General features: G+C 74.5%; 55 protein-coding genes (1 of these 55 cut by a window edge). 30 read left to right on the top strand and 25 right to left on the bottom strand.

Features of this window, described 5'->3' with window-relative positions; all coding sequences use genetic code 11:
- A protein-coding gene (locus ACIBCA_RS21310; RefSeq protein ID WP_396284512.1) for an MFS transporter crosses the window boundary here: on the top strand, positions 1 to 1,173 show its 3' portion. 345 nt of this gene lie to the left of the window's left edge; 1,173 of the gene's 1,518 nt are visible here — the last part of the coding sequence; the start codon falls outside the window, past its left edge; it ends in the stop codon at positions 1,171 to 1,173.
- A 169-nt stretch (positions 1,174 to 1,342) separates the two neighbouring features.
- Entirely contained in the window at positions 1,343 to 1,813 is a 471-nt protein-coding gene (locus tag ACIBCA_RS21305) for a PPOX class F420-dependent oxidoreductase (RefSeq protein ID WP_396284511.1), read from the top strand.
- Between the two features lie 45 nt (positions 1,814 to 1,858).
- Here the strand turns inward: ACIBCA_RS21305 and ACIBCA_RS21300 are convergent, their stop codons facing one another.
- Positions 1,859 to 2,128 (bottom strand): DUF1876 domain-containing protein, encoded by a 270-nt coding sequence (locus tag ACIBCA_RS21300; protein WP_396284510.1) that lies wholly within the window; start codon positions 2,126 to 2,128, stop codon positions 1,859 to 1,861.
- 120 nt (positions 2,129 to 2,248) lie between these two features.
- Here ACIBCA_RS21300 and ACIBCA_RS21295 point away from each other — a divergent pair, with 120 nt between their 5' ends.
- A complete protein-coding gene (locus ACIBCA_RS21295; protein ID WP_396284509.1) occupies positions 2,249 to 2,749 on the top strand; it encodes a hypothetical protein in 501 nt (166 codons plus the stop codon).
- On the top strand, positions 2,746 to 3,447 hold the full coding sequence (locus tag ACIBCA_RS21290) for a hypothetical protein (protein ID WP_396284508.1): 702 nt from the start codon (positions 2,746 to 2,748) through the stop codon (positions 3,445 to 3,447). The genes ACIBCA_RS21295 and ACIBCA_RS21290 overlap by 4 nt, the downstream gene beginning before the upstream one ends.
- 3 nt (positions 3,448 to 3,450) lie before the next feature.
- Here the strand turns inward: ACIBCA_RS21290 and ACIBCA_RS21285 are convergent, their stop codons facing one another.
- From ACIBCA_RS21285 to ACIBCA_RS21275, 3 genes are all read right to left on the bottom strand, one after another.
- Entirely contained in the window at positions 3,451 to 4,134 is a 684-nt protein-coding gene (locus tag ACIBCA_RS21285) for a zf-HC2 domain-containing protein (RefSeq protein ID WP_396284507.1), read from the bottom strand.
- Positions 4,131 to 4,685: a sigma-70 family RNA polymerase sigma factor gene (locus ACIBCA_RS21280; RefSeq protein WP_396284506.1), complete on the bottom strand. Its 555-nt coding sequence runs from the start codon at positions 4,683 to 4,685 to the stop codon at positions 4,131 to 4,133. The genes ACIBCA_RS21285 and ACIBCA_RS21280 overlap by 4 nt, the downstream gene beginning before the upstream one ends.
- A 73-nt stretch (positions 4,686 to 4,758) precedes the next feature.
- A complete protein-coding gene (locus ACIBCA_RS21275) occupies positions 4,759 to 5,388 on the bottom strand; it encodes a hypothetical protein (RefSeq protein ID WP_396284505.1) in 630 nt (209 codons plus the stop codon).
- A gap of 163 nt (positions 5,389 to 5,551) precedes the next feature.
- Here ACIBCA_RS21275 and ACIBCA_RS21270 point away from each other — a divergent pair, with 163 nt between their 5' ends.
- The 5 genes from ACIBCA_RS21270 to ACIBCA_RS21250 all read left to right on the top strand — a co-directional run bounded on the left by ACIBCA_RS21270 (position 5,552) and on the right by ACIBCA_RS21250 (position 10,649).
- Positions 5,552 to 5,944 carry a thioredoxin family protein gene (locus tag ACIBCA_RS21270; protein WP_396284504.1) on the top strand — a complete coding sequence of 131 codons (393 nt, stop codon included), beginning with the start codon at positions 5,552 to 5,554 and terminating at the stop codon, positions 5,942 to 5,944.
- Between the two features lie 156 nt (positions 5,945 to 6,100).
- Positions 6,101 to 6,847, top strand: a complete 747-nt coding sequence (locus ACIBCA_RS21265; protein ID WP_396284503.1) for an alpha/beta fold hydrolase — start codon at positions 6,101 to 6,103, stop codon at positions 6,845 to 6,847.
- 145 nt (positions 6,848 to 6,992) lie between these two features.
- Positions 6,993 to 8,435: a dihydrolipoyl dehydrogenase family protein gene (locus ACIBCA_RS21260; protein WP_396284502.1), complete on the top strand. Its 1,443-nt coding sequence runs from the start codon at positions 6,993 to 6,995 to the stop codon at positions 8,433 to 8,435.
- Positions 8,436 to 8,643: 208 nt separating this feature from the next.
- On the top strand, positions 8,644 to 9,738 hold the full coding sequence (locus ACIBCA_RS21255; RefSeq protein WP_396284501.1) for a WD40/YVTN/BNR-like repeat-containing protein: 1,095 nt from the start codon (positions 8,644 to 8,646) through the stop codon (positions 9,736 to 9,738).
- A 143-nt stretch (positions 9,739 to 9,881) separates the two neighbouring features.
- Entirely contained in the window at positions 9,882 to 10,649 is a 768-nt protein-coding gene (locus tag ACIBCA_RS21250) for a GNAT family N-acetyltransferase (protein WP_396284500.1), read from the top strand.
- 12 nt (positions 10,650 to 10,661) lie between these two features.
- Here the strand turns inward: ACIBCA_RS21250 and ACIBCA_RS21245 are convergent, their stop codons facing one another.
- Positions 10,662 to 11,537, bottom strand: a complete 876-nt coding sequence (locus ACIBCA_RS21245; protein WP_396284499.1) for an EamA family transporter — start codon at positions 11,535 to 11,537, stop codon at positions 10,662 to 10,664.
- A gap of 76 nt (positions 11,538 to 11,613) precedes the next feature.
- Between ACIBCA_RS21245 and ACIBCA_RS21240 the strand changes: the two genes are divergently transcribed.
- Complete coding sequence (locus ACIBCA_RS21240) at positions 11,614 to 12,480, top strand: MurR/RpiR family transcriptional regulator (protein WP_396284498.1); 867 nt, start codon at positions 11,614 to 11,616, stop codon at positions 12,478 to 12,480.
- 8 nt (positions 12,481 to 12,488) lie between these two features.
- Here ACIBCA_RS21240 and ACIBCA_RS21235 read toward each other — a convergent pair whose 3' ends face one another.
- On the bottom strand, positions 12,489 to 13,466 hold the full coding sequence (locus ACIBCA_RS21235; RefSeq protein WP_396284497.1) for a DUF4436 family protein: 978 nt from the start codon (positions 13,464 to 13,466) through the stop codon (positions 12,489 to 12,491).
- A 142-nt stretch (positions 13,467 to 13,608) separates the two neighbouring features.
- Between ACIBCA_RS21235 and ACIBCA_RS21230 the strand changes: the two genes are divergently transcribed.
- Positions 13,609 to 14,646, top strand: coding sequence for a LacI family DNA-binding transcriptional regulator (locus ACIBCA_RS21230; protein WP_396284496.1), 1,038 nt, complete (start codon positions 13,609 to 13,611; stop codon positions 14,644 to 14,646).
- Between the two features lie 10 nt (positions 14,647 to 14,656).
- Here the strand turns inward: ACIBCA_RS21230 and ACIBCA_RS21225 are convergent, their stop codons facing one another.
- The gene (locus ACIBCA_RS21225) at positions 14,657 to 15,694 is read right to left on the bottom strand and encodes a sphingomyelin phosphodiesterase (RefSeq protein ID WP_396284495.1); all 1,038 of its coding nucleotides are present in this window, start codon (positions 15,692 to 15,694) and stop codon (positions 14,657 to 14,659) included.
- 242 nt (positions 15,695 to 15,936) lie between these two features.
- A complete protein-coding gene (locus ACIBCA_RS21220) occupies positions 15,937 to 16,455 on the bottom strand; it encodes a GNAT family N-acetyltransferase (protein WP_396284494.1) in 519 nt (172 codons plus the stop codon).
- 144 nt (positions 16,456 to 16,599) lie between these two features.
- On the opposite strand from ACIBCA_RS21220, the gene ACIBCA_RS21215 reads away from it, so the two are divergent.
- Positions 16,600 to 17,703, top strand: a complete 1,104-nt coding sequence (locus ACIBCA_RS21215) for a hypothetical protein (protein WP_396284730.1) — start codon at positions 16,600 to 16,602, stop codon at positions 17,701 to 17,703.
- A gap of 72 nt (positions 17,704 to 17,775) precedes the next feature.
- On the opposite strand, the gene ACIBCA_RS21210 is transcribed toward ACIBCA_RS21215, so the two are convergent.
- Positions 17,776 to 18,252 carry a MarR family winged helix-turn-helix transcriptional regulator gene (locus tag ACIBCA_RS21210; RefSeq protein WP_396284493.1) on the bottom strand — a complete coding sequence of 159 codons (477 nt, stop codon included), beginning with the start codon at positions 18,250 to 18,252 and terminating at the stop codon, positions 17,776 to 17,778.
- Positions 18,253 to 18,371: 119 nt separating this feature from the next.
- Between ACIBCA_RS21210 and ACIBCA_RS21205 the strand changes: the two genes are divergently transcribed.
- Together ACIBCA_RS21205 and ACIBCA_RS21200 are read left to right on the top strand one after the other, a co-directional pair.
- On the top strand, positions 18,372 to 19,154 hold the full coding sequence (locus ACIBCA_RS21205; protein WP_396284492.1) for a dioxygenase: 783 nt from the start codon (positions 18,372 to 18,374) through the stop codon (positions 19,152 to 19,154).
- Between the two features lie 108 nt (positions 19,155 to 19,262).
- Entirely contained in the window at positions 19,263 to 19,856 is a 594-nt protein-coding gene (locus ACIBCA_RS21200) for a hypothetical protein (protein WP_396284491.1), read from the top strand.
- A 7-nt stretch (positions 19,857 to 19,863) separates the two neighbouring features.
- Here ACIBCA_RS21200 and ACIBCA_RS21195 read toward each other — a convergent pair whose 3' ends face one another.
- From ACIBCA_RS21195 to ACIBCA_RS21185, 3 genes are read right to left on the bottom strand one after another with little or no spacing between them, the layout of a single operon-like run.
- Positions 19,864 to 20,250 (bottom strand): VOC family protein, encoded by a 387-nt coding sequence (locus ACIBCA_RS21195; RefSeq protein WP_396284490.1) that lies wholly within the window; start codon positions 20,248 to 20,250, stop codon positions 19,864 to 19,866.
- A 4-nt stretch (positions 20,251 to 20,254) separates the two neighbouring features.
- Positions 20,255 to 20,827 carry a GNAT family N-acetyltransferase gene (locus tag ACIBCA_RS21190; RefSeq protein ID WP_396284489.1) on the bottom strand — a complete coding sequence of 191 codons (573 nt, stop codon included), beginning with the start codon at positions 20,825 to 20,827 and terminating at the stop codon, positions 20,255 to 20,257.
- The gene (locus ACIBCA_RS21185; RefSeq protein ID WP_396284488.1) at positions 20,824 to 21,285 is read right to left on the bottom strand and encodes a group II truncated hemoglobin; all 462 of its coding nucleotides are present in this window, start codon (positions 21,283 to 21,285) and stop codon (positions 20,824 to 20,826) included. The genes ACIBCA_RS21190 and ACIBCA_RS21185 overlap by 4 nt, the downstream gene beginning before the upstream one ends.
- Before the next feature lie 218 nt (positions 21,286 to 21,503).
- Between ACIBCA_RS21185 and ACIBCA_RS21180 the strand changes: the two genes are divergently transcribed.
- Positions 21,504 to 23,039 (top strand): AMP-binding protein, encoded by a 1,536-nt coding sequence (locus ACIBCA_RS21180; RefSeq protein WP_396284487.1) that lies wholly within the window; start codon positions 21,504 to 21,506, stop codon positions 23,037 to 23,039.
- Positions 23,040 to 23,070: 31 nt separating this feature from the next.
- On the opposite strand, the gene ACIBCA_RS21175 is transcribed toward ACIBCA_RS21180, so the two are convergent.
- Positions 23,071 to 23,829: a LuxR C-terminal-related transcriptional regulator gene (locus tag ACIBCA_RS21175; RefSeq protein WP_396284486.1), complete on the bottom strand. Its 759-nt coding sequence runs from the start codon at positions 23,827 to 23,829 to the stop codon at positions 23,071 to 23,073.
- A gap of 248 nt (positions 23,830 to 24,077) precedes the next feature.
- Here ACIBCA_RS21175 and ACIBCA_RS21170 point away from each other — a divergent pair, with 248 nt between their 5' ends.
- Complete coding sequence (locus ACIBCA_RS21170; RefSeq protein WP_396284485.1) at positions 24,078 to 24,899, top strand: TIGR03084 family metal-binding protein; 822 nt, start codon at positions 24,078 to 24,080, stop codon at positions 24,897 to 24,899.
- A 159-nt stretch (positions 24,900 to 25,058) separates the two neighbouring features.
- A complete protein-coding gene (locus tag ACIBCA_RS21165) occupies positions 25,059 to 25,484 on the top strand; it encodes a helix-turn-helix domain-containing protein (RefSeq protein ID WP_396284729.1) in 426 nt (141 codons plus the stop codon).
- Between the two features lie 30 nt (positions 25,485 to 25,514).
- Here the strand turns inward: ACIBCA_RS21165 and ACIBCA_RS21160 are convergent, their stop codons facing one another.
- From ACIBCA_RS21160 to ACIBCA_RS21140, 5 genes are all read right to left on the bottom strand, one after another.
- The gene (locus ACIBCA_RS21160; RefSeq protein WP_396284484.1) at positions 25,515 to 26,123 is read right to left on the bottom strand and encodes a ClpP family protease; all 609 of its coding nucleotides are present in this window, start codon (positions 26,121 to 26,123) and stop codon (positions 25,515 to 25,517) included.
- Position 26,124: 1 nt separating this feature from the next.
- Positions 26,125 to 26,763 carry a ClpP family protease gene (locus ACIBCA_RS21155; RefSeq protein ID WP_396284483.1) on the bottom strand — a complete coding sequence of 213 codons (639 nt, stop codon included), beginning with the start codon at positions 26,761 to 26,763 and terminating at the stop codon, positions 26,125 to 26,127.
- Positions 26,764 to 26,883: 120 nt separating this feature from the next.
- Positions 26,884 to 30,126: an error-prone DNA polymerase gene (locus ACIBCA_RS21150; RefSeq protein WP_396284482.1), complete on the bottom strand. Its 3,243-nt coding sequence runs from the start codon at positions 30,124 to 30,126 to the stop codon at positions 26,884 to 26,886.
- Positions 30,127 to 30,202: 76 nt separating this feature from the next.
- Complete coding sequence (locus tag ACIBCA_RS21145; RefSeq protein ID WP_396284481.1) at positions 30,203 to 31,906, bottom strand: DNA polymerase Y family protein; 1,704 nt, start codon at positions 31,904 to 31,906, stop codon at positions 30,203 to 30,205.
- 1 nt (position 31,907) lies between these two features.
- Positions 31,908 to 32,570, bottom strand: a complete 663-nt coding sequence (locus ACIBCA_RS21140) for a hypothetical protein (protein WP_396284480.1) — start codon at positions 32,568 to 32,570, stop codon at positions 31,908 to 31,910.
- 213 nt (positions 32,571 to 32,783) lie between these two features.
- Here ACIBCA_RS21140 and ACIBCA_RS21135 point away from each other — a divergent pair, with 213 nt between their 5' ends.
- The 6 genes from ACIBCA_RS21135 (at position 32,784) to ACIBCA_RS21110 (ending at position 38,295) form a co-directional block, all read left to right on the top strand.
- Entirely contained in the window at positions 32,784 to 33,380 is a 597-nt protein-coding gene (locus ACIBCA_RS21135) for a DinB family protein (protein WP_396284479.1), read from the top strand.
- A gap of 14 nt (positions 33,381 to 33,394) precedes the next feature.
- Positions 33,395 to 34,216, top strand: coding sequence for a hypothetical protein (locus ACIBCA_RS21130; protein WP_396284478.1), 822 nt, complete (start codon positions 33,395 to 33,397; stop codon positions 34,214 to 34,216).
- Positions 34,217 to 34,274: 58 nt separating this feature from the next.
- Positions 34,275 to 35,432 (top strand): SUKH-4 family immunity protein, encoded by a 1,158-nt coding sequence (locus tag ACIBCA_RS21125; protein ID WP_396284477.1) that lies wholly within the window; start codon positions 34,275 to 34,277, stop codon positions 35,430 to 35,432.
- Between the two features lie 113 nt (positions 35,433 to 35,545).
- Positions 35,546 to 35,914 carry a hypothetical protein gene (locus ACIBCA_RS21120; RefSeq protein ID WP_396284476.1) on the top strand — a complete coding sequence of 123 codons (369 nt, stop codon included), beginning with the start codon at positions 35,546 to 35,548 and terminating at the stop codon, positions 35,912 to 35,914.
- A gap of 72 nt (positions 35,915 to 35,986) precedes the next feature.
- Complete coding sequence (locus ACIBCA_RS21115) at positions 35,987 to 36,787, top strand: response regulator transcription factor (RefSeq protein WP_396284475.1); 801 nt, start codon at positions 35,987 to 35,989, stop codon at positions 36,785 to 36,787.
- Complete coding sequence (locus ACIBCA_RS21110) at positions 36,784 to 38,295, top strand: ATP-binding protein (RefSeq protein WP_396284474.1); 1,512 nt, start codon at positions 36,784 to 36,786, stop codon at positions 38,293 to 38,295. Before ACIBCA_RS21115 ends, ACIBCA_RS21110 begins: the two co-directional genes overlap by 4 nt.
- Here ACIBCA_RS21110 and ACIBCA_RS21105 read toward each other — a convergent pair.
- Positions 38,258 to 38,794, bottom strand: coding sequence for an SgcJ/EcaC family oxidoreductase (locus tag ACIBCA_RS21105; RefSeq protein ID WP_396284473.1), 537 nt, complete (start codon positions 38,792 to 38,794; stop codon positions 38,258 to 38,260). The two genes, ACIBCA_RS21110 and ACIBCA_RS21105, sit on opposite strands and share 38 nt — an antisense overlap.
- Before the next feature lie 175 nt (positions 38,795 to 38,969).
- On the opposite strand from ACIBCA_RS21105, the gene ACIBCA_RS21100 reads away from it, so the two are divergent.
- Complete coding sequence (locus ACIBCA_RS21100; protein ID WP_396284472.1) at positions 38,970 to 39,983, top strand: DUF2332 domain-containing protein; 1,014 nt, start codon at positions 38,970 to 38,972, stop codon at positions 39,981 to 39,983.
- A 65-nt stretch (positions 39,984 to 40,048) separates the two neighbouring features.
- On the opposite strand, the gene ACIBCA_RS21095 is transcribed toward ACIBCA_RS21100, so the two are convergent.
- Both ACIBCA_RS21095 and ACIBCA_RS21090 read right to left on the bottom strand, forming a co-directional pair.
- On the bottom strand, positions 40,049 to 42,424 hold the full coding sequence (locus tag ACIBCA_RS21095; RefSeq protein WP_396284471.1) for an FtsX-like permease family protein: 2,376 nt from the start codon (positions 42,422 to 42,424) through the stop codon (positions 40,049 to 40,051).
- Positions 42,421 to 43,161 carry an ABC transporter ATP-binding protein gene (locus tag ACIBCA_RS21090; RefSeq protein WP_396284470.1) on the bottom strand — a complete coding sequence of 247 codons (741 nt, stop codon included), beginning with the start codon at positions 43,159 to 43,161 and terminating at the stop codon, positions 42,421 to 42,423. Before ACIBCA_RS21090 ends, ACIBCA_RS21095 begins: the two co-directional genes overlap by 4 nt.
- Positions 43,162 to 43,426: 265 nt before the next feature.
- On the opposite strand from ACIBCA_RS21090, the gene ACIBCA_RS21085 reads away from it, so the two are divergent.
- The 5 genes from ACIBCA_RS21085 (at position 43,427) to ACIBCA_RS21065 (ending at position 47,767) form a co-directional block, all read left to right on the top strand.
- Positions 43,427 to 44,896, top strand: coding sequence for a histidine kinase (locus ACIBCA_RS21085; protein WP_396284469.1), 1,470 nt, complete (start codon positions 43,427 to 43,429; stop codon positions 44,894 to 44,896).
- Positions 44,848 to 45,495, top strand: coding sequence for a response regulator (locus ACIBCA_RS21080; protein WP_396284468.1), 648 nt, complete (start codon positions 44,848 to 44,850; stop codon positions 45,493 to 45,495). Before ACIBCA_RS21085 ends, ACIBCA_RS21080 begins: the two co-directional genes overlap by 49 nt.
- A gap of 70 nt (positions 45,496 to 45,565) precedes the next feature.
- Entirely contained in the window at positions 45,566 to 45,640 is a 75-nt protein-coding gene (locus tag ACIBCA_RS21075; protein ID WP_396284728.1) for a putative leader peptide, read from the top strand.
- Positions 45,641 to 45,780: 140 nt separating this feature from the next.
- Entirely contained in the window at positions 45,781 to 46,824 is a 1,044-nt protein-coding gene (locus tag ACIBCA_RS21070) for an isopenicillin N synthase family dioxygenase (RefSeq protein WP_396284467.1), read from the top strand.
- Between the two features lie 193 nt (positions 46,825 to 47,017).
- On the top strand, positions 47,018 to 47,767 hold the full coding sequence (locus ACIBCA_RS21065) for a MerR family transcriptional regulator (RefSeq protein WP_396284466.1): 750 nt from the start codon (positions 47,018 to 47,020) through the stop codon (positions 47,765 to 47,767).
- A gap of 32 nt (positions 47,768 to 47,799) precedes the next feature.
- On the opposite strand, the gene ACIBCA_RS21060 is transcribed toward ACIBCA_RS21065, so the two are convergent.
- The 4 genes from ACIBCA_RS21060 to ACIBCA_RS21045 are packed head-to-tail and all read right to left on the bottom strand — an operon-like array spanning position 47,800 to position 53,605.
- Positions 47,800 to 49,989, bottom strand: coding sequence for a 3-hydroxyacyl-CoA dehydrogenase NAD-binding domain-containing protein (locus tag ACIBCA_RS21060; RefSeq protein ID WP_396284465.1), 2,190 nt, complete (start codon positions 49,987 to 49,989; stop codon positions 47,800 to 47,802).
- 29 nt (positions 49,990 to 50,018) lie between these two features.
- The gene (locus ACIBCA_RS21055; protein ID WP_396284464.1) at positions 50,019 to 51,233 is read right to left on the bottom strand and encodes an acetyl-CoA C-acetyltransferase; all 1,215 of its coding nucleotides are present in this window, start codon (positions 51,231 to 51,233) and stop codon (positions 50,019 to 50,021) included.
- Positions 51,234 to 51,290: 57 nt separating this feature from the next.
- Positions 51,291 to 52,433 carry an acyl-CoA dehydrogenase family protein gene (locus ACIBCA_RS21050; protein WP_396284463.1) on the bottom strand — a complete coding sequence of 381 codons (1,143 nt, stop codon included), beginning with the start codon at positions 52,431 to 52,433 and terminating at the stop codon, positions 51,291 to 51,293.
- 2 nt (positions 52,434 to 52,435) lie between these two features.
- The gene (locus ACIBCA_RS21045) at positions 52,436 to 53,605 is read right to left on the bottom strand and encodes a CaiB/BaiF CoA transferase family protein (RefSeq protein ID WP_396284462.1); all 1,170 of its coding nucleotides are present in this window, start codon (positions 53,603 to 53,605) and stop codon (positions 52,436 to 52,438) included.
- A 148-nt stretch (positions 53,606 to 53,753) separates the two neighbouring features.
- Here ACIBCA_RS21045 and ACIBCA_RS21040 point away from each other — a divergent pair, with 148 nt between their 5' ends.
- On the top strand, positions 53,754 to 54,038 hold the full coding sequence (locus ACIBCA_RS21040) for a hypothetical protein (RefSeq protein ID WP_396284461.1): 285 nt from the start codon (positions 53,754 to 53,756) through the stop codon (positions 54,036 to 54,038).
- The last annotated feature ends 251 nt before the right edge of the window (positions 54,039 to 54,289 follow it).

Below are 54,289 nucleotides of genomic sequence, written 5' to 3'. Positions count from 1 at the left end.
CAGGGCGTCTTCGGTGCCCTGCTCGCCCCGGCCGCGCTCTCGCTGCTCGCGGTGACCTTCACCGAGGCGAAGGAGCGCGCCAAGGCGTTCGGCATCTACGGCGCCATCGCCGGCGGTGGCGGCGCGATAGGCCTGATCCTCGGCGGCGCGCTGACCGAGTACCTGAACTGGCGCTGGACCTTCTTCGTCAACATCCCGTTCGCCGTCGCGGCGATCGCCGGCGCCCTGATGGTGATCCGCGAGCCCTCCGAGGGCCGCAACCGCAACAGGCTGGACGTCCCCGGCGTCGTGCTGGTGACCACGGGCCTGGTCTCCCTCGTGTACGGGTTCACCCGCGCCGAGTCCGACGGCTGGCTGGCCGGCGGCACCCTGGGCCTGTTCGCCGCGGCCGTCGTGCTGCTCGGCGCCTTCGTGGTGGTGGAGAGCCGGGTCAAGGCCCCGCTGCTGCCGCTGCGCGTGGTGCTGGACCGCAACCGCGGCGGGGTGTACCTGTCGCTGGGCCTGGCCGTGATCGGCATGTTCGGCCTGTTCCTGTTCCTGACCTACTACCTGCAGGTCGTGCGCGACTACAGCCCGGTCCTGACCGGTGTGGCCTTCCTGCCGATGGTGGCGGGCATGATCACCGGCTCCACGCAGATCGGCGCCCGGCTGATGACCCGCGTCCCGGCGCGCTACCTGATGGCGCCCGGCTTCCTGACCGCCTCGGTCGGCATGTTCCTGCTGACCCACATCGGCACCGACACCTCGTACCCGGCGCTGATCCTGCCCGGCCTCGTCCTGATGGGCCTCGGCATGGGTACGGCCTTCATGCCGGCGATGAGCCTGGCCACGCACGGCGTCCAGCCGCGCGACGCGGGCGTCGCCTCGGCGATGGTCAACACCTCGCAGCAGGTCGGCGGCGCCATCGGCACCGCGCTGCTCAACACCATCGCGGCCAGCGCCACCACCACCTGGCTGACCTCGCACCACGTCGCTCCCACCGACAAGGCGCTGCAGCTCCAGGGCATGGTGCACGGCTTCACGACCGCGATCTGGGTGTCCTTCGGCATCCTGGTGACCGCCGCCCTGATCGCCTTCACCCTGATCAACGCCGGCCGGCCCGGCGCGAGCAGGGGCGAGGCCTCCGGTGCGGAGACCGTCGAGCACAACGACGTGCCGGTGATGGCGCACTGACCCCTCGAACGGCCCCTCGGGGCTCACTCGGGTGCGAACGCGGCCCGTCCGGTGTCCACGAACGGTGGACACCGGGCGGGCCGCCCGCATTGGCGCCTTCCGCTCTCGATGCGGCGGCCCCGCTCGGCGAGAATGGGAGCACCCGCCGCGATGCCCGAGGGAGGTCGTCGTGCACCGTCGAACGGACCGGCGCCGAACGGACCGGCGCCGAACGGACCAGCTCGCCGACAGCAGATACCTGCTGCTGACCACCTTCTGCGATGACGGCAGCCGCCTGGACTCCTCGCTGTGGGTGGTGGCCGACGGCACCGCGCTCGGCCTGTGGGCACCCGCCCACTCCGGTGAGGCCGAACGCATCCGCCGCCACCCCCGCGTGCTGATCGGCCCCTGCGACGCCCACGGCCGCCCCACCGGCCGCCGCCTCCCGGCCCGCGCCCGGCTCTGCGACGAGGACGACACCGCCCGCTACCGCACCTCGCTGATCAACAAGTACGGCCTGACGGCGCTCTTCCGGCTCGCCCGCAGCCGGATGCGGCTCGGGCTGGCCGGGACGGTCGGCATCCGGGTCACGCTCGACGAGCTGGAGCAGCGGCTCGTCGGGCCGGAGTGGCTGCCGCCGACGACGTACTGCCCGAACTGACCGGGTCGAAAAGGTCGAACAGGTCGACCGGGCGGAGCCGGGAGCTCAGGACAGCGGGTGGGTCGGAACGGGGCTGACCTCCTGGATCTCGCCGTGGGCCTTGGTGAGCAGCTGCGAGGCGAGGTCGTTGAGCGCCCGGGCGCCGGCGATCTCCTCGCCCACCCGCAGCTGCTCCGGGTCGGACGGGTGCCGGCTGCTGTAGCCGTGTGCCCGCACCTCGGTCCCGTCGCCGAGCCTGAGCAGGGCGGCGGCGGTCGTACGCGCGCCCTCCTCGCGGAACTCCATCTCGATGTGCCAACCGACCAGAGTCTGCATGGCGGATCACCTCCATCGGTTACCCCTCCAGAGTGCGCCGCACCCAGGGTGAACACCAGGCCAGTGGCGCGGCCCCGAATCCCGTGGCGGCCCGGCGGGGCCGTCCGGCATCATCGCGGCATGATGCGGATGCAGCCCGTGCTGGAGGTCGGTTCCCCCTCGGGCTTCGCGCTGTGGCCCACGGACACCGGCCGGCCGTACGGCCTTCTGGTGCTGGACGGCCGCACCGGACTTCTGGACGTCGCCACGGCGGTGTGGCAGCTCGCCGAGGCCAACACCGGCGCCGTCTTCGACCCCGGCTGCCGCACGGGCCTGGAGGACCGCCACGAGTGGCTGGACGTGACGGACGGGCCCGGCGAGGGCTGGTTCGGCCACGACCCGGACGCCCGGGCCGAGCGGTTCGGCGCGACGGTGCGGCTGACCCCGGACGCCTCCGTCGAGGGCGGCCCGGTCATCGAGCTGCCCGTCGACGAACTGCGCCGCCCGCTCGCGGCGGCCGAGCAGGGCCTGCGTGACTTCGTCCGCCTGGCCGGGAGTCGGGCGCGGCGCCAGCTCCCCGGGCGGGCCGAGACCCTCACGGCCGCCCTCACCCGGGGGCTGGCCCCGGAGCCCGGCGCGTGACCAGCTTCCTGACCCACCGGGCCCGGGTGCACGACGCCGGGCTTCCGCTGTACCGGCGGCACAGTGCGCTGCGGACCTGTCTGACGGAGTTCGCCCCGTACGGGTTCCGGGCGACCTACCACCACCTGACCGTGAGCGCCGGGATGCCCCGGCGGCTGGAGGCCGACCCGGCGGCGCTGGGGCGGGCGGTGGAGGAGCTGCACGAGGCGCGGGTGCTGTGGCTGGCGCGGGCCGGGGAGTACGACGCGCGGCGGCGGGAGGAGAAGCGGGCCGGGCGGCGGCGGCCTTCGGTGACGCCGTGGTGGCGGGTGCACCCGTGGGACTCGCCGGACGCGGCGTGGCGCTGCGACCCGTTCCTGCACCCGCAGTTGGGCCTGCCCGCGTACGTGCGGCGGCAGAACGCGCTGCTGGACGGCGTGGAGCTGCCGGGGTGCCCGGCGTGCGGGGAGGAGGGGCCGGTGGTGCGGGTGCCGAACGCGCACGGGGGCATCGGGCTGTGCCGGGCGTGCGGGCGGGTGCTGGAGGGGTGCCCGTGCGGGGAACTGCACCGGTTCCGGGCGACGGGGCGGGCGGGTGACGGCGGCTGGGCGGGGCTGTGGCGGCGGCAGCACCGGGCGAAGGAACGCGGGCCGAATCCGCACTGGCCGGTGGAGAGCGGGGCCGTCCGGGTGGGGCGGCTGACGGTGTCCGGGGCGTAGCCGTCAGCTGTGGTTGGTCGGGATGGTGACGAGGACGGTGCCGGTGGGCTGGACGCGGACTTCGAAGTGGTCGATCTGGGCGGGCTGGAGGCCCGTGCCGCCGTCGGTGTGGAGGGTCGGGTAGCCGCCCGGGGGGATGGTCCAGGTGGTGACGGGCTGGGGTTGGCCGGTGGTGGGGACGGCGACGAGGGTGCAGGTCAACGGGCCCTGGACGCCGGCGAGTTGGAGGGTGACGCGGCTGCCCCAGGTGGTGGGGCCGAGGCCGACGGTGGCCTGGGCCCCGGTGGTCGGGTCGGTGGCGGTGAAGCTGTCGGCGAGGGCGACGACTGCGGGGCCGGAGTCGGCGGTGATCACGGCGGCGGTGACGGCGGGGCCGGCGACCAGCATCGCGGTGGCGGCCAGGGCGAGGACCAGGCGCCGTACGCGGCCGCGGCGGCGGACGGCGGTGGCCTCGGCGACGAGGCGGTCGAGCAGGTGTCCGCCGGGGTGGGGGGCGGTGTCGGCCGGGTCCAGGCCGGAGGCCCGGGCGGAGGCGGCGTACTCGGCCAGCAGCGGCTCGACGGGCGAGAGTTCGCGCACCTGCTCGGCGCATTGCGGGCAGGTGGCGAGGTGGTGCTCGAAGGCGGCGCGCTCGGCGGGCTCCAGCAGGCCGAGGACGTACGCACCGGCGTCGACGTGGTCGGTCACGATGTCACTCCCCGTTCCTCCAGCGCGAGCCGCAGCGCGCGCAGCGCGTAGAACACCCGGGACCGGACGGTTCCGGCCGGGATGCCGAGTTCGGTGGCGGCCTCGGCGGCGGTGCGGCCCTTGAGGTAGGTCTCGACGATGATCTCGCGGTGGGCGGGCGTGAGGTCGCCGAGGGCGTCGGTGATGGTCATCATCCGTAGGGCGCGGTCGAGTTCGTCCGCGGCGGGCAGCAGTTCCAGCGGGGCGTCGCCGACCTCGCGGGGGCGGGCGAGGGCGCCGCGGTGGCCGTCGATGACGATCCGGCGGGCGACGGTGACCAGCCAGGGGCGCAGCGAGCCGGCCTGCGGGTCCAGGTGGTGGAGGTTGCGCCAGGCGCGGACCAGGGTCTCCTGGACGACGTCCTCCGCCCGTTGGCGGTCGCCGGCGACCAGGTGTAGCACGAAGCCGAACAGCGGGCCAGCGTGCTCGTGGTACAGGGCGCGCATCAGCTCCTCGTCCGGCGGCCCCGCGCCGTGCGCGGCGGGGCCGCCGGCGGGGTGCTCCTCGGTCACCGTTTCATCGTGGCGCACCTGCGTGCCTCCGTCGAGGACGGGCCGCCGCCGTCGCGGTCAGTGACCATCGCGGTCAGTAACCACTGGTCGGCGGCGAGGTGGGGTTCGCGGGCATCGGGGTGGCCGGCTTCGGGGTAGCCGGCATCGGGTTGGCCGGCATGGGGTTGGTCGTGGCGCCCGCCTTGTCGCCGGTGGGCGTCAGGGCGAACCAGGTGCCCGCGACGCCCTGGCCCTTGGTGTCGCCGGGCTTGGTGTCCGGCGCGTACCGGTAGGCCGGCCAGCCGTTGAGGGTGACCTGCTTGGTGCCGTCGGCGCGGGTGACGCTGCCGACGAGCTTGGAGTCGATGCCCTTGACGGTGACGTTGCCGGTGTCGTGCTCGGCCGGCCAGATCACGGCGCAGCCGCCGTTGCAGTTGGACATGGACGGATTGCTCCGGTCCTGGTCGAAGCGGTAGAGCGTGAAGCCGGCGCTGTCGGTGACGATCGTGCCGAGCTTGGGGTCGTTCGTGGTCTGGAGGGTCGCGCTCGACGGGCTCGACGGGGTCGACGGGTTGGAGGGGCTCGCCGGGGCGCTCGGTGTCGTCGAGGGCGCGGGCTTGCCGTACGAGCCGCCGGACGAGCCGCAGCCCGCGACCAGCGCGGCCACGGCCGCGCCGGAGGCGGCCAGCACGGCGACCCGGCGGGTGCGAGGTGTGGTGCGCATGGGACGCCTCCCGCGATCGGTGGTGGGACGGAGGTGGACGCCCTTCCGTACGGACGGCGGCGCCGAGGTGCTCAACGGCGCGCGGAATACCCCGGCACGGGCCGCCGTTGTCCCGGGCACATGGCCTGAACCGCCGCCCCGCCGGAAGGGAAGGAATCGAGAGATGAGCAGCACGGTCGAACTGACCAAGGAGAACTTCGACGAGATCGTCCCGGGCCCGGAGGGCAAGGACTTCGTCTTCATCGACTTCTGGGCGGGGTGGTGCGGCCCGTGCCGCCAGTTCGCGCCGGTGTACGAGAAGGCCGCCGAGCGCCACCCGGATCTCGTGTTCACCAAGGTGGACACGGAGGCCCAGCAGGAGCTGGCCGCCGCGTTCGGCATCCAGTCGATCCCGACGCTGGCGATCATCCGTGAGGGCGTCCTCGTGTTCTCCCAGGCCGGCGCGCTGCCGGAGGCGGTGTTCGAGGACCTGATCGGCCAGGCCCGGGGGCTGGACATGGCCGAGGTGAAGCGCAAGGTCGCCGAGGAGAAGGCCGGGGACGAGACCCAGGTGTGACGGCCGCAGCGTGACGGCCGTGGTGTGACGACCGTGGTGTGACGGCCGTGGTGTGACGGCGCCGCGAGGGCCCGGGGAGTATCCGCTCCCCGGGCCCTCCCGCGTCCTAGAGTCGGTGGGGACAGCGAACCCGATCGACGACGGGAGTGATCCGCCGTGAGCACGTTCGTACTGGTCCCCGGTTTCTGGCTCGGTGCCTGGGCGTGGGACGGGGTGGCCGCGCCGCTGCGCGCCGCCGGGCACGCGGTGTACCCGGTGAGTCTGCCGGGTTGCGCCGAACGGGCGGGTGAGGTGGGCGAGTTCGGCCTGGAGGCCCAGATCGCCGATCTGGCCGAGCTGCTGGTCCGCGAGGACCTGTGGGACGTGGTGCTGGTCGGCCACAGCGGTGCCTGCGCGCCGGTGGGCGGGCTGGCCGACCGGATGCCCGAGCGCGTCCGCCGTCTGGTCTACCTGGACGCCGGCCCCATCCCCGACGGGGGTTCCATCGCCGACATGTGGCCGCCCGGGTTCCGTGCCCGCGCCGAGGCCTCGGCGGTCGACGGCCGTCTGCCGCTGCCGCCGTGGGAGGAGGTGCTCGCCTCGAACGGCGCCATGCTGGACGGCCTCGACGAGGCGGCGCTCGCCGCCTTCCGGGAGCGCGCCACGCCGCAGCCGCTCGCGGCGGCCGAGGACGCGCTGCGGCTGACGGGCGCGCGGGACGCGCTGGCGCACGGGCTGGTCTGCTGCGCGATCCCGCTGGAGCAGGTGCGCGCGATGATCGCCTCCGGCCACCCGTGGTTCGCCGGGATGGACGGGCCGAACTGGGAGATGCGCGAACTGCCCACCGGGCACTGGCCGATGTTCTCCCGCCCGGCCGACACGGCGGCGGTGCTGGCCGAGTTGGCCGCCCTGTCCCCGGAGTGAACAGCCACTGGTCTCACGCGGCCCGGTTGCGCGTGTTCGGCTGCGCGGACGGGCTCGGGCGGGCAAGGATGGTCGCCACGCCGTCCCCGGTGACAGTGTCCGCACGTGGCGGCCGGGGACATCGAACAACGCGGAGGACCGGGCCATGACCAGCAGCGCCGAGGAGTACGACGTCATCGTCCTGGGGGCCGGGCCGACCGGCGAGAACGTGGCCGACCGTACGGTGGCCGCCGGGCTGAGCACGGTGATCGTGGAGGCCGAGCTCGTCGGCGGCGAGTGCTCGTACTGGGCCTGCATGCCCAGCAAGGCGCTGCTGCGCCCGGCGGCGGCGCTGGACGACGCCCGTGCGGTCGCGGGCAGCCGGGAGGCGGTGGGCGAGCGGAAGCTGGACGCGGCCGCGGTGCTGGCCCGGCGGGACTCGTTCACCTCGCACTGGAAGGACGACGGCCAGGTGGAGTGGCTGCGCGACACCGGCATCGAGCTGGTGCGCGGCCACGGCCGCCTCTCGGGCGTGCGCACCGTCACGGTGGAGACGGAGGACGGTTCGGAGCGGGTGCTGACCGCCCGGCACGCCGTCGCCGTGTGCACCGGCAGCCGTCCGGTGCTGCCCTCCGGGGTGCCGGGCCTGGCGGAGGCGCACCCGTGGACCAACCGGGAGGCCACCGGCTCCCCCGCCGTGCCCGGGCGCCTCGCGGTGGTCGGCGGCGGGGTGGTGGGCGTGGAGATGGCCGCCGCCTGGCAGGCGCTGGGCTCCCAGGTCACGCTGCTGGTGCGCGGCGACGGGCTGCTGCCCCGGATGGAGCCGTTCGCGGGCGAGCTGGTGGCGGAGGGCCTGCGGGAGGCCGGGGTGGACCTGCGGTTCGGCGTCGAGGTGTCCGCGCTGGAGCGGGCGGACGGCTCCGGGCCGGTGACCCTCGCCCTCGGCGACGGGCAGCGGCTCGTGGCCGACGAGGTGCTGTACGCGACGGGCCGGGCGCCGCGCACGGCCGACATCGGGCTGGAGCAGGTGGGCCTGCGGCCGGGCGACTGGCTCGCGGTGGACGACAGCTGCACGGTGGCCGGGGTGGACGGCGGGTGGCTGTACGCGGCCGGGGACGTCAACCACCGGGCGCTGCTGACCCACCAGGGCAAGTACCAGGCCCGGATCACGGGGGCGGCCATCGCCGCGCGTGCCGAGGGGCGTGCGCTGGACACCTCGCGCTGGGGTGCGCACGCCGCGTCCGCGGACGTCGCGGGCGCGCCGCAGGTGGTGTTCACCCGGCCCGAGGTGGCCGCCGTCGGGCTGACCCTGGAGGCCGCCCGGCGGGCCGGGCTGCGGGTGCGGGCGGTGGACCACGAGATCGGCGCCGTCGCCGGGGCCTCCCTGTACGCGGACGGCTACCGGGGCCGGGCCCGGGTGATCTTCGACCAGGACCGCGAGGTGATCGTCGGCGCCTGCCTGGTCGGCCCCGGGGTCGCGGAACTGCTGCACTCGGCGACCGTCGCGGTGGTCGGCGAGGTGCCGATCGACCGGCTCTGGCACGCGGTGCCCGCGTACCCGACGATCAGCGAGGTGTGGCTGCGGCTGCTGGAGGGCTGCCGGGGGTAACGGCGGGGGTGGCGCCGACGGGTGACGCGGACGGGTGACGCGGACGGGTGACGCCGACGGGTGGGCGACCGGTGGGCGACCGGGTTCAAACGGCCCGGCCGGGTGACCGGCGCGGCGAGAGGTGGCCGGGGGTCGACGGCGGGACACTGGCCCTCGGGGGCCGTCCAGGGCGGTCGGGGGCCGTCCGCGCGATCAGGTGGTGTCAGTCATGACCGAGGTGCTGTTGGCAGTCGGGACCGAGAAGGGCCTCTTCCTCGGCCGCAGCGGCGACCGGCTGGCCTGGGAGTTCACCGGCCCGCACTTCCCGATGAACGCGATCTACTCCGTCTCCGTCGACCGCCGCGACGGCCGCACCCGGCTGCTGGTCGGCGCCGACAGCAGCCACTGGGGGCCGTCGGTCTGGCGCTCCGACGACCTCGGCGAGAGCTGGCAGGAGCCGGCCAGCCCGGCCGTGCGCTTCCCCGAGTCCACGGGCGCCTCCCTCACCCGGGTCTGGCAGTTGCAGCCGGCCGGGCCGGAGGCGCCCGGCGTCGTCTACGCGGGCACCGAGCCCGCCGCGCTGTTCCGCTCCACGGACGGCGGGGAGAGCTTCTCCCTCGTCGACTCGCTGTGGAACCACCCGCAGCGCAGCGAGTGGGGCGCCGGCTACGGCGGCCAGGGGCTGCACACGATCCTGACCGACCCGCGCGACCCGCAGCGGCTGCTGGTCGCCGTCTCCAGCGGCGGCGTCTACCGCAGCAAGGACGGCGGCGACACCTGGGAGCCGTCCAACCAGGGCCTGCGCGCCGAGTTCTTCCCCGAGGAGCGGCAGTACCCCGAGTTCGGGCAGTGCGTGCACAAGATCGCCCCGGACCCGGCCCACCCCGACCGGCTCTACCTGCAGAACCACGGCGGCGTCTACCGCAGCGACGACTGGGGGGCGAGCTGGCACTCCATCGTGGACGGGCTGCCCGCCGAGTTCGGCTTCGCCGTCGCCGCGCACCCGCGCCGGGGCGACACCGCGTACCTCTTCCCGCTCGGCGGCTCGGGCGACCGCATCCCGCCCGGCCGCCGCTGCCGGATCTTCCGCACCACCGACGGCGGCGGCAGCTGGCAGCCGCTCGCCCAGGGGCTGCCCGGCGAGGATCACTACGGCATCGTGCTGCGCGACGCGCTGCGCACCGACGACGCCGACCCGGCGGGGATCTACTTCGGCAACCGCACGGGCGAGGTGTACGGCAGCCGCGACGAGGGCGAGAGCTGGCAGCTGCTCAAGTCCCACCTGCCGGACGTGCTCTGCGTCCGGGCGGCGGTGGTGGCCTGACGGGCCGGGCGGGCTGGGCGGGCTGCGCGCGGCAGGGCGGGCGAGGCCGGGTCGGGTCGGGCGACCGAAAACCGTTTGCCCCGAGCGCCTTTCCGTGGTGAGCATGGGCCGCCGACGAAGGATCTACAGGACAGGGGTGGGCCATGGCTGAGCCGGACCGGGTGATCAGGCGCGACGGCGGGGGCGTGCCGGTGCTGAGCTACCTCCCGGGTGTACGGGAGGGCAGGCCCTGGGCGGACCTGCTGGAGGTGGTGGACGGCCGGGCCGAGCACCCGGCGGAGGCGGCGGCGCTCGTCCGGGCCGAGCTGCCCGGCTGGGTGGTCTCCGGCACCCCCGAGCTGGGGCGGGAGCTGGCGGCGCAGGGCGCGACCGTCCTGCGCCACGCCCACACCATGCGGCGTGACCTGCGCGCCGATCCCCCGCCGGCCGCCTGGGCCGGGGCGCCGCTGCGCGAGGGCGTACGGGCGGTGCCCAGCGACCGCGCGCCCGAGGAGCTGCTGGCCGCCTGGCGGGCCGCCTTCGCCCCCGGGCACGTGGACCACTTCCCCGGTGACGACGCCCAGGCCGTGGCCGAGCGGATCGGCCCGCTGCTCGCCGGGAAGGTGATCGGCCCGCTGCTGCCCTCCAGCCTCCTCGCGGTGGACGCCGAGGACCGCGTGATCGCGGGCCTCACGCTCACCGACCGCGACGGCCGCCCATGGGTCGCCGACGTCTTCCGCGACCCCGGGCGCGGCTACCGTGGCCTCGGCGGGGACCTGCTGCGCCTGGCCATCGCCGACCTCGCCGCACGCGGCGGCGAGCACCTGACGCTGGTGGTGACGGAGGGCAACCCGGCCCGCGGGGTCTACGAGCAGCTGGGCTTCGACCTGGTCGAAACCTCGCTGACGGTGATCGTCCCCGAGTCCGCTTAGCATCAACCCCCTTCAAGGCCTGGCGAGTTCGAGCACCGCTATCCCGGCGAGCACGGTGGCGGCCGCGGTCATCCGCAGCCGCCCCAGCCGCTCGCGGAAGACCACGGTGGCGATCAGCGCGGCGATCACGATGCTCGTCTCGCGCAGGGCCGCGATCGAGGCCAGGTTCCCCCGGGACTGCGCCCACACGACCAGGCCGTAGGCCGTCAGCGAGAGCACCCCGCCCAGGACGCCCACCGGTATCAGCGGGCCGACGCCGGTCATCAGCCCGGGGCCGCGCCGCAGGCGCGCGATCAGCGCGACCACCGGGCCCTGGAGCACGAACAGCCAGGCCACGTAACCACCGGGCGTCCCCGCCTGCCGCACGCCGGTGCCGTCCAGCACCGTGTACCCGGCGATCATCACGCCGGTGCCGAGGGCGGCTCCCAGGGCGGGCAGCTGCGCCCGCCCGGGTATGCCCTTCGCGAGGGCCAGCCCGATCAGTCCGCAGCAGATCACCAGCACGCCCAGCAGCTCGCCGACGCCCAGGTGCTGGCCCAGCACGGCCACCGACAGCACCGCCACCAGCAGCGGCGCCGAGCCGCGCGCGATCGGGTACATCTGCCCGAAGTCCCCCAGCTCGTAGGCCCGCAGCAGCAGCACCGTCGACGTCACCTGGACGACCACCGAGGCCAGCAGGTACGGCCAGGCGCCGGCCGCGGGCAGCGGATTGAGCACCGCCAGGACGACGCCGACGGCGGTGTACGTCAGGTTGATCAGCGCGAAGCCGACCATCTTGTCCGGGACGCGGTGCGCCAGGCCGTTCCAGACCGCGTGCAGCACCGCCGCCGTGAGGACGGCCAGCGGCACGGCCGCACCGACCCCGACTCCGGCACCGACTCCGGGCATGACAGGACTCCCCTCCGACAGGGCCCATCGGAATTCCAAATGGGCCTGGAACCGGATTCCACGCTACCCTAGATCCATGGAAGAGCGTTCCGAATTTCTCACGCCGCTGGAATCCGGTCTCGCCGCGCAGATCCGGGCCCGGCTCGGCGAGCTGCGCGGCAGCGAGGCGCGCGTCGCCCAGGTGGTGCTCGACCGCGGCGCCGGCCTGGTGCACCTCAGCGTCAGCGATGTCGCGGAGCTGGCCGGGACGGCCTCCTCCTCCGTCGTCCGGGCCTGTCAGCGGCTCGGTTTCCGCGGCTACCAGGAGCTGAAGATCGCCGCCGCCCGGGCCGCCCCGGCCACCGCGCCCGCCCCGGACGAATCCGGGGACCCGGCCTCCCGGGCGCTCGCCGAGACGCTGCGCACCTCCCGGGCCGCACTGGACGGGCTGACCGCGACCCTCACCCCCGACGACCTGCGGGCCGCCGCCGAGCTGCTGGACGGCGCCTCCCAGGTGGTGCTGGTCGGCATGGGCCTGTCCGGCGCGGTGGTGCTCGACCTCGCCTACCGGCTGCGCGCCCTCGGCCTGCCGGTGGACGCCCCCGGCGACCAGTTCACCGCCCAGCTCGCCGCCTCGGGCCTGCCGCCCACCGGCGTCTGCCTCGCCGTCAGCCACACCGGCGCCACCCGGGCGGTGGTCGACGCCGCCCGCCGGGCCCGCGAGGCCGGCGCCGCCGTCCTCGCCCTGTCCAGCTACGCCCGCTCCCCCCTGACCGAGACCGCCACCCACACCCTGGTCGCCGGCGGCCAGGACCTGGTCTTCGGCCTGGAGACCACCGCCAGCCGCCTCGCCCACCTGGCCGTCGTCGACGCCCTCGCCCAGACCCTGCTCACCCTGCGCGGCCCGAAGGCGGAACGGGCCCTGCGCCTCTCGGAGGAGATCTGCGCGGACCACGCGTACTGACGGGCGTACTACTGGGGATCCCGGTGCCCGCCCTCGATCCGGATGCCGCGCACGACCACCATCGTGAGGCCGACCGCCACCAGCAGCTCCGCCCAGAAGAAGGCCCCGTAGTCCAGCAGCGAGCCGATCGGCGGGCCGCCGGGGGCGGCGTTGCGCAGGCCGACGAGGGCGAACAGGGTGGCCGCCATCCAGCCGAGGGCGGGCCAGAGCAGGCCCCGGCGCTGGCGCACGATCAGCCAGGCGGCGCCCAGGACGGACAGGGCGAGCGCCCACATCGCCGCGATCATGAACCAGGCGAGGATGAAGGTGCTGCGGGAGCGGGTGATCCGTTCGGTGACGGCCACCGCCCCCTCGCCGAGTTCGGCGGGCCCGGGGCTGCGGTTGAAGGCGAAGAACGGGTCGGCCTCCTGCAGCTCGATCACCACCGGGACCTCCCGGCCGCCCGCCGTGGCCTTGAAGCCGATGGTCGCGTGGTAGTGGTCGAAGGGGTAGTCGCTCACCCGCCCGTCGAACAGGTCGAAGGAGACGGCTCCGGCCGCGATCTGCTGCCCGGCGGGGTACCGGAGCGTGCGCTGTTCCAGGGAGGTGGTCCCCAGCTCCACGTCCTGGGCCGGCACCAGCAGGTTCTCCTCCCGGGCGAGCGAGCCCTCGGGCTGGACGAGCACCTTGGTGACCAGCGTCTGCGCGGCCGCGTCCACCCGCTGGAGCACGACGTGCACGGTGACCCGGTCCGGGCCCGGCGCCGTGCCCACCGTCTGGGCCTGGCCCCGGCTGGAGCGCTCGTCCAGGTAGAGCAGCAGCCCCGCGACGACGAGCAGCGCGATCGTCGCCACCACCGCGTAGGCGCGCCACGGCCGGACCCTGGGGTGCGGGGGCGGGGCGGCCGCCGCGCGCGCCCGGGCGTGGATGCGGACGCGGGGCCGGGGGCGCGGGGACCGTGCGGCCGGTGCGGCCGGTGCGGCCCGGCGGTGTGACGGCGAGCTCATCGGACGGCTCCCCACCCTGGGCGGTGGCGGCCACGCTGCCGCCCGTCCGACCACCCTCCGGTCGGCGCGGGCCCGCCCGCAACCGCTGGGGCCCGATCGAGCGGAAAGCCACTGGTCGGGGGTGCTGTGTAGGCTCCCCGTCATGGCAAGGGTGACTCGGGACGATGTGGCACGGCTGGCGGGGACGTCGACCGCGGTCGTCAGCTACGTGATCAACGACGGGCCGCGCCCGGTGGCGGCGGCGACCCGGGAGCGGGTCCTCGCGGCCGTGGCGGAGCTCGGCTACCGGCCCAACCGGGTCGCCCAGGCCATGGCCCGCCGGCGCACCGACCTGCTCGGGATGATCGTTCCGGACGCCCGCCAGCCGTTCTTCGCCGGGCTCGCCCACGCCGTGGAGCAGGCCGCCACCGAGCACGGCCGGCTGCTGCTGATCGGCAACTCCGACTACGCGGACGAGCGTGAGGCCCACTACATCCGCGCCTTCCTGGGCATGCAGGTGGACGGACTGATCCTGGTCACCCAGGACCCGTCCACCCCGGGCCTGAGCGGCTTCGACGCGGTGGACGGCACCCCGGTCGTGCTGCTGCACCACCGCACGGAGAGCCCGAACGGCGTCGCCGTGGTGGCGGACGACGAGGGCGGCGCCCGCGAGGTCGTGCGGCACCTGCTCGGCCACGGGCACACCGGGGTGCACTGCTTCGGCGGCACCTTCTCGCTGAGCCCGCACGACCCGGTGACCTGCCGGACGGCCGGATGGGCCGCCGCGATGGCCGAGGCCGGGCTGGAGACCGAGGGCCGGCTGACCGGGGCGCCGTTCGACCGCGTCCGGGCGCACACCGAGGCGCTGGCGCTGCTGGCCCGCCCCGACCGGCCGTCCGCCGTGTTCTGCGCGACGGACGACCAGGCGATCGGCCTGCTGCGGGCCGCCGACGACCTGGGCATCCGGGTGCCGGAGGACCTGGCGGTGGCGGGCTTCGACGACATCGCCGAGGCGGTGATCGCCGGCCCGTCGCTGACGACCGTCACCACCGCCCAGGACGCGATGGCCCGGGCGGCGGTGGAGCTGGTGCTGGGCGGGGCCGAGCTCCGGGCGGCCGGCGCCCGGACGTTCCCGGCCAAGCCGGTGCTGCGGCGCTCCTGCGGCTGCCCGGCGCCGGACCGGGCGGCCGCCGAAGGCTGAGCCGTGCGGATCAGTTGAGCTGGAAGGTCGCCTCGACCGGGTAGTGGTCGCTGGGCGCCTTGGTGTCCAGCTGGCCCGGGGTCCAGCCGGTCTGCGGGTCGAAGTCGATGGCCACGGTGGACATCGAGGCGGGCACCGGGCGGCCGGGGGCGTTGAGGTAGCCGACGTAGTCGAGGTCGTCCCGGTAGTCCTTCGGGAAGGTCTCGACGCCCGCCATGTACTGGCACCAGGAGGAGACCTGGCAGTCCATGGTGGTGCGGTTCTGCGCGGGGTCGGTGGCGGGGGTGCCGAGGACGCCGTTCACGGCGTTCTGGGCGTTGGCGTAGTCGCCGCGGCTCTGGCCGTGGAAGTACTCGACGTTGAGGTCCCCGCCGATCAGCACGGGCGCGGTGCCGCCGACGACGCCGTCCACCCAGGCGCGGATCTCGGCGAGCTGGCCGAGCCGGGTGGACTGGGTGGTGTCGGTGGAGGTGCCGTCCTCGTCGGCCTGCAGGTGGGTGCCGACGACCCAGGCGGGGGTGCCGTTCTTGGTCACCTTGACCAGCGCCGCGCCCTTGTTGGCGTGGTAGTCCCAGGTGCCGTACGTGGAGTTGGAGAACACGTGCGCGTACTGGGCGCTGATCGGGTACTTCGAGAGGATCATCGTGCCGCCGTTGATGACGAACCACGAGTTGGAGCAGTTGCCGCTGACGCCCGTCCAGCCGCCGCCGGAACAGCTCTGGCCGACGACCGGGGTGCGGTACGGGTAGAGGTCGGCGAGCTTGGCGTTGATGTCGGCGGTCGAGGTGTTGTTGAAGTTCTCGTCCAGGATGACGACGTCGGCGCTGTGCTGACGGATGATCTGCTCGACCACCGGGGTGCGGCGGGCGGCCTGCTCGTTCTGGGTGCTGTCGACGATGGCGGTGCCGAGGTCGACGTTGAATGCGAACACGGACAGCGTGGTGGGGCTCGCGGAGGCGGTTCCGGCGGTGGCCGTCGGGGCGATGGTGCCGAGCAGCAGTGCGGCGGTGACCGTGGCGAGGGCGGTGGCCGTGCGACGCGAGAGCATGGGCGTTCTCCTGGGGAGGGATTCCGTCAGTCCGGAGTGGCCCGACGCCCGTCGGCCGGGCGCCGGGGATCGGCGGAGGAACGCTAGCTACTGCTCGGTACATCGGGAAGAACGCCAGTTGAGCAGTTCAGATCACTCCCGTGGCGTCGAGGTGTCTGTACAGCTCAGGTCGGGTGGCTGACAAGGTGTCTGTACAGCATCGCCACATTCGCGGAAGGCGGGCGAGGCCGGGCGGGGCTCCGTCAGTCGTCGAGCAGTTCGTCCGCGAGCAGATCCATCAGCAGGTTGTCGTGCCACGTCCCGTCCGAGCCGCGCTCGTACTGGCGCATGGTGCCGACCGGGCGGAAGCCGACCTTGGTGTAGCAGCGGATGGCGGCGGCGTTGTCGGCGGCCGGGTCGATGATCAGCCGGTGGTAGTGGCGGTCGCGCACCAGGTGGCGGGCCATGGTGCGCACCGCGTCGGTGCCCAGGCCCACGCCGTGCACGGAGGGGTCGAGGTAGAGGTCCATCCCGGCGTGGCGGTACTCGTCGTCGTTGTTGGCGTACCACTGCACGGCGCCGATCACCTTGCCGCCCACGTCCACCGCGAAGGTCTCCGTCTCCGGATCCTCCAGTTCCGTGGCGACCTCGTCGGCCAGGTCCTCCCCGCCGCGCCAGCGGGCGAACACCTCGGGCGTGGCGCGGATGGCCGCCAGGGCCGGGATGTCCTCCGGGGTGGCCGGGCGGAGCGTGACGAGGGTGCCGTGCAGAATCGTCCCCATATGGGGCATGTTGGCACGGAAACCGGCCTCCGGCCAGCGGTTTTACGGGAACGGGGGCCGGTCGCGCGGGAGGGGTACCGCGTTGCTCGCACACCTGACCGACCTGGATGATTCTCCCTCGTGACTCATCTGATTTCCTTGATTGTGATCATCTCGATCATCACGCTGATCAATAGATCGCGCAGCGCCAAGACCACCGTGACCAAGGGGAACCTGGCCCGCGTCGACGTCGACTTCGACGCGGCCGCCTACGGGCTCGCCCCGCGCGAGCGGCTCGACGCCCGCCGCCCCGGCCCGCCGGCCGCCCCGCACGTGCGCAAGGAGCAGCAGGCGGTGGCCGACGCCGCCTGGGCCGGCGACTGGCGGGCCGCCGCCGCGTACGTCCGGGCCGCCGGCACGGACTGGGACGAGCGCTGGTTCCGGCTGGAGCTGCTGGACTCCATCGCCGACGAGGACGAGAGCTGGGTGAAGGCCTGGCGCGCCGGCGACCCGGGCGACTGCGACGCGGCCGCCCTGGAGGCCAGCCGGATGGTGGCCAAGGCGTGGGAGATCCGGGGCAGCAAGTACGCGAACGAGGTGCCCGAGGAGGACATGAAGGCCTTCCGGGCGATGCTGCCGGCCGCCATCGAGGCGGCCAAGCGGGCCTCGCTGCTCGACCCGGCCAACCCCGCGCCCTGGGTGGTCATGCTCACCGCGGCGCGCGGCGCGCAGTACCAGCCGGAGCAGTTCGAGGAGCTGTGGAAGGGCCTGGTCGAGCGGGCGCCGCACCACTACGCGGGCCACGGGCAGGGGCTGCAGTACTGGTGCGCCAAGTGGTTCGGCACCGACAAGAAGATGACGGCCTTCGCCGAGCGGGCCCTGGACGCGGCCCCGGCCGGCAGCCCGCTGGCGGGCGTCTACCTGTACGGGCTGTCGGAGCTGGAGGAGCGCGGCACCCTCGGCTCGATGACCTCCGACGAGCGCCGCAGGCGCCTGATGCAGGTCGCGGCCTCGCTGGCGCAGGTGCGCCCGGACGACCACCGGCTGCCCGGGCTGCGGCACCTGCTCGCGGCGTACGCCGGGCAGGCCGGGCTGTACCAGGTCGCGCTGGAGCAGTTCCGGGCGATCGGCCCGTGGTGCGGCGCCCACGCGTGGAGCAAGGGCGGCGACGACCCGGTGGTGACCTTCGAGATCGCCCGCGCCGAGGCCGTGCGCCGCTCGGGCGCCGCGCCGCTGCCGCCGGAACTGCGGCCCAAGGCGGGGCGGTAGCGCCTTCCGGGGGCGGGGTGCCCGCTTGCGGCGCCCCGGCCCCGGCGCCGCCCCGTGTCTACGGCGCCTCGTCTACGGCGTCTCGTCCAGGCGCAGCCGGGCGCTGACCGTGCCGAGGCCCTCGGCGAGGACGGCCAGCTGCTCGCGGGTGAGCACGTCGATCAGCAGCTCGCGCACCAGGGCGACGTGGCCGGGGGCGGCCTGGCGCAGCATCTCCCGGCCCTGGTCGGTGAGTTCGGCGAAGACGCCGCGCACGTCGCTGGGGCAGGAGCGGCGGGCGACCAGGCCCGCGCGCTCCAGCTGGGTCACCTGGTAGGTGAGGCCGCTCTTGGAGGTGATGAGCTTGTCGGCGAGTTCGGTCATCCGCAGGGAGTCGCCGGGGGCCGCGGAGAGGTGCACCAGGATCTCGTACTGCTGGTGGGAGAGCCCCGCGTCCTCCTTCAGCTGACGCTCCAGGCGGCGGTTGAGGAGGTTGCTCGCGGCGACGAAGCCCCGCCAGGCGGCCATCTCGTCCTGGTCGAGCCAGCGGGGTTCGTTCGGTGAGGACATGGGGCGAAGTCTACTCCTGTTGTTCAAATTCGAACGAAGGTGTACCGTCGATCGCAAGAGGTTCAAATTTGAACTACATGTCGGAGAATCGACGAAGAATCGACGAGAAGGAGGACGCCATGACCGCCGCGGCCCCCGAGCGCATGCCCACCCTGTACCTCTCGCACGGCGCGCCCCCGCTCGCCGACGACCCGGTCTGGCCCGGCGAGCTCGCCGCCTGGGCCGCGGACCTGCCGCACCCCAAGGCCGTGCTGATGGTCTCCGCCCACTGGGAGGAGGCCCCGCTGGCCCTCGGCGCCGTCGAGACCGTACCGCTGGTGTACGACTTCTGGGGCTTCCCCGAGCACTACTACCGGGTCCGCTACGCCGCCCCCGGCGCGCCGGAGCTCGCCGAGCGCGTGCGCAAGCTGCTGCGCGCCCCCGGCACGCCCGTCCAGGACATCCCCGACCGGGGGCTGGACCACGGCGCGTACGTCCCGCTGGTCGAGATGTACCCGGAGGCCGACGTGCCGGTGCTCCAGGTCTCCCTGCCCACCCTGGACCCGCAGCGGCTCATGGAGATCGGGCGCAGGCTCGCCCCGCTGCGCGACGAGGGCGTGCTGATCGTCGGCAGCGGGTTCTTCACCCACAACCTGCGGGCGCTCAGCAGCGACGGCCGGGTCACCTCGGTGATGGCCGAGTTCGACGACTGGGGCCGGCGCGCCCTGGCCGCCCACGACCTGGACGCGCTGCTCGACTTCGAGCACAAGGCCCCGGCCGGGCGCCTCGCCCACCCGCGTACCGAGCACTTCGCCCCGCTGTTCGTCACCCTGGGCGCCGGGGAGGCCGACCTCGACAGCCAGCGCAGCGTCATCGACGGTTTCTGGATGGGGCTGGCCAAGCGCTCGATCCAGCTGGGCTGAGCGCCCCGCCGGCAGCGTGCACAGGTCGATGATCGGATGAACTTCCTGTCACGGCCCGAGCGTTCGCCCTATCGTGTTGACCGTCCACCGACACGAACTGGAGTGACCGTGCGCAACGGCGACGCCGTACGAACCGCCCTGGACGCCTCCCTGCGGGTGCTCACCCCGCACGCCGGGGACCGCGACTGGAGCCGCACCGCCGGACCGCTGCACTGGAGCTGCCGCGAGACCGCCGCCCACATCGCCCACGACCTGCTCGCCTACGCCGGGCAGGTCGCCTCCCGCCCCCGGGACCGCTACCTGCCGTTCGACCTCGCCGTCCACCCCGAGGCGTCCCCCGCCGAGGTGCTCACCGTGGTCGCCGCCGCCGGACAGCTGCTCGCCGTCACCCTCGACGCCGCCCCGCCCGAGCTGCGCGCGTACCACCACGGGCCCTGCGAACCGCACGGCTTCGCGGCGATGGGCGTCGCCGAGACCCTCCTGCACACCCACGACATCACCCTCGGGCTTGGGCTGTCCTGGCTGCCGCCCGCCGACCTGTGCGCCCTGGTGCTCGACCGGCTCTTCCCCGACGCCCCGCAGGTGCCCGCCGCCCACCCGGGGGAGGTCCTGCTCTGGTGCACCGGGCGCGGGGAACTCGAAGGCCGCCCGCGCAGGTCCTCGTGGAACTGGCGGGCGGCCATGGGCGAGTGGCCGGAGTGACCGAGAGTCACTCGTCGCCGGTGGCGACGCGCTCGGCCCGGCTGCGCTCGACGCAGAACTCGCCGCCCTCCGGGTCGGCCATGGTGACCCAGCCCGTGCCGTCCGGGCGGCGGTGGTCGGCCAGGACGGTGGCGCCCAGGGCGACCAGGCGCTCGACCTCCTCGTCCCGGGTGCGGTCCTGCGGCTGGAGGTCGAAGTGGACCCGGTTCTTCGCCGTCTTGGGGTCGGGCACCCGGATGAAGAGCAGCGAGGCGCCGGCCGACTCCACCGTCGCCGCCGGGTCGCCCTCCTCGTCGTCCTCCGCGAGGGAGCCGTCCAGCGCCTTCGCCCAGAAGCCCGCCAGGGCGAACGGGTCCGCGCAGTCGATCGTCACATGCCGTACCAGAGAAGCCATGCGCCTACTCTGGGCCGCGCGCTTCGGGTGCGTCCAGCCATTTCCGGACGTGCCGGTGGCCGTCCACCGGGTACTCCGGCGGGAGGGCGGAGAGCGTCTCCTCGTAGGCGTAGCCGCTCTTGAGCGCCACCCGGCAGGAGGCGGGGTTGTCCACCTGGTGCAGCAGGTCGATCCACCGCAGGCCGGAGGGGGCGAAGGTCTCGAACGCCCAGGCCGTCAGCGCCTCCACCCCGCGCGGGGCGACGCCCCGGCCGCGCGCCGGGGCCGCCGTCCAGTAGCCGACCTCGGCCGACTCCGCCGTCCGCGCCGGTCCGCCGCGCTTGAGCGCCACGTTGCCGAGCAGCTCTCCCCCGTCGGCGTCGAGGACGGCGAAGGAGTACCGGGTGCCGGCCGCCCAGCCCTCGTACTGCACGGCCAGCCAGCGCTCGGCCGATCCGGCGTCCTCCACCGGCAGGCGGGTGAAGCGGCGCAGCGTCGCGTCGCGGTACACCTCGATCAGGGCGGGCGCGTCGGCGTCCTCGAAGGGCCGAAGCAGCAGCCCCTCGGCGAGCAGGGCCTCCGGTGCCCGTAGCGTCACTTGAGCCCCTCCCAGCCCCAGCGCGGCGTCGGCCCGGGCTCGCCCAGGTCCGTGCCGGCCGGGGAGGCGGAGACGTCCTCGGCGATCTTCGTGCCCCAGTCGAAGTACTCCAGGACCCGCTTGCGCAGCACCTCGTCCTCGGGCAGCTCGCGGCCGACGGCCTCGGCCATCAGCTCCATCCAGCGCAGCCGCTGCTCCTCGGTGATGTTCAGCCCGAGGTGGGCGCTCAGCAGGGCCTGGTGGCCGCCGAGCTCGCCGGTGAAGTCGGCCGGGCCGTCGAACACCTCGGCCAGCCACACGGCGACGTGCCGGACGTGGGTGGCGGTGAAGTCCTTGAAGACCGGCGCGAGCAGCGGGTCGGCGAGGACGCCCCGGTAGAACGTCTCGCTGAGCCGTTCCAGGGCGTCGAGGCCCCCGACGGCCTCGAAGAGGGTGGCGGGCCGGTGGTCGTCGCTCATCTGAGTTCTCTCCCCGTGCATCGGTGAGCGGTCGTCGCGACCATCGGGTCGCTGCGATCTTCCTAACAGGTGGGCGGCGCCGCTGAATCCCGTGCGGCCCCCTGTTCGCCCCCGGCTCAGCAACCGGAACCCGAGCCTCCCTCGCGGGAGCGGCCCCGCGGGCGCGACACCCCCGATCGGGGGTGTGCGCGGGGGGCCGGACGGGGAACAGTGGGCGCATGCAGATTCCACTCTCCGTGATGGACTTCCTCGATCGGGCCGAGCTGGTCTACGGCGATCGGGTCGGCATCGTCGACGAGCCGGCGCAGCCGGCCGAATCCTGGGGCGAGCTCACGTATCGACGGGTCGCCGAGCTGGCGCGGGCGCAGGCCGCGGGGCTCGACCGGCTGGGGGTCGGGCCGGGCGAGCGGGTCGCGATGGTGTCGCACAACTCGGCGCGGCTGATGACCTCGTTCTTCGGGGTCAGCGGGTACGGGCGGGTGCTGGTGCCGGTGAACTTCCGGCTCAGGGCCGAGGAGGTGTCGTACATCGTCGAGCAGAGCGGGGCCTCCGTGCTGCTCGTCGACCCCGAGCTCGCGGACTCGCTGGACGGGGTGGTGGCCAAGCACAAGTTCGTCATCGGCGCCGACAGCGACGCGGTGCTGTACGACTTCGACACCACCCCGCGCCGGTACGCGATCGACGAGAACGCCACCGCCACCGTCAACTACACCAGCGGCACCACCGCCCGGCCCAAGGGCGTGCAGCTCACCCACCGCAACGTGTGGCTGAACGCCACCACGATGGGCCTGCACTACGGCGTCAGCGACCGGGACGTGTACCTGCACACCCTGCCGATGTTCCACGCCAACGGCTGGGGGCTGCCGTACGTCCTCACCGGGATGGGCGCGCGGAACATCGTGCTGCGCAAGGTCGACGGCGCGGAGATCCTGCGCCGGATCGAGCGGCACGGGGTGACGTTCCTCTCCGGCGCGCCCGCCGTCGTGCAGATGGTGCTCGACGCCGCCGCCGACTGGGACGGGCCCGTACCCGGCCGGGACAAGGTGCGGATGATCGTCGCCGGGGCGCCGCCGCCCACCTCCGTCGTGCGGCAGGTCGAGGAGCAACTCGGCTGGGAGTTCATGCAGTTGTACGGGCTGACGGAGACCGCCCCGATCGTCACCGTGAACCGCTCGCGCGCCGAGTGGGACGAGCTTCCCGCCGACGACCGGGCCGCGAAGCTCGTCAAGGCCGGGACCCCGGCGCTCGGCGTCCGGGTGTGGATCGACGACACCGGCGAGGTGCTGGTGCGCTCCAACACCGTGCTGGACGGCTACTGGCAGCAGCCCGAGGCCAGCGCCGAGGCGCTGCGCGGCGACTGGTTCCACACCGGGGACGGCGGCACGCTGGAGGACGGGCTGCTGACCATCTCCGACCGGAAGAAGGACGTCATCATCAGCGGCGGGGAGAACGTCTCCTCGATCGAGGTCGAGGACTGCCTGTACGCCCACCCGGCCGTCGCCGAGGCCGCGGTGATCGGGGTGCCGGACGAGAGGTGGGGCGAGACGGTGAAGGCGCTCGTCGTGCTCCGGGAGGGCCGCGGGGACGTCACCGAGGCCGATCTGATCGCGCACTGCAAGGGGCGCCTGGCGGGCTACAAGTCGCCGACCTCGGTGGAGTTCAGGGAGGCGCTGCCGCGGACGGCCACCGGCAAGCTGCAGAAGTTCGTGCTGCGCGAGACGTACTGGGCCGGGCGGGACCGGCAGGTCAACTGAGCGGCCCTGCTCGACCCGGCGGCCCTGTCGTTCAGCTGAGAAGGCCGGACTCGCGGGCGGCGAGGGCGAGTTCGGTGCGGTTGCGCACGCCGAGCTTGTGCATCGCGGACTTGAGGTAGCCCGTCACGGTGTTGCAGGTCAGGCCCAGGTGGGCGGCGATCTCCGGGTTCGTCCGGCCGGTCGCCGCCCAGCGCAGCACCTCCAGCTCGCGCGGGGTGAGGGAGGCCGGGAGCCTGCGGCGGGGCCTGCTCCACCGGGCGGCCCTCTCCAGCGCGCGGGTCGCCGTCCGGGCGAGGGAGCCGACCGCGCCGATCCGTACGTCGCCGAAGGGCACGACGGCGCGCAGGGAGGCGTACACCACGCCGTGCACCGTACCGGCGGTGTCCAGCAGCGGGACGGTGAGCATGGCGTACAGGTCCTCGGCGGTGACGGCGGCGTCGTGGTGGTGGGAGATGGTCGTGGCGGCGCGGTAGTCCGGCACCCAGGTCGGGGCGCGCTCGGCCAGGGCGCGGCCGCCCAGGCCCGTACCGACCGGGACGGGCCGGTCGTGCAGCAGGTCGGCGCGGGTGCCGGACCAGTGGCGCAGCACCATGCCGCCGCAGGGCAGTTCGTCGGGGACGCCGACGAGGCCGACGTCCACCCCGCACTCGGCGACCACCCGGCGCGCCAGGTCCCCGAGGACGGCGGCCCGCACCAGCGCGGCGGCCGCCGCGTCCACCGCGGGGTCGGGGGCGACGGGGTCCGTGGGGGTGGCGGGGCTGGTGGAGGTCCGGGGGCGGGCCCTAGTCATCGCGGAATTGTCACACGTGGTACGGGCGGTGGCGAGAACCTCGGCAGGGGTGTTTGCGGTGGTTCCACGCACCGCACACGACCCATGCCGGGAGGCGGGGAGAGGTGCGTGCGCGGCCGGTTCGGGTGCGGACGACGGGGGTGGGGTCGGGCTTGGGGCAGGGCGTGGGGTAGGGCTTGGCTACCGGTGGGTAGGCGGGGGTGTGTTCGGCTATGGGTGGACCGATGACGGAAGGCGAGGAGCGGCGGATGGCGGCAGCGGACGTGGTGGCCGGGTTGCTGGCGGACCTGGCGGCCGAGAGCGCGGTGGTGGACGGGCTGGTCGCGGGGCTCGTGGCCGAGGAGTGGGCCCGGGCGACGCCCGCGGAGGGGTGGACGGTGGCGCACCAGATCGCCCACCTCGCCTGGACCGACGACTGGACGGCGCTGGCCGCGCGCGACCCGGACGGGTTCCGGGCGGCCCTGAGCGGCGAGGGCCGGTGCGGGGAGCTCGCGGCCGCCGGGGTCGACCCGGTGGAGGCGGGCGCCCAGGAGGGTGCCGCCGTGGCGCCCGCCCAGTTGCTGGAACGGTGGCGCACCGGGCGGGCCGAGGTCGCGGCCGCCCTGGCGGCGGCGCCGGCGGACGCCAGACTGCCCTGGTTCGGCCCGCCGATGAAGCCCGCCTCGATGGCGACGGCCCGGCTGATGGAGACCTGGGCGCACGGTCAGGACGTCGCGGACGCGCTCGGCGCCGCCCGGGAGCCCACCGACCGGCTGCGCCACATCGCCCACCTGGGCCTGCGCACCCTCGGCTTCGCCTTCGCCCTGCACGGTCTGCCCGCGCCGGATCAGCCCGTCCGGCTCGAACTGACCGGCCCGGACGGTTCGTTGTGGACGTTCGGCCCGGCGGAGGCCGCGGACGTGGTGGCCGGACCGGCCCTGGACTTCTGCCTGCTCGTCACCCAGCGCCGCCACCGCGACGACCTCGCGCTGACCGCCACCGGGCCGGTCGCCACCGCCTGGCTGCCGATCGCCCAGGTCTTCGCGGGCGCACCGGGCAAGGGGCGGGCGCCGCAGGGGCGGCCTGCGTAGGTCGTGTCGTTCGGTGGCGACTTCTCCGAGGGCAGAACGGCGCACCCTTCCCCTGGCGCCGTGGGTGCCTAGTCTGGAGGGGTGAGCATCGATGCGCCGAAGGAAGCCCGTGTCATCCCGCTGCGCCCGCAGGCCGTGGCGCAGGCGGGTCCTCAGCCGATTCCGCAGCCGGGTCCGCTGTCTGGGCCGCTGTCGGGTCCACAGCGGCCCGTGCGGCGGGAACCGCTCTGGCGCAACCTCGTCGGCGATGTGTTGCGGCGCGAACGGCTGGCCCAGGAACGGACGCTGAAGGACGTCGCCGAGGCGGCCCGGATCTCGATGCCGTACCTGTCGGAGCTGGAGCGCGGCCGCAAGGAAGCCTCCTCCGAGGTGCTCGCGGCCGCGGCCCAGGCCCTCGGGCTGGGCCTGGGCGACCTCCTCGCGCTCGCCCAGCAGGAGTTGACCCGCTACGCCCACGCCCCGGTCCACGCCCCCGTCCGGGTGCACAGCCGGCTGTCGGGCCCGGTGTCCAGCCAGATGTCGGGGCAGGTGTCGGGGCAGGTGTCGGGCCGGGGCGTGGGCAACGCGCTCTGCCTGGTGGCGTGAGCCCGTACGGGCCCCCCGGGCCCCTCGGTCTCAGAGCCCGGAGAAGGCGAGCCGCCGGGTGAGCACCTCGTCGGCGAGGCCGTAGGCGACGGCCTCCTCGGCGGTAAGCACCTTGTCCCGGTCCATGTCCGCGCGCAGGGTGGCCGGGTCGTGGCCGGTGTGCCGGGCGAGGACCTCCTCCACCTGGGAGCGGATGCGCACCATCTCCTTGGCGGCGAGGCTGAGGTCGGAGACCGTCCCGCGCCGGCCGCCGCTGGCGGGCTGGCCGAGGAGCACCCGGGAGTGCTGGAGCACGAACCTGCGCCCCTGGTCCCCTCCCGCGAGCAGCACGGCCGCCGTGGAGGCCGCCTGGCCGACGCAGAAGGTGGAGATCGGGCACTGCACGAAGGTGAGCGTGTCGTAGATCGCCATCAGCGAAGTGAACGATCCGCCGGGCGAGTTGAGGTAGATCGCGATCTCGCGCTCGGGGTTCGCGGCCTCCAGGTGGAGGAGCTGGGCGATGACCACGTTGGCGACGCCGTCGTCGATCTCGGTACCGAGGAAGATGATCCGCTCGTTGAGCAGCCGGCTGAACACGTCGTAGGAGCGCTCGCCGTGCGCCGTGCGCTCGATGACGTAGGGAACCGTGTACGAGCCCATGTCACAGCCCCATTCGCGGACGCCAGTTGGCCGGGCGGATGTCGGCGAGCGACTCGACCACCTTGTCCACGATCCCGTACTCGCGGGCCTGTTCGGCCGTGAACCAGCGGTCGCGGTCGCCGTCGCGGCGGATGGTCTCCTCGCTCTGGCCGGTGTGCTCGGCGGTGATCCGCTCGATGGTCCGCTTGGTGAACTCCAGGTTCTCCGCCTGGATCTCGATGTCCGAGGCGGTGCCGCCGATGCCCGCGGAGGGCTGGTGCATCATGATCCGCGCGTTGGGCAGGGCGAACCGCTTGCCGGGGGCGCCGACGCCGAGCAGGAACTGGCCCATGCTGGCGGCGAATCCCATCGCCAGGGTGGCGACGTCGTTCGGGATCAGCCGCATGGTGTCGTAGATGGCCAGGCCGGAGGTGACGGACCCGCCGGGGCTGTTGATGTACAGGCTGATGTCCGCGCGCGGGTCCTCCGCGGAGAGCAGCAGCAGCTGGGCGCAGACCCGGTTGGCGGAGACGTCGTCGACCTGGGTGCCGAGGAAGACGATCCGCTGGCCGAGCAGGTTCGCGGAGAGGTGGTCGTCGAAGCGGCTGGGCGGGGTGTCGCCCTCCTCCGCGCGGGGCGCGAAGGTGGTGAGCGATGCCATCTGGTCCTCCTGACCGAAGAGTTGGGGCTGTCCTCTCCACTGTCGGCGCCGGACGGCCGCTCCGGGAGCCTTCTCTGCCTGCGGCGAATCTGCCGTGGGCAGAGCCGCCCGCGGAGCCGCTCAGAGCCCCAGGCGCAGCGGGGTGAGCCGGGTGGCGATCAGATTGGTGGCGCCCCGGTCGCGTTCGATGTGGCCGTGGACGAGCAGGCCCGCGCGGTCGAGGGCGGTGCGGCGCTGCGACTCCCAGACCGGGCGGTTGCAGATGACGTTGATCAGGCCGGTCTCGTCCTCCAGGCTGAGGAAGAGCACTCCGCCGGCCGTGGGAGGCCGCTGCCGGTGGGTGACGAGGCCGCCGACGACCACGGCCGTTCCCGGTGGCACGTCCGGGAGTTGGGCGGCGGAGAGGGCGCCGCCGTGCTCGAGGCGGGCGCGCAGGTGCTGGAGGGGGTGGCTGGTGGCGGAGGTGCCGGTGGCCCACAGGTCGGCGATGGTCTCCTCGACGGGGCTCATGCCGGGCAGGTCGGGGGCCTCGGCACCGGGGGTGGTGCCGGGCAGCAGGTCGGCCGAGATTCCGGCGAACACACCTGCGGACCACAGGGCCTGACGTCTCGTCAGCCCGAAGCAGTCGAAGGCCCCGGCGGTGGCGAGCGCCTCCAGGACGGGGGCGGGCAGGGCCGTGCGGCGGGCGAAGTCCTCCAAGTCGGCGTAGGGGCGGCCGGCGGCGATCGCCTCGGCCTGCGGGGCGCCGACGCCCCGGACGGTCGACAGACCGAGCCGGATGGCGGGTTGGGGCTTCCCGGCGGTGAGCGGCGGGGTGGGGACGGGGCCCCGGTACGGCTCCAGGGTGGGGCGCGGGTCGCTGGCGTTGACGTCCACCCCGCGCACCCGGACGCCGTGGCGGCGTACGTCCGCGACGAGGCTGAGCGGGGAGTAGAAGCCCATCGGCTGGTTGGCGAGCAGGGCGCAGGTGAAGGCCGCCGGGTAGTGGTACTTGAGCCAGGCGCTGATGTACACCAGGTGGGCGAAGCTGATCGCGTGGCTCTCGGGGAAGCCGTAGTTGGAGAAGGCTTCGATCTTGCCGTAGACGTCCTCGGCGACCTCGGCCGGGATTCCGCGCTCGGCCATGCCGGTCAGCAGCCGCTCGCGCAGCCGGGCGACGCGTTCGTGGGAGCGTTTGGCGCCCATGGCCTGGCGCAGCCGGTCGGCCTCGGCGGGGGTGAACCCGGCGCAGTCGATGGCGAGTTGCATCATCTGCTCCTGGAACAGCGGCACGCCGAGGGTCTTGCCGAGGGCGTTCTCCATCAGCGGGTGCGGGCAGCCCGCGGGTTCGGCGCCGGCGCGGCGGCGCAGGTAGGGGTGGACGGAGCCGCCCTGGATGGGGCCGGGGCGGATGAGGGCGACCTCGACGACCAGGTCGTAGAAGTGGTCGGGCTTGAGGCGGGGCAGGGTGGCCATCTGGGCGCGGGACTCGACCTGGAACACGCCCACGGTGTCGGCGCGGCGCAGCATCGCGTACACCCCGGCGTCGTCGGCCGGGATGGTGGCCAGGTCGTAGCGCGGGCCGTGGTGTTCGGCGATCAGGTCGCAGGCGTCGTGGAGGGCGGCGAGCATGCCGAGGCCGAGCAGGTCGATCTTCACCAGGCCGGCGCCGGCGGTGGACTCCTTGTCCCACTGGAGGACGGAGCGCCCCGGCATCCGGGCCCACTCCGTGGGGCAGATCTCGCCGATCGGCTCCCGGGTGAGCACCATGCCGCCGGAGTGGATGCCCAGATGGCGTGGCAGGCCGTGGAGTTGGGTGGCGAGGGAGAGGACGTCGGCGGGGATGACGGCGTCCGCGCCGGGGGCGGAGCGGAAGTCGGTCTGGCGGCTGAAGGCGTCGACCTGGCCCTGCGGGTAGCCGAGCACCCGGGCCGCGTCGCGGATGGCCAGCCGGGGGCGGTAGGTGATCACGTTGGCGACCTGGGCGGCGTGGTCGCGGCCGTAGCGGCGGTAGACGTACTGGATGACCTCCTCGCGGCGGCGGTTCTCGATGTCCAGGTCGATGTCGGGCGGCCCGTCCCGGGCGGTGGAGAGGAAGCGTTCGAAGAGCAGCTTGTAGTGGATCGGGTCGACGGCGGTGATGCCGAGGGCGTAGCAGACCGCCGAGTTGGCGGCGGAGCCCCGGCCCTGGCACCAGATGTCCTCGCGGCGGCAGAAGTCGACGATGTCGTGGACGATCAGGAAGTAGCCGGCCAGGTCGAGGTCCTCGATGACGTCGAGTTCCTTGGCGAGCTGGCGGCGGGCGGCGGCGTTGCCCGGGCCGAAGCGGGAGGGGCCGCCGGCCGCGACCAGGGCGCGCAGGTGGCTGATCTCGCTCTCGCCCTCGGGGACGGGGTAGCCGGGCAGTTCCGGGTCGAGCCCGGCGAAGTCGAAGGCGCAGGCGCGGCCGAGTTCGGCGGTGGCGTGCCGGACGCCGGGGAAGCGGGCCAGCCGGGCGGCCATCTCGCGGCCGGAGCGCAGGTGCGCGGTGCCGGCGGCCCTGGTCCAGCCGGCCGCGTCCTGGAGGGTGCGGCGGTCGTGCAGGGCGGCGAGGCTCTGGGCGAGGCGGCCCTGGGCGGGGGCGGCGTGGTGGGCGTTGGTGGAGGCGACGACGGGGAGCCGGTGGCGGGCGGCGAGGGCGGCGAGGGTGTCGTTGCGGCGGTCGTCGCCGGGCATCCACTGGTCGATCAGCTCGACGTGGACGTTCTCGCGGCCGAACGCCTCGGTGAGGGTGTGGAGGCGGCGGCCCGCCTCGTCCTCGTCGGGCAGCGCGGCCGGGACGCGGCCGAGGCGGCAGCCGGTGAGCACCGCCCAGTGGCCGCCGTGGGCGTCGGCGAGCGCCTCGACGTCGTAGGCGGGGCGGCCCTTGGCGCCGCCGGCCAGGTGGGCGGAGGCGATCGCGGCGGAGAGGCGGCGGTAGCCGGACGGGTCGCGGGCGAGGACCAGCAGGTGTTCGGTGCTGGTGTCGTCGTGGCGGATCGTCAGCTCGGCGCCGAAGGCGGTGGCCACGCCCGTCCCCTTGGCGGCCTCGGCGAGGCGGACGGCTCCGTAGAGGCCGTCGTGGTCGGTGATCGCCAGGGTCTCCACGCCGAGGCGGGCGGCCTCGGCGGCCAGGGACTCGGGGTCGCTGGCGCCGTCGAGGAAGCTGAAGGCGGAGTGGACGTGGAGTTCGGCCCAGGGCTGCGTGCCGTTGTTCTTTCCGGTGCTTCCGGTGCTTCCGGTGTTCTCGGGTGGCTCCGGGGTGGGGCGGCGCAGCGGGACGACCACCGGGCGCTCCGGCGGGGTGCCGGTCAGGCGGCGGTGCAGTTCGCTCCAGGGGAGGGTGGGGTGGCTGGTGAAGCCCATCGTGGGGGTGCCTTCGTCGTGGGGGTGCCTTCGTCGTGCCGGTGCCGGTGCTGTTCCCCCCTTCGGGTCTTCCGGGCTAGTCGTAGTCGGCCTCCAGGTGCCACGCACCTCCCTCCACGGTGAGCAGCAGGGCCCGGCCGCCGTCCAGGACGACCTGGAAGCGGGCCCGGCGGCGGGCCGCCGACTGGTCCCACCAGCGTTCGACGGCGGGCCAGGGGCCGGTCCAGCCCGTCACCCACTCCTCCCGGCCGCCGACCACGACCCGGGCGGGCTTGGCCGACACCCCCGCCCGGCCGTCCACGGTGACCGGCTGCCCGGCCTCGTCCAGGACCCGTACGGGGGCGGGGCTGCGCAGCACCACGGCCGGCCAGAGGTCCGGCAGCCGTCCGGGCCAGGGGGCGTCGGCCGCGGCGGCGGGCTCGTACGGCTCGCCCCACGGCACCCGGACCGCCTGCTCCTCCGGGCCGCGGCCGCCGGCCTGCTCGATCCGGCGCAGCCCGGCGTGCCCGAGCACCGCCTGCACCCGGGCGACGGCGCGCTCCACCCGGTCGTCGGCCACGGCCTGGCCCCAGAGGGCGAGTTGGCGGCCCTCGTCCGGGGAGAGGCCGTCGGGGGCGAGGCGGAGCAGGGTGAAGCCGCCCTGGTCACCGGCGTCCTCGAAGGTGCCCGCGCCCTGCCATGCCTGGAGCTGCCAGCGGACCCGTTCGGCCAGCGCCGTCGCCGACAGCCGGCCCTCGTGCCGCCACAGCCGGGAGGCCGTCCGCCCGTCCGCGCAGGCGACCTCGACGGCCACCCGGCGGCAGGTGAGCCCGGCGCCGGCGAGGCGCCGGTGCAGCTGCTCGGCGAGCGTGCGGGCGACGAACACCAGTGGCTCGGCCAGGGCCTCGGGCGGGTCGAAGCGCTGCTCGACGGTCAGGTCGGGCTCCTCCTCGCGCGGCACCAGCGGGCGGGGCTGGAGGCCCCGGGCCAGCCGGTGGGCGGCCGTGCCGGACGGACCGAAGCGGTCCGCGACCGCCTTGGGCGGCAGGGCGGCGAAGGCGCCCACGGTGGACACGCCGAGGCGGTCCAGCAGCTCGGCCGGGGCCTCCTCGCCCAGGGCGCTCACCGGGTAGGGGGCGAGGAACTCCGCCGTCCGGCCGGGCGGGACCAGGACGCCCGCGCGGGCGGCGAGGACGGCGGCGAAGAGGCCGTCGGCGACGCCGACCTGGGAGCGGGGGGTGTGGGGGGCGCTCGGGGTGTCGGGGGTATCGGGGGTGTTCGGGGTGTTCGGGGTGTGGGGGGTGTTCGGGGTGTGGGGGGTGTTCGGGGTGTCGGGGGTCACCGCGCCGGGGACGGCGTCCGGGACGGGGGGCCGCCCGAGGGCGTCCGCCACCGCCGCGCCGACCAGGGCCGCCAGCGGCTCCTCGCCGCCGAAGTAGCGGCCGGGGCCCTTCACCGGGATGGCGCACAGGCCCGGGCGGATCACCTCCACCCGGGGCGTGAACGCCTCCACCGCCGCGACCACCGGCTCGAAGCGGCGGGTCTCCGCCTCCGGGTCGCGGTCGCGCAGCTCCAGCTCCGGGCAGAGCCGCTGGGCCAGCTTGAGCCGCTGCCCCTGGCGCACCCCGGCGGCCCTGGCGCCCGCCGAGCAGGCGAGGATGCGACCGGCCTCGGTGACCGCCAGCGGGGTGCCGGGGGCGTCGTCGGCGTGCCCGGACTGGCTGGACAGGCCGGTGACGGCCGCCACCGGCCAGTCCGGGCACCAGACCACCAGCACCCGGGGGGTTCGGTCCTCGGCCATCTCAGACCACCGCCGCGACGGGCTGTTGTTCCACTTGTCGCTGCTCCTCGTACGGGCGGGCCGCGCCGTGCTCGTCCGGCAGCCAGAGCCGGGCCGTGCGGCCGCGCACCGCCGAGCCCCGGCCCTCGGCCACGACCTCCACCCGGCGCCCGGCGAGCTGCCCGTGGCCGTCGCCCAGTCCGAACCAGCGCCCGGAGCGCACGCCGAGCCGCAGCACCGCCCCCGGCCAGGGCCCGGCCACCAGCAGCACGCAGCCGCTGCGGCGCAGCACCGCCGCCAGCCGGGCGGCCAGCTTCGGCGGGACGGGGCCGTCCGGGCGCAGCATGATCAGGTCGACCGCGCCCGCCAGGACGGACACCACCTCGGGCCAGTGCGCCCCCGGGTCGTCGGCGAGCAGGAGGCGGCCGAGGTCCAGCCCGTACCCGCCGGCGGCGGCCAGACCGAGGTCGGGGAGCCCGATCGCCGCCGCCCAGCCGCCCTCGGTCTCCCGCACCCCGGCGGCCAGGGCCAGCAGCAGCCCGGTGTCCCCGCCCGCCACGGACACGGCGGTGCCGCGCCGCAGCCCGCCGTCCGGCAGGAGCTCGCGCAGCGCGGAGGGCACCGGGACCAGGCCCCGGGCGCGGTCGGGCCCCTCCCCCGATGGCTGGGCAGCCGGGGACGCCACCGGTCGGAGCGGCGGACGCTCGACGGTGGATTCGAAAACAGATTCGAAAACGGGCACAGCCCCAGGATCGAACATCCGTTCGTAAAGATTCAAGTCCGACTCATCGACCCCACTCGTCACTGTCGGTGCTCGTGACCTCGGCGAACGCCGTGCGGGGGGGCGACTGCGGGGAAAAGCGGTGGACGCCGTTCGTGTGATCGACAGACTGATCGGATGGCGATCACCGATGAGAAGACAGACCTGCGGATCTACCTCCAGGACGCCCGCGACGTCCTGCTGTGGAAGCTGGAGGGCCTCTCCGAGTACGACCTCCGCCGGCCCCTGAGCCCCACCGGCACCAACCTGCTGGGCCTCGTCAAACACGTCACCGGAGCCGAAGTCCTGTACTTCGCCGACACGTTCGAGCGCCCCTTCGCCGAACCCGCACCCGTGTGGTTCACCGGCGAGGTCGAGCCGAACGCCGACCTGTGGGCCCGCGCGGACGAGAGCACCGAGGAGATCGTCGGACGCTACCGGCGGGTCTGGGCGCACTCCGACGCCGTCATCGAGGAACTGCCGCTCGACGCGGTCGGCCGGCTGCCCTTCGAGGGCCGCCCCGAGCAGACCCTCCACCGGGTCCTCGTCCACATGATCGCCGAGACCCACCGGCACGCCGGCCACGCCGACCTCGTCCGCGAACTCGTCGACGGCACGGTCGGCCAGCGCCCCGACGGCATCAACACCGCCCCCGGCGACGCCGACTGGTGGCGGGCGCACCACGCCCGCGTCGAGTCCGCCGCCCGGGAGGCCGGCGGCCTCGGGCCCGCGTGACGGAGGCCGGCACGGTGAGCGCGGAGCAAGGGGCGCGGATGGCCGTCCGGTGCGCCGAGTGCGGGGGCGAGGCGGTGCGCAGCGTCGGGCAGTTCCTGGACGACGGCGGGCGGACGCTCGCCTGGGACGCCGAGTCCTTCTGCCCGGGCTGCGACGACGCGATGTGCGAGCACTCCGGGCCCGGGCCGGCGCCGCAGGACGTACGGGAGGCGCTGCTGACCGCCCACGGCCCGGCGCGGCTGCGGCTCGCGGGCCCGCTCGCCGATCCGGTGGCGGCACTGCGGGCCCTGCGCGAGGGCACCGGGGCCTCGCTGCGGCGGACACGCGAACTCCTGGAGGAGCTGCGGGAGTTCGGGCTGGCCGGGACGGCGGTGGAGATGGCGTTCTGGCGGGCGCGGCTGGCCGAGCGGGGTGTCGGGGCCGAGGTGGAGGAGGGGTTCGGGCGGGCCTATCGGTATGTCGGGCCGCCGGAGTTGCGGGAGGTGGGCGGGCCGCCTGGTGCCGTGGTGCGGACGGCGGGGGAGTTCGCGGCCTGGGCGGGGACGGTCGGAGTGGCGGAGGAGCCGTTCACCTTCGTCGTCGACCTCGGCGGCGCGTTGCGGCTCGCGCCGCGCCGGAGTGAGCACGTGGCCTGCGCCGGCGGGGAGCCGGTGATGAGCGCCGGGGAGATCGGGTTCGGGGTGGCGGCGGACGGCTGGGAGGTGGTGACGGTCGGCAACCGGTCCACCGGGTACTGCCCCGACCTCTCCTCCTGGCCCGCCGTCGCCGCCGCGCTGGAGCGGATCGGGCTGCCGCACCCGGGCGGCTTCACCGACGACGTGGACGGGGTGTCCTGACAGAACGCTAGGGTCAGGGTGGTTCAGGCGGGGTGGATGGTGAAGGGGGCGGCGGCGGATGGAGTGCGCGCGGGTGGCGGCGGGGCTGCCGGGTGGGCTGGTGCATGCGGGGAGCCGGGAGTTCCTGACGGGGCGGGGGCTGCCGGAGTCGGGGGCGTTCCTGGACTTCGGGGTGATCGGTGAGGGCCCGCTGCGGGACTTCCCGTCGGGGGCCGAGCGGCTGTACGTGCTCGGTGAGACGCAGTACCGCGCGCCGTTCGCCGTGGTCGGCGGGCTGGTGCTGCTGAACGGCGTCACCGGCGAGGTGTTCCTCGGTGACGGCGGCGCGCGCCGGGACCTGCTGGCCTCCGGTCTGCCGTCGCTGGCCGGGCTGGTGCGGGAGATCGACGCGGTGGCCGACGGGGCCCTGCGGGCGGACGCCCTGGACGGGCGGCGCGGACCGGCCGTGGTCGCCGAGGTGATGGCCGGGGCGCGGGCGCGGATGCGGGAGCTGGACCCGGCCCTGTTCGACCGGCCCGCCGCCGCTCCCCCCGCGCACTGGGACACGGCGCTGCTGGTGCGGGCGCTCGGCTGGGGCGCGCTGCCCGGCGGGCCGGACGGGCCGGCGTACGCGATCGGCCGGGAGCTGGTGGAGGAGCTGGCGGCGCTCACCGACGAGGAGGACGGCCCCGGCCTGGTGCACCGCTACCGCCCGGAGAGCCTGCCCGACGCCCTGCTGCACGGCCCGACCCGGCACCTGCTCACCGAGATCGGCCTGCCGACGGGCGGCGCGGTGTTCGGCGCCTGCGCGGAGCCGCTGGTCACCATGGAGCAGGCGTACCCCGAGTACTTCGACGGCGAGGAGCACCGCCCCTACCAGCGGGGCTTCCTCGCCCTCGGCGACTGGCCGGCCAACCTCACCATCGCCCTGGACGGCGTGACCGGCCGGCTGGAGCTGCCGGACTGGTACGACGACGGCCAGCCGGAGGCGTACCTCAACCGGGACCTCTCCGCCCTGCTCTACGCGCTGTGGACGTACGGGCGGCTGCGTGCCGAGTGGGAGCGCTGGGAGGGCAGGAGCAGCCGGGAGACCTGGGCGGTGTTCGACCCGCAGTCGCTGCTGAGCACGGTGGTGGACGGGCTGGTGGAGGCCGTCGACCCGGCGGCCTTCGCCTCGCCGGGCTGCTCCTGGCGGCTGCTCGCCGAGGACGGGCACCTGGGCGGCCTGCTGGGGTGATCCCGGGGGCCCGAAGCCGGTGTCCACGGGCCCGGGAAGCGGGCCCGGAAGCGGAGCGGCGCGCTCCCGCGCTCCCGGCCGCTCCTGTCGGGGCGCGCCGGTACGCTGCCCCGGTGACGAACATCCGTACGGCGGGCGGCGGGCGAAGACGGGCGGTGCTGCTCTGTTCCGTGGCGCTGCTCTCCCTCGCGGCGGCGGGCACGGTGTACGGCCTGCTGTACGCGCGGTCGCTGGACTTCGACCGGCGCTGCGAGCGGGGCCTGATCGCGGGCGGCGGGCAGCTGCTGGAGACCGGGGCGTCCTGGCTGCCGCCGGACGCGTGGTGCCGGTTCGAGGACCAGAGCGTGTCGACGACGCCGTTCTGGGCGCTGCTGCTCTTCTACGCGCTGCTGACGGTGGTGGTGGGCGCCGCGACGGCGCTGGCGCGGCAGTTGCGGCCGCGCCCGTGCCCCGGGCTGGACCTGCGGCCCGGGCGGGGCTGATCCCCTCCCGGCCCCCTCCCTCTGCCTGCCCCGCCCCCTCGGGCGGACGGTGCAGGTCAATAGGGTGCCACCGTGCGCGTATTGCTGGTGGAAGACGATGAGCCGGTCGCGGAGTCGCTGCGGCGCGGGCTGGTGCGGTACGGCTTCGCGGTCGCCTGGGTGACCACCGGGGCGGCGGCGCTGGCCGAGTCCGAACCGTACGACCTGGTGCTGCTGGACCTCGGGCTGCCCGACACCGACGGCCTGGACGTGTGCCGGGCGCTGCGCCGGCGCGGGGACGTGCCGATCATCGTGATCAGCGCGCGCAGCGACGAGACGGACCGGGTGGTCGGGCTGGAGATCGGCGCGGACGACTACGTGTCCAAGCCCTTCGGCGTGCGCGAGGTCATCGCCCGCATCCGCGCGGTGATGCGGCGGGTGCGGCCCGGGGCGCTGGACGGGGAACCGGGCAGGGAGCCGGACGCGGCGACCGGCGGGGGCGGCGGCGGGACCGGGGGGCGCGTCGTCCCCGCGCCCGACCGCTACGGGCCCCGGCTGACGCTGGACCGCCGGGCCGCCCGGGTGCGGCTGGACGGGGCCGAGGTCGCGCTCACGCCCAAGGAGTACGACCTGCTGTCCTTCCTCACCGAGGAGCCCGGCGCGCTGATGTCGCGCGAGCAGATCATGGAGGCGGTCTGGGACGCCAACTGGTTCGGGCCGACCAAGACCCTGGACGTGCACGTGGCGGCGCTGCGGCGCAAGCTCGCGGGGGCGGTGGCCATCGAGGCGGTGCGCGGGGTGGGGTTCCGGCTGGTCGTGGCGCCCGAGCCCGAGCCGGGGGCGCCCGGTGACGGCGGCGGTGATGGTGGCGGTGACGGCGGCGGTTCGCCGTGATCCGGCGGCTGATCGTCAGCTACGTGCTGCTGGTCGGCGTGGCACTGGCCGCGTTCACCGTGCCGGTGGCGTTCACGCTGACCGCCCAGCTGCGCGACGACACCGAGGAGTCGGTGCGGCGCGAGGCGACCACCATGGCGCTGCTGCTCGGTGACGGCGACGCCCCCTCCCGGCAGGCGCTGGCGCGGGTCGCGGGGGCGTACGCGGACGAGACGCCCGGGCGGGTCGAGGCGGTGGCGGCGGACGGGACGGCCGTGCCGCCGCTGCCCGTACCGGCGCCGGCGCCGTCCGGAGGCGGCCAGGACGCCGCGCTGACCAGGGCGCTGCGGGAGGGGCGCGGCAGCGCCGACTGGGGCTCGCGCCCGGTCTGGGGGCCGGAGCTGGTCGTCACCGTGCCCGCGCACGCCCGCGACGACCGGCAGCGGATCGTCGGCGCGGTGCGCATCCGCTACGCCACCGCCGACCTGACCGACCGGCTGTGGCGGATCTGGGGCTTCCGCGCCGTCCTCGCGGTCGGGGTGCTGGCCGTCGCCGCCGGGCTGGGTGCGATCGTCGCCCGGCTGCTCACCAAGCCGCTGCGCCAGCTCAACGACATGGCCAGCCGGTTCGGCGACGGCGACCTCACCGCCCGCTCCCCCGTCACCGGCCCGCAGGAGACCCGCACCCTGGCGCGCACGCTCAACCAGGGCGCCGAGCGGCTCGACACCCTGGTCGCCTCGCAGCGGATCTTCGTCGCGGACGCCTCGCACCAGCTGCGCACCCCGCTGACCGCGCTGCGGCTGTCCCTGGACAACATCGCGGACGGGGTGGACGACGAGTTCGTGCGGGAGGACGTGGAGCAGGCCACGGCCGAGGTGGTGCGGATGAGCCGGCTGGTCAGCGGGCTGCTGGTGCTGGCGCGGGCGGAGGCCAAGGTGTCCGTCCCGGAGCCGGTCGCGCTGCGCGAACTGGTCGAGGAGCGGCTGGACGTGTGGCGGGCGGCGGCGGCCGAGCGCGGGGTGTCGGTCGTCCTGGCGGTCGCGGGCGGCGCGGGAGGGTCCTCCGGCGGGTCGGGCGGGTACGGCGGGTACGGCGGGTCGGGCGAGAGCGGTGGCGGCGGCGGGGGCGAGCGGCTGCCCGCCCTGTCCGTGCTGGCCGGGCCGGGCGGGCTGGAGCAGGTGCTGGACAACGTGCTCTCCAACGCCCTGGAGGTCTCGCCGGACGGCGGGACGATCACGGTGCGGATCGGAGCGGACGGGCCGGAGGGGGAGGTCCTGCTGGAGGTGCTCGACCAGGGCCCCGGGATGTCGGACGCCGAGAAGTCCCGGGCCTTCGACCGGTTCTGGCGCGGCCAGGGCCTCACCGGGCGGTCCGGCTCGGGCCTCGGGCTCGCCGTCGTCAGGCAGTTGGTCACCGACGACGGCGGCACCGTGACCCTCGCGGACGCGCCCGGCGGCGGGCTGTGCGTGCGGATCGCGCTGCGCGGCGCGCTCAGCCCGCGGCGGGGATCACCGAGGAGTGGTGGTTGATGATCAGCCACTTGCCGCCGCGCTTCTCGTACTCGTAGCTGTAGCGGGCCTCGACGGGCTTGGTCACCCCGGTCTTCGGGTCGGTGAGGTAGAAGCGGTACAGGCCCGCGTCCACGGCCGAGTCGGCGTCCAGGACGTGGATCACCGAGCGGACCTTCTCGCCGCGCGGCTTCTTCTGCTGGAAGTGCTCGAAGTAGTCGACGATCCCCGCGCGGTCGGTGCGAATCACCGGCGAGGCGGTGGGCAGCAGGACGGCGTCCGGGGCGTAGCGGTCCGCGACCTCCTCCGCGTCGCCGGACTGCAGCGCCGCGTTCCACTGGTCGAAGAGCGCGGCGATCTCGCGCTCGCTCGGCCGTCCCTTGCGGCTCCGGTCGTCCCCCGCCTGGGCGGCGCCGACCCCGGCGGTGAACGTGCCCACGGCGGCCACCACGGCGGCGGTGGCGAGCACGACGCGGGTGCGGGTCCGGGAGTCGGTAAGGGTGCGGGACGTGAGCCTCATGGGGCCTCCTAGGATCGGGAGTTGTGCGGCTTCCGGAGGTGTTCGTTCCGGTGGCCTCACTCTCGCGGGGCCCGGGTTAGCGATCGTCCAGCGGATGGCAAAGGGATGACCAAGCCATGGCCAAGGTCGATCCAATTCTGTTTTCGGGAAAGGAAGTTCGAGGGGAATGGGAACGATGGACAGTGGCGTTGAGGGCCTCTACCGGCGCTTCGCCGTGAACGAGGCGCACGGCAATTCGGCGGCCTACGAGGACCTCGCCGAACGCCTGGCCGGGGACGGGCGGTTGATCGAACTGCTGGAGCAACTGCCGGAGGCCAAGCGGCAGCCGAACCTGCTGTTCGGCGCCGTCCGGTTCCTGGGCGGGCCGGTGACGGAGGGCTGGCCGGAGTTCCGGGCGTGGGTGGAGGCGCACTGGGCCGGGATCGCGGCGACGATGCGCGAGCGGAGCACCCAGACCAACGAGGCCGGGCGGTGCGCCACCCTGCTACCGCTGCTGGCCTCGCTGCCGCAGCCGCTCGCGCTGATCGAGGTGGGCGCCTCGGCGGGGCTGTGCCTGTATCCGGACCGGTACCGGTACCGGTACTCCGTCGAGGGCGAGGCCCTCGGGGAGTTCGGGGCCCCCGTGTACGCCGGGACCCCCGGTCCGGTCACGCTGCGCTGCGCGGTCAGCGGGCCGGCGCCGGTGGACGCGGAGTCCGTCAAGCGCATGCCCGAGGTGGTGTGGCGGGCCGGGATCGACCTCAACCCGCTGGACGTCCGCTCCGAGGACGACATGCGCTGGCTGGAGGCACTGGTCTGGCCGGAGCAGACCCATCGGCTGGAGCGGCTGCGCGGCGCCGTGCGGATCGCCCGGGCCGAACCTCCGCACCTGGTGCGCGGCGATCTCAACGCGGCGGTACGGGAGTTGGTGGCGAAGGCGCCGGAGGGGGCGACGCCGGTGGTATTCCACAGCGCCGTACTCGCCTACCTGACGCCGCAGGCCCGGGAGGACTTCGCCGCGACCATGCGCGAACTGCCCGGCCACTGGATCTCCAACGAGGCCCTCCCCGTGCTGCCGACCGTCGCCGAGCGCCTCCCCCGCCACGCCGCCCCGGCCCGCACCGGCCTGTTCGTCCTCGCCGTGGACGAACGACCGGTGGCCTTCACCGGGCCGCACGGGCAGTCGCTGGACTGGTTCGGCGAGGGCTGACGGGGGCCGGCGGGCGCGGCTCGTAGGAGCCGGGCCCGCCCTGCCCGCGCCCCCGCCACTCCCCGTCACTCCGTCCGCAGGGCCGTGACCGTCCGGGTCCGGGCCGCCCAGAGGGCGGGGAGGGCGGCCCCGAGCAGGGCCAGCAGCAGGCCGCCGAGTATCAGCGGCCCCACCACCGAGGGGTCGAAGACGGTGAGGTCCGAGTCGGGTACGCCGATGCCGGCGGCCTCGGCCATCGCGGGCATGACCTGGTGGTGCACCAGGATGCCGAGCGGGACGCCGATCAGGCCGGCGATCAGTCCGCTGCCGCAGACCGAGGTGAGGACCATGCCGACCGTCTGCCGGGGCGACATGCCGAGCGCCTTGAGCACGCCGAGGTCGTGCACCCGCTCGCGGGTGTCCAGCAGGACGGTGTTGAGCACCCCGAGGCCCGCGACCGCGATGAGCAGCAGGGTGAGCGTCCCGGCCAGGGTGTTCATCGCCAGCATCACGATGCTGAGGTGGCCCCCGCCCGGCTCGGCCGCCAGGCCCAGCGGCTTGACCTCGGCGTCGAGCCCGTCCGTGTAACCGTGGACGTCGGTGCCGGGGGCGAGGTCGATGTGGAAGGAGACGGCCTCGCTGTGGACCGGGTCCCCCAGCGGGGCGAGCGTCGCCCGGTCGAGGTAGACGAGGTCGTTGCTCGCCAGCACCTCGCCGGTGATCGTCGCCCGGGTGGTGCGGCCGTGGTCGGTGAGGGTGACGGTGTCACCGACCTTCGCCCGGTTGGCCCGGAGGTAGGCGGAACCCGCCACGAGCTCCCCCGGGCCCCGGAACCAGCGGCCGGTGACCATCTGGTACCCGTCCCAGGAGGCGTCGCCGGTGAAGGCCGTCACCTGGGAGCGGCCGGTGTCGCCCGCCAGGGCCGCCGAGGACGGCACGGTGCTGTACCAGGCGCGGGTGCCGGGGCGGCCCTGGACGGCCCGGACCACGGCCGCCTCGTCCACGTGGTCGGGGGCCTTGTCGGCGTCGAAGGGGACGTCGACCATGACCGTGCTGGAGCGTCCGGCCGCCAGGCCGTCCTGGACGGTGCCCAGGGAGAGCGTCAGCCCGACGCAGAGGGTGACCCCGACCGTGCCCAGGACCACGGCGGCGACCGTGGTCGCCGAGCGGACCGGCCGGTTGAGCGGGCTCGCCAGCCCGAGGCTCAGGGCGCGCGGCCCGGGGAGCCCGTCGATCCACCCCCGCAGGCCCCGGCCCCGCGAACCCCGGCCCGGGGCGCCGAGCGCCCCTCCCCCGGTGTCGCCGCCCGTGGCCCGGCCGACCGCGAGCGCCTCGACCGTGCGCAGCCGCCCGGCCCGGAGCGCGGGCACCAGCGCCGTGCCCGTCACGGCCGCCAGCGCGGCGAGGGCCACCACCACGTCCACCCAGGCGGGGATGCCGAGCAGGCCCCCGCTCAGCGCCTTGTGGGCCATTCCCAGGACGGGCACCGAGAGCAGGTTGCCGAACAGCACGCCGAGCGCCGTGCCGATCCCGGCGGGGACCAGCGCCTGCCCGACGTAGGCGCGGGCCACCTGGGCCGGGGTGAAGCCCAGGGCCTTGAGGACGCCGATGCGCCGGGTGGCCGCGCTGACGGCCCCGCTGACCACCACGCCGATGATCAGCACCGACAGGGCGAGGCCCAGCACCCCGAAGGCCGTGACGAAGGGGACGAAGGTGGAGGCCGTGCGGTCGGCCTCCGTCCGGACCGGGAGGTAGGAGGTGACCTTGGTGAGGGCGCCGCCGGGGACGGCGGCGGCGAGCGCGTCGCGGTCGGCCGCCACCTCGGCGTCGGTGTCGGCCCGGGCGAAGCGGTACAGGTACTGGGAGGCGGGCGCCGTGCCGGGCGCCGTGAGCCCGGCGACCTGCTCGGGGGCGATCCAGCCGTCCGCGCTCCAGGAGACGGAGTCGGCGATGCCGACCACCTTGAGCACGGGCTGCCCCGGAAGGTCCGGGAAGCGCATGCCGTCGCCGACGGTGAGCGGGGAGTGCCCGTTCAGGAACACGACCTCGCCGGGGCCCGCGACCCACCGGCCCCTGACGATCCGCAGGCCGTCCATCGGGCCGTCCTGCGCCCTGCCGACCAGCGTCATCGGCGGGAGCAGGCTGCCGGAGGGCGGGATCGTGGTGTCGGCGGCGCGCGGCTGGAGGGTGAGCGCCGGGTACGGGCCGGCCGAGGCCGTCACCCCGGGCGCGTGCGCCGCCGCGGCGAGCTGGGCGGGGCTCGCCGACGGGGCGTACAGCGCGTTGAGGTGTGCGCCGTGCTGGTCCTCGAAGGAGTGCTGGTTCGGCGCCCGGGAGGCGACCAGCAGCCCGAGGGCGAGGACGCAGGCCGCCACGGACGTCATCGTGGTGAGCACCATGACCAGGGTCTGCACCCGCTTGCGGCCGACCCCGGCGCGGACCACCTTGCTCAGGGCGCTCATCGCACCGCCCCTTCCTGCGGCGCCGGCTGCGGCTGCGCCGACTCCGGCCCGGCCGCCGTGTCCCGGACCAGCCGGCCGTCGAGCAGCTCGATCGTCCGGCGGGCGCAGGCTTCGGCGAGCGCGGTGTCGTGGGTGACCAGCAGGATCGTCTGGCCCTCCGCGTTGAGCCCCCGCAGCAGGTCGCGGACGTCGGCGGCGGAGGCCGTGTCCAGCGCCCCGGTCGGCTCGTCGGCCAGGAGCAGCGGCGGACGGTTCATCAGGGCCCGGGCCACGGCGACCCGCTGGCGCTCGCCGCCGGAGAGCCTGCCCGGCAGCGCGCCGGCGTGCCGGTCCACCCCGAGCCGCTCCAGCAGCTCGGAGGCCCGCGCCCGGGCCTCGGCCCGGCCCATGCCCGCCAGTTGGGCCGGGAGCAGCACGTTGTCCGCGACCGTCAGGTCGTCCAGCAGGTTGAAGAACTGGAACACCATGCCGATCCGGGTGCGCCGGTACTCGGCGAGCGCGGCCTCGCCGAGCGCGTGGACGCCCACGCCGTCGACCTCGACGGTGCCCTCGCTGGGGCGGTCGAGGCCGGCGATCAGGTTCAGCAGGGTGGACTTGCCGCTGCCCGAGCGGCCCAGCACGGCCAGTGCCTCGCCCGCCCGGACCTCCAGGTCCAGCCCGGCCAGGGCGGGGCGGCCGGCGTCGGACCGGTCGTACGTCCTGCCGACGCCGCGCATCCTGATGATCGGCGCGTTCACGTGCCCTCCAAGATCGTGGGACCGGCTCCGGAACTCCGGGCCGGCTGACGGGATATGACGCTACGTAGTCGAGCGGGTTCGTCGACAGCCGCTTGAACGGTGTCTCGGAGGTGTATCCAGATACACCCCGAACTGGGTGTTCAGACCTAGAGCGTTCGACCGTCGCAGCCGTGCAGACTTGGCCACCGACGGATCGGGAACCGGGCTCACGGGGGCTCAGGGATCACGGCTCCGGGCCGCCGCCCGGGGCTGGAAAGGAGGAGCCGTGACGGTGGAGACGCTGACGCCGAGCCTGCCCGGCAGGGTCGTGCGGCAGGCCGGCCGGGCCCTGGTGGACGGGGTCCGGGCCTGGTACGCGGTGACGCTGGCGGTGGTGGGGCTGGTCGCCCTGCTGGCCGGTCCGGTGCTGCTGGCCGCCGCCCTGTTCGGGCCCGACCAGTCGGAGCCGAGCAGGGCGTTCGGCGGCCCGCTGATCCTGGTGGTGCCGTTGGGGCCCGCCGTCCTGTGGGCGCTGAGCTGGGCCACCGGGGGCGGCGGCCGGGCGCTCGGGGCCGTCCTGTTCGCCCCTGGCTCGCTCGCGGTGATGGCCACCCACCTCTACGGCGGCGCCCCGCCCGGCGGCCGGTCGGTCTCGTTCTGGCTGGCGCCCGCGATGGTCGTGTTCGGGCTGCTGGGGGCCCGCTGGACCGCGGCCGAGACCAGGCGGGTCGTGGGGCGGTGGAGCGGGCGGCCGGTGCCGGCGCCCTACCGCCGCCCGCCGGGCGAGGCCGGCCCCTGGCGGCGGCTGCGCACCGGCGGCTGGCTGACGGACCCGGCCACCTGGCGGGACACCGCCTGGGTGCTGCTCTCCGGCTGCACGGTGCTGTTCACCGCCGCGGTCGTCCTGCTGGCGCCGTTCGGCCTGGAGGTGTTCGGCCGCGGCGGGCGGTTCCTCGCGATCGGCCCGATCTACTCGATGGGCCTGTCCATCGCCCCGGTCGCCGCGCTGTGGGCCGCGCCGCCCGTGCTGCGGCTGCACGAACGGGGCGCCCGGGCGCTGCTCGGCCCGACGCGGGAGGCCGAGCTCGCCCTGCGGGTCAGCCACCTGTCCAGGACGCGGGCCGACACCATCGACGCCGGGGCGGCCGAGCTGCGCCGGATCGAGCGGGACCTGCACGACGGGGCGCAGGCCCGGCTGGTGGCCCTGGGCATGCTGCTCACAGTGGCGGAGCAGCTCAAGCACGACCCGGAGGCGATCGGGCCGCTGCTGGAGGAGGCCCGGCTCTCCTCGGTGAAGGCGCTGGGCGAGCTGCGGGACCTCGTCCGGGGCATCCACCCGCCGGTCCTGGCCGACCGGGGGCTGGCCGACGCGGTGGAGGCCACCGCGCTGGACCTGCCGCTGCCGGTCACCTTCTCCGGCGGCCTGCCCGACAGGGCGCCCGCCCCGGTGGAGTCGGCCGCCTACTTCGCGGTGACGGAGCTGCTGGCGAACGTGGTGAAGCACGCGGGGGCCTCGCACGTGTGGATCGAGATAGGGCACAGTGACGGGCTGCTGCGGATATCGGTCACCGACGACGGGCGCGGAGGCGCCGACCCGTCCCGGGGGACGGGCCTCAGCGGAACCGAACGCCGACTGGCCGCCTTCGACGGGGTGCTCGCGATCAGCAGCCCGTCCGGCGGGCCGACCATCGTGAACCTGGAGATCCCGTGCGCGTTGTCATCGCCGAAGACCTCTTCCTCCTCAGGGACGGCCTGACGAGGCTGCTGGAGGCCAGCGGCATGAAGGTCACGGCGGCGGTCGAGACGGGCGAGGAGCTCCTCGCCGCGGTGGCGGCCGACCGGCCGGACATCGCGGTGGTCGACGTCCGGCTGCCGCCGACCTTCACGGACGAGGGTCTGCGCGCGGCCCTGACGGCCCGCCGGGAGCACCCGGGCCTGCCCGTCCTGGTGCTGTCGCAGTTCGTGGAGCAGCTGTACGCCCGCGAGCTGCTGGCCGGCAGCACCGGCGGGATCGGGTACCTGCTCAAGGACCGGGTGCTGGACGGCGCCAGCTTCATCGACGCCATCCGGCGCGTCGCCCAGGGCGGCACCGCGATGGACCCGGAGGTGATCACCCGCCTGCTGACCCACAACTCCTCCGCCGGCCCGGTCTCCACCCTCTCCCCCCGGGAACGGCAGGTGCTGGCGCTGATGGCGGAGGGCCGCTCCAACGCGGCGATCGCCCAGCAGCTGGTGATCACCGAGCGGGCGGTGGCCAAGCACACGGCGTCGATCTTCGTCCGGCTCGACCTCCAGCCCTCCGACGACGACAACCGCCGGGTGCTCGCCGTCCTGGCCCACCTCAACAACGCCTGACACGGACGGGAACAACAGCTGACATGCACGGGGCTCGCCCGCGCCGGAAGCGGTCACATAGGCTGGTGACGTGCTCATCCTTGTTCGACGCCGCCACGTGGACCTGCTCCGCGTGGCCAGCATGTCCTGTCGACGCTCCAGCTGAACCTCGCACCACCACCCTCAACGGCGGCTCCGGCCGCCGCCACCACCCGGTCCCCGGGGCATCCGCCGCACCAGGCGCCCGCCCCGCCCACCCCCGGTCGACCACCGGGCAGGACCGGGACGAGACAGCGGATGCCACCCATGACGCAGCAGTACACGCCCATACCCGATTCCGGCCTCGACGCCCTCCCGGTGATCGACCTCTCGCTCGCCGAGGGCACCCCCGAGCAGCGCCGCCGACTGCACGACGAGCTCCGCGCCGCGGCCACCGGCGTCGGCTTCTTCCAGCTCGTCGGCCACGGCGTCACCCCGGAGGACACGACCGCGCTGACCGACGCGATGCGCGCCTTCTTCTCCCTCCCCGAGGCCGACCGGCTCGCGGTCAGCAACCTCAACTCCCCGCACTACCGGGGCTACACCCGCACCGGCGACGAGCGCACCGGCGGCAGCCAGGACTGGCGCGACCAGCTGGACATCGGCGCCGAACTGCCCGCGCACGTCCCCGGCGCCGGGGAGCCCCCGTACTGGTGGCTGGAGGGGCCCAACCAGTGGCCCGAGGCGCTGCCGGAGCTGCGCACGGCCGCGCTCGGCTGGATCGACCGCCTGGGCGACGTCGCCCGCAGGCTGCTGCACGAGCTGCTCGCCTCGATCGGCGCCAGCCCCGACTTCTACGACGACGCCTTCGCCGGCCACCCCCACCTGCGCCTCAAGCTGGTCCGCTACCCGGGCACCGCCCCGGACGGCGCCGGCCAGGGCGTCGGCGCCCACAAGGACTACGGCTTCATCACCCTGCTGCTCCAGGACACCGTGGGCGGCCTCCAGGTGGAGCGCTCCGACGGCAGCTTCCTGGAGGTCCCGCCGATGCCGGGCGCCTTCGTCGTCAACCTCGGCGAACTGCTGGAAGTCGCCACGGACGGCTACCTCAAGGCCACCAGCCACCGCGTGGTGAGCCCGCCCGGCGCCCGCGAGCGCTTCTCCGTCCCGTTCTTCTACAACCCCCGCCTCGACGCCCACATCGAGCCGCTCGAGTTCCCCCACGCCCACCACGCCCCCGGCGCCACCGAGGACCCGGACAACCCCCTCTTCGCCGACTTCGGCCTCAACGAGTGGAAGGGCTACACCCGCGCCCACCCCGAGGTCACCCGCCGCCACCACGCCGCCCTGGCCGGCCCGGCCGCAGGCTGAGCGGAGCGTCCCGCCCGCTGATCACCCACGGCCCCGCGGGCCGATCACCGGTGGACCGCCCCGGTGGGCGCTGTCACACTTCTGCTGTCACAGCAGCGGTGTGACAGCGCCGCCCCGAGGCGGCGCCCGGTGGTAGCGGACCGCGACAGCGGACAGCGGACAGCGACGGCAGCAGCAGACGGGGGACGGCACCATGGGCGGCGAGGCGCGGCTGACGGTGGACGAGTTGGCGGCGCGGGCCGGGGTGACGGTGCGGACGGTGCGGTTCTACGGGACGAAGGGGCTGCTGCCGCCGCCGGAGCTGGGGCCGCGGCGGGTGGGGTTGTACGGGGCGGCGCACCTGGACCGGCTGGAGCTGATCGAGGAGTTGCAGCGCCAGGGGCTGACCCTGGCCGCGATAGAGCGCTACCTGGCCCGGCTGCCGCAGGACAGTTCGCGGCTCGACCTGGCGATACACCGGGCGCTGGTGGCCTCCTGGACCCCGGGCGCGGCCGAGGAGCTGGGCCGGGCCCAGCTGGAGCGCCGGGCGGGGCGCGGGCTGTCGGAGGAGCAGGTCGAGCGGCTGGTGGCGATGGGCGCGCTGGAGCGCACGGAGGACCCGGCGCTGTTCCGGGCGGACCCGGGCCTGCTGCCGCTGGGGGTGCGCATCCTGGACGTGCCGATCCCGCTGGAGACGCTGCTCGCCGCCCGCGCCGTCGTGGTGGAGCACAGCCGGGCGACGGCCCGGGAGCTGCAGCGGCTGTTCCGGGAGACGGTCTGGAAGCCGTACCGGGAGAGCGAGCCGGACGAGCGGGACCTGGCCCGGATGAAGGCGCTGACCGACCACATCCAGCCGATGGTGGCCCAGGCCCTGGTCACCGCGTTCCAGCGGTTCCTGAGAGAAGAACTCGGTGAAGAGCTGGGTGGGACCGCCCGGGAGGCGGCCCCACCGGCGACGACGTGAGGACTACGTGAGGACGACGTGAACCGAACGGGTCAGCCCCGGTCGGTGAAGGTCCGCCCCTCCGCCGCGATCCGCTCCAGCAGCGCGGGCGGCGCGAACCGCTCGCCGTACGCGGCGGCCAGCTCGCGGGCGCGGGCCGCGAATCCGGCCGGGCCGCCCTCGTAGCCGTTGATGTACTGCAGGACGCCGCCCGTCCAGGCGGGGAAGCCGATGCCGAGGATCGAGCCCACGTTGGCGTCGGCCACCGAGGTCAGCACGCCCTCCTCCAGGCAGCGCACCGAGTCCAGCGCCTCGCTGAACAGCATCCGCTCCTTGAGGTCCTCGAACGGGGCCTCCTCCGCGGAGGCGACGGACGGCCCGCCGAAGTGCTCGAGCAGCCCGGGCCAGAGCCGCCCGCGCCGGCCGTCCTCGCCGTACTCGTAGAAGCCCGCGCCGCCGCTGCGCCCGGGGCGGCCGAACTCGTCGACCATCCGGTCGATGACCGCGTCGGCCGGGTGCGGCGTCCAGGTGCCGCCGGCGGCCTCGACGGAGAGCCGGTACTCGTCGCGGATCTTGCGCGGCAGCGTCAGGGTGAGCTCGTCCATCAGCGAGAGCACCTTGGCCGGGTACCCGGCCTGGGCGGCGGCCTGCTCGATGGAGGCGGGGTGGATGCCCTCGCCGACCATGGCGACGCCCTCGTTGAGGAACTGGCCGATGACGCGCGAGGTGAAGAAGCCGCGCGAGTCGTTGACCACGATCGGCGTCCGGTCGATCCGGCGGACGAGGTCGAAGGCGCGGGCGAGGGCCTCGTCCCCGGTCTCGGGGCCGCGGATGATCTCGACCAGGCGCATCTTGTCGACGGGCGAGAAGAAGTGCAGGCCGATGAAGTCCGCCCGCCGCTCCACGCCTTCGGCGAGCCGGCCGATCGGCAGGGTGGAGGTGTTGGAGCAGAGCAGCGCGTCGGGGGCGACGACGCCCTCGATCTCCTGGAACACCTTGTGCTTGAGCTCGGTGTTCTCGAAGACGGCCTCGATCACCGCGTCGCAGCCGGCCAGGTCGGCGGGGTCGGCGGTGGGGGTGATCAGGGCGAGCAGGGCGTCGCGCTTGGCCTCGGTGGAGCGGCCGCGCGCGATGGCCTTGGTCAGCAGCCCCTCGCTGTACGCCTTTCCGCGCTCGGCGGCCTCGACGCTCACGTCCTTGAGGACGACCTCGATGCCGGCCTTGGCGCAGGTGTAGGCGATGCCGGCGCCCATCATCCCGGCGCCGAGCACCGCGACCCTGCGCACCTGCCGCTTCTCGACGTCCTTCGGGCGCCCGGCACCGGAGTTGACGGCCTGCATGTCGAAGAAGAGGGCCTGGATCATGTTCTTGCCGGTCTGCCCGCAGGCCAGCTCGGTGAAGTAGCGGGCCTCGATCGTCATCGCGGTGTCGACGTCGACCTGGGAGCTCTCCACGGCGGCCGCGAGGATGTTGCGCGGCGCCGGGTAGGGGGCGCCGTTCAGCTGCTTGCGCAGGTTGGCGGGGAAGGCGGGCAGGTTGGCGGCGAAGGCGGGGGTGGCCGGGGTGCCGCCGGGGATCCTGTGCCCCTTGACGTCCCAGGGCTGGACGGCGGCCGGGTTCGCCTCGATCCAGGCCTTCGCCCGGGCGGTCAACTCCTCGGGGGTGTCGACGAGTTCGTGCACCAGGCCGTGCTCCAGGGCCTGCGCCGGGCGGTACTGGTTGCCCTGCAGGAGGAACTTGAGCAGGGCGTCGGTGATGCCGAACAGCCGCACGGTGCGGACGACTCCGCCGCCGCCCGGCAGCAGCCCGAGGGTGACCTCGGGGAAGCCGAAGCGGGCGGCCGGGTTCCTCAGGGCGATCCGGTGGTGGCAGGCGAGGGCGAGTTCGAGGCCGCCGCCGAGCGCGCTGCCGCCCATGGCGGCGACGACCGGCTTGCCGAGGGTCTCCAGCCGGCGCAGCGAGCGCTTGATCCCCATGGACTTCTCGAAGACGGCAGCGGCGTCCTCGGGCCGGGCGGCGGAGAGCAGCTTGAGGTCTCCCCCGGCGAAGAAGGTCTTCTTGCCGGAGGTGACCACCACGCCGCGCAGCGCGTCGCCGAGGCCCGCCAGCCGTTCGACGACGGCCTCGAAGTCGGCGGTGAAGGCGTCGTTCATGGTGTTGACGGACTGGGTGGGGTCGTCGAGGACGAGGATGACCACGCCGTCCTGGTCCTGCTCCCAGCGGATGGTGGTGGTGTCGCTCATCAGGTGGCTCCAGATCTGGGAGGGGCGGGTCAGACGCGCTCGACGACGGTGGCGATGCCCATGCCGCCGCCCACGCAGAGGGTGATCAGGCCGTAGCGCAGGTCGCGCCGCTCCAGTTCGTCGACGACGGTGCCCAGCAGCATCGCGCCGGTGGCGCCGAGCGGGTGGCCGAGCGCGATGGCGCCGCCGTTGACGTTGACCTGCTCGTGGCTGAAGCCCATCTCCCGGACGAAGCGCAGGGCGACGGCCGCGAACGCCTCGTTGATCTCGACCAGGTCGATGTCGGCGGCGGTGAGCCCGGCCTTGGCGAGGGCCTTGCGGGTGGCGGGGGCGGGGCCGGTGAGCATGATGGTCGGCTCGGAGCCGGAGACGGCGGCGGAGACGATCCGGGCGCGCGGGCGCAGCCCGTAGCGCTCGCCGACCTCGCGGTTGCCGATGGCGACGAGGGCGGCGCCGTCGACGATGCCGGAGGAGTTGCCGGCGTGGTGGACGTGGTCGATGGCCTCGACCCAGTGGTACTTCTGCAGGGCGACGGCGTCGAAGCCGCCGGCCTCGCCGATGGCGGCGAAGGAGGGCTTGAGGCCGGCGAGGGTCTCGACGGTGGTGCCGGGGCGGATGAACTCGTCGCGCTCGAGGACGACCAGGCCGTTGCGGTCGCGCACGGGGACGACGGAGCGGTCGAAGAGGCCGTCGGCCTGGGCCTTGGCGGCTCGGGCCTGGGACTCGGCGGCGAAGGCGTCCACGTCGGTGCGGGTGAAGCCCTCGATGGTGGCGATGAGGTCGGCGCCGATGCCCTGGGGGGCGAAGTTCGTCTCGTAGGCGGTCATCGGGTCGGCGAACCAGGCGCCGCCGTCGGAGGCCATCTTCACCCGGGACATCGACTCGACGCCGCCGGCGAGGACGAGGTCCTCCCAGCCCGAACGGACCTTGGCGGCGGCCATGTTGACGGCCTCCAGACCGGAGGCGCAGAAGCGGTTCTCCTGGACGCCGGCGACGGTGTCGGGCAGGCCCGCCGCGACGGCGGCGATGCGGGCGATGTCGGAGCCCTGGTCGCCGATCGGGCTGACCACGCCGAGGACGATGTCGTCGATCGCGGCCGGGTCCAACTCGGGGTGGCGGGCGCGCAGTTCGCGGATGAGGCCGACGACGAGGTCGATCGGCTTGGTGCCGTGCAGCGAGCCGGTGGCCTTGCCCCGGCCGCGCGGGGTGCGGATCGCGTCGTAGACGTACGCTTCGGTGGTCACGGTGGAACGCCTTTCGGGGCAGGGGGGTTGAGCGGGGGATCGGCCGAGGGAGGACGATCAGCCGAGGATCGAGCGGCCGACGATCTCCTTCATGATCTCGGTGGTGCCGCCGTAGATGGTCTGGATGCGGCCGTCGACGAACGCCCTGGCGACCGGGAACTCGTTCATGTAGCCGTAGCCGCCGTGCAGTTGGAGGCAGCGGTCGGCGGTGCGCTTCTGGAGTTCGGTGGCCCACCACTTGGCCATGGAGGCGTCGGCGGGGGTGAGCGCGTAGCGGTTGTGCTCGGTGATGCAGCGGTCGACGAAGGCGCGGGTGACGGCGCACTCGGTGGCCAGTTCGGCGATCTCGAAGCGCACGTGCTGGAGCTTGGCGAGCGGCCGGCCGAAGGCTTCGCGCTGCTTGACGTACTCCGTGGTGATCTCGACCAGGTACTCGGCGCCGGCGATCGCGGCGGCGGCGATGGTGAGCCGCTCCTGGGCGAGGTTCTGCATCAGGTGGACGAAGCCGCCGTTGAGCTCGCCGAGCAGGTTCTCCTTGGGCACCCTGACGTCCTGGAAGAACAACTCGGCGGTGTCCTGGGCCTTCTGGCCGATCTTGTCGAGGTTGCGGCCGCGCTCGAAGCCCGGCGTGCCGCGCTCTACCGCCAGCAGGCTCAGCCCACGTGCGCCGCCCTCGGGGGTGGTGCGGGCGACGACGATCACCAGGTCGGCGAGGATGCCGTTGGAGATGAAGGTCTTGGCGCCGTTGAGCAGGTAGTGGTCACCGTGGTCGACGGCCTGGGTGCGGATGCCCTGGAGGTCGGAGCCGGTGCCGGGTTCGGTCATCGCGATGGCGGTGATCAGCTCGCCGCTGCAGAAGCCGGGCAGCCAGCGGCGCTTCTGCTCCTCGGTGGCGAGGGAGGTCAGGTACGGGCCGATGATGTCGTTGTGCAGGCCGATCGCGAGGCCGGAGGCGCCGGCGCGGGCGAACTCCTCGGCCAGCACGGCGGCGTAGCGGAAGTCGGGGGTGCCGCCGCCTCCGTACTCCTCGGGGACGGCGGGGCCCAGCAGGCCCTGGCGGCCGGCGGCGAGCCAGGCGGAGCGGTCGACGATGCCGGCCTTCTCCCAGCGGTCGTAGTGCGGCAGGACCTCCTTGGCAAGGAACGCCTTGACGGTGGCCCGGAAGTCCTCGTGCTGCTCGGTGAAGATGTCCCGCTGCAACGCTACTCTCCTTGATCTGCTGCGGAGTCGAGAGATGTCACGCCCCAGTCGCGGGCCACCTCGGCGGTGTCCGCGCCCGGCCGGGCGGGCGGGCGGCGCAGCGCGCCGGGGGTGGCGGAGAAGCGCGGGGCGGGCGCGGGCTGGGTGACGCCGTCGGCCTCGACGTAGGTGCCGCGGGCCGTCAGGTGCTCGTCGGCGGCGGCCTGACGCATCGTCAGGACGGGTTCCACGCAGGCGTCGGTGCCCGCGAAGCGGGCCTCCCACTCGGCGCGGGTGCGGGTGGCGAAGCGCTCGGCGATGCGGGTGCGCAGCTCGGGCCAGCGGGCGAGGTCGTACTGGCCCGGCGCGTCGGGGCCGAGCTCCAGCAGGCGGGCGAACTCGGCGTAGAAGCGCGGTTCCAGCGCGCCCACGGCCAGGTGTCCGCCGTCCGAGGCCCGGTAGATCGCGTAGAAGGGGGCGCCGCCGTCCAGCAGGTTGACGCCGCGGCGGTCCTGCCAGTGGCCGGCGGCGAGCAGGCCCCACAGCATGCTGCCCAGGTGCGCGGCGCCGTCGACGATCGCGGCGTCCACGACCTGTCCGGTGCCGGTGGCGCGGGCGTGGTGCAGCCCGGCGAGCAGGCCGACGACCAGGTAGAGGGAGCCGCCCGCGTAGTCGCCGAGCAGGTTGGCCGGGATGCCGGGCGGCTCGGCGGCCCCGCCGGGGCCGGCGACCAGGCCGAGGACGCCGGCGACGGCCGCATACCCGAGGTCGTGTCCGGCGGTGGCGGCCCGGGGGCCGTCCTGGCCCCAGCCGGTCATCCGCCCGTAGACCAGCGCCGGGTTGCGGGCCAGGCACTCCTTCGGCCCCACGCCGAGGCGTTCGGCGACGCCCGGGCGGTACCCCTCGATCAGGAGGTCGGCGCGCTCGACGAGGTCCAGCACCAGGCCGGGGCCGTCGGGCGCCTTGAGGTCGACGAGCACCGAGCGCTTGTTGCGGTTGGTGACGTCGTTCGCCGGGTCCGTCCCCAGCGGCGAGGGCTCGGGCCGGTCGACGCGGACCACGTCGGCGCCGAGGTCTCCCAGCAGCATCGCCGCGAAGGGCCCGGGCCCGATCCCGGCCAGCTCCACCACCCGCACCCCGGCCAACGGCCCGGGCGCGGCGGGCCGTTCCGGCGTTGCGCTCGTGTCACGCACTGGCTGCTGGGCCCTTCCGACGGGGTTTGACAGTAAAGCTGTCACACTCGCGATGATAGGGAAGCGACCCGCCGGTAACAAGCCCTCCCGCCAGCCCCGTTCGGGCCCGCCGGATCGCCCCGGGAGGGCATTGACGAACCCTTGACGTATGGCGTCCGTCAAGACCCGCCCCGCCCCCGAGGAGGGCCGCGACGAGGCGCGGGCGACCACCGCGGACAGGCCGAGGGCGAACAACGTGTTCGTCCTCGGACGTGCCCAGAGGGCCGCCCCCGGAACGCTCGTCGCCTCCTGCCGGGGAAAAGACGTCTACTTCACCGTCGACGGCGGGTACGACGCGCCCGACGTCACCTGGTGGTTCCCCGACCAGCGCGCGTTGAGGGATCAGTTCGTGATCGCCGCAGGCAGGATGCTCGGCTGCGAGCCCTTCGCCTAGGCCCTCTCTTTCGGATCTTGCCGGGCGGTCGCCGCCGGGGCACGCACCTCGTCGGCTTCTCGTCAGTCGCCGATGCTCCGCATGGACTCCCTCCTCGGCGCCGCCGATGCACGCACCCCAACGACGCCCGCTGACCCGACAAGATCCGAAAGAGAGGGCCTAGGGGTCGTCTTCAAAGCTGATCAAGTGATGAGGGATCATGTCCGCCATGGTGCGTCGTCATGAGCTTTCGGATGCCGAGTGGGCTGTGC

The sequence above is a fragment of the Kitasatospora sp. NPDC051170 genome, assembly GCF_044455705.1.
Taxonomy (GTDB): Bacteria; Actinomycetota; Actinomycetes; order Streptomycetales; family Streptomycetaceae; genus Kitasatospora.
This window is presented reverse-complemented; position numbering and strand designations above follow the sequence as displayed.

Coding starts and splice junctions, on each gene's coding strand:
- ACIBCA_RS21300 (WP_396284510.1), bottom strand. CDS start 2,128: ATGCAGACTCTGGTCGGTTGGCACATCGAGATGGAGTTCCGCGAGGAG.
- ACIBCA_RS21295 (WP_396284509.1), top strand. CDS start 2,249: ATGATGCGGATGCAGCCCGTGCTGGAGGTCGGTTCCCCCTCGGGCTTC.
- ACIBCA_RS21275 (WP_396284505.1), bottom strand. CDS start 5,388: ATGCGCACCACACCTCGCACCCGCCGGGTCGCCGTGCTGGCCGCCTCC.
- ACIBCA_RS21270 (WP_396284504.1), top strand. CDS start 5,552: ATGAGCAGCACGGTCGAACTGACCAAGGAGAACTTCGACGAGATCGTC.
- ACIBCA_RS21260 (WP_396284502.1), top strand. CDS start 6,993: ATGACCAGCAGCGCCGAGGAGTACGACGTCATCGTCCTGGGGGCCGGG.
- ACIBCA_RS21255 (WP_396284501.1), top strand. CDS start 8,644: ATGACCGAGGTGCTGTTGGCAGTCGGGACCGAGAAGGGCCTCTTCCTC.
- ACIBCA_RS21250 (WP_396284500.1), top strand. CDS start 9,882: ATGGCTGAGCCGGACCGGGTGATCAGGCGCGACGGCGGGGGCGTGCCG.
- ACIBCA_RS21245 (WP_396284499.1), bottom strand. CDS start 11,537: ATGCCCGGAGTCGGTGCCGGAGTCGGGGTCGGTGCGGCCGTGCCGCTG.
- ACIBCA_RS21240 (WP_396284498.1), top strand. CDS start 11,614: ATGGAAGAGCGTTCCGAATTTCTCACGCCGCTGGAATCCGGTCTCGCC.
- ACIBCA_RS21235 (WP_396284497.1), bottom strand. CDS start 13,466: ATGAGCTCGCCGTCACACCGCCGGGCCGCACCGGCCGCACCGGCCGCA.
- ACIBCA_RS21230 (WP_396284496.1), top strand. CDS start 13,609: ATGGCAAGGGTGACTCGGGACGATGTGGCACGGCTGGCGGGGACGTCG.
- ACIBCA_RS21225 (WP_396284495.1), bottom strand. CDS start 15,694: ATGCTCTCGCGTCGCACGGCCACCGCCCTCGCCACGGTCACCGCCGCA.
- ACIBCA_RS21220 (WP_396284494.1), bottom strand. CDS start 16,455: ATGGGGACGATTCTGCACGGCACCCTCGTCACGCTCCGCCCGGCCACC.
- ACIBCA_RS21210 (WP_396284493.1), bottom strand. CDS start 18,252: ATGTCCTCACCGAACGAACCCCGCTGGCTCGACCAGGACGAGATGGCC.
- ACIBCA_RS21205 (WP_396284492.1), top strand. CDS start 18,372: ATGACCGCCGCGGCCCCCGAGCGCATGCCCACCCTGTACCTCTCGCAC.
- ACIBCA_RS21195 (WP_396284490.1), bottom strand. CDS start 20,250: ATGGCTTCTCTGGTACGGCATGTGACGATCGACTGCGCGGACCCGTTC.
- ACIBCA_RS21185 (WP_396284488.1), bottom strand. CDS start 21,285: ATGAGCGACGACCACCGGCCCGCCACCCTCTTCGAGGCCGTCGGGGGC.
- ACIBCA_RS21180 (WP_396284487.1), top strand. CDS start 21,504: ATGCAGATTCCACTCTCCGTGATGGACTTCCTCGATCGGGCCGAGCTG.
- ACIBCA_RS21175 (WP_396284486.1), bottom strand. CDS start 23,829: ATGACTAGGGCCCGCCCCCGGACCTCCACCAGCCCCGCCACCCCCACG.
- ACIBCA_RS21170 (WP_396284485.1), top strand. CDS start 24,078: ATGGCGGCAGCGGACGTGGTGGCCGGGTTGCTGGCGGACCTGGCGGCC.
- ACIBCA_RS21160 (WP_396284484.1), bottom strand. CDS start 26,123: ATGGGCTCGTACACGGTTCCCTACGTCATCGAGCGCACGGCGCACGGC.
- ACIBCA_RS21155 (WP_396284483.1), bottom strand. CDS start 26,763: ATGGCATCGCTCACCACCTTCGCGCCCCGCGCGGAGGAGGGCGACACC.
- ACIBCA_RS21150 (WP_396284482.1), bottom strand. CDS start 30,126: ATGGGCTTCACCAGCCACCCCACCCTCCCCTGGAGCGAACTGCACCGC.
- ACIBCA_RS21145 (WP_396284481.1), bottom strand. CDS start 31,906: ATGGCCGAGGACCGAACCCCCCGGGTGCTGGTGGTCTGGTGCCCGGAC.
- ACIBCA_RS21135 (WP_396284479.1), top strand. CDS start 32,784: ATGGCGATCACCGATGAGAAGACAGACCTGCGGATCTACCTCCAGGAC.
- ACIBCA_RS21125 (WP_396284477.1), top strand. CDS start 34,275: ATGGAGTGCGCGCGGGTGGCGGCGGGGCTGCCGGGTGGGCTGGTGCAT.
- ACIBCA_RS21105 (WP_396284473.1), bottom strand. CDS start 38,794: ATGAGGCTCACGTCCCGCACCCTTACCGACTCCCGGACCCGCACCCGC.
- ACIBCA_RS21100 (WP_396284472.1), top strand. CDS start 38,970: ATGGACAGTGGCGTTGAGGGCCTCTACCGGCGCTTCGCCGTGAACGAG.
- ACIBCA_RS21095 (WP_396284471.1), bottom strand. CDS start 42,424: ATGAGCGCCCTGAGCAAGGTGGTCCGCGCCGGGGTCGGCCGCAAGCGG.
- ACIBCA_RS21070 (WP_396284467.1), top strand. CDS start 45,781: ATGACGCAGCAGTACACGCCCATACCCGATTCCGGCCTCGACGCCCTC.
- ACIBCA_RS21065 (WP_396284466.1), top strand. CDS start 47,018: ATGGGCGGCGAGGCGCGGCTGACGGTGGACGAGTTGGCGGCGCGGGCC.
- ACIBCA_RS21060 (WP_396284465.1), bottom strand. CDS start 49,989: ATGAGCGACACCACCACCATCCGCTGGGAGCAGGACCAGGACGGCGTG.
- ACIBCA_RS21040 (WP_396284461.1), top strand. CDS start 53,754: ATGGCGTCCGTCAAGACCCGCCCCGCCCCCGAGGAGGGCCGCGACGAG.